We start from the raw sequence: 55,395 nt of genomic DNA, 5'->3' as shown, positions 1-55,395 counted from the left end.
CGCCTCGGCAATGCGGTGCCGGTCGGCGATGGCCCAGCGCTGGCGGATCTCCTCGGTTGCCGCGGCGGTCGCGTCCCGCAACAGCTCGGGGAAGGCGAGTGCGAACATCTGCACCAGCGCGATGCCTGCGGTGTAGAGGGCCAGGTTGAACGCCATCTCCACGCCGGGTTGCCGGACGAAGGTGACGATCACCGTGCCCAGCCAGAAGGCGAGCATCGTCGCGACGGCGGGCCCGATCCGCCAGCGCACCAGAAAGGGCAGCACACCCATGCCGGCGGCGATCAGCGGCCACTGGGCTGGACCGCCGAGCAGCTCGGCAGGCAGCGACAGCGACTGGACGACGATGACCGCGGCCATGAGCGTCAGGGCGGGGATGGTGAGGTTGGGGCCACGGTCGAGCACCCTGGGGACGCCGGCGCACAGGACGACAGCGGCGATCACGCCAAGACCGCATTGGATCATCGGCTGCCCGGTGTGGGCGGCTGCGTAGGGCACCGCGACCAGTAGCTGGACGAAGCCGAAAATCGCTATGCCGAGCCCGAATTGGACCAGCACGCGTTCGGTGAGCTGATCCATGTCATCGACGTTCGGGTTGGTCGTCGCCGAGCGCGACGCTTGATCCCAGCTCAGCGTCACCCTGGTTCCGGTGCCCGGCAACGAGGTGATGGTTGCGCCGCCGCCGATGCGGCGCATCCTCGCGACGATCGATTCGGCGACGCCGTGGCCGAGGGTGGTGGCATCCGGGTCGAACCCGACGCCGTCGTCGATCACGGTGATCATGCCGGGCGCGATGTCGATGTCGATACGCGACGCGTGGGCATGCCGTTCGGCGTTGTTGAGTGCTTCGCGGACCGCGGCGAGCACTGTACGCGCCGTGCGCCCGCCGAGGACGAGGCTGGTCAAACCGGACAGCTGGATCTGGGCCGGAAGATGTGCGACCTCATGTCGAATCGCGGCGACGATATCGGTATCGGGCATCGGCTCCGTTCGAGCGGGTCCGCCTGTCAGGAGCTCGAGATCCCGGCGGGCTTGGGCGGCAATACGATCCGGCGAGATGTCGGCGCCCTCGCCGACGAGGTACAGGGTCGATGCGGCGGTGTCGTGCACCAGCGCCAGATGCTCGAGTTCGTGATCACGCACGGCGGCGGCGATGGCCTCCCGCAGTGCCGCGTCGTGGTTTTCAGCGCGCGCCTGGTCCACCTGCCTGGCGATGGCCAGCCCGGTGGCCCGTAGCGCTGCGACGATGGGCCATTGGATGCCGAGCATGTAGAACAGCATCAATACCTGTGCGGCGCCGTGCCATCCGACCAGTTGCGCGCACCCGGCGGCATAGCTCATCGTGATGAGCGCCGACGCAACAAAACTGACCCGTGGGGGATGCGCCACGGCGACGGCGATGACCGCCGTGCCGGCGATCGCCTGGGGCACCGAGTTGATGTTCAGACTCTCGGGCCGCGGGTCGAACAACGGAATCGCCGCCGCGACGATCAGCACATAGCTGAAGTCGGCCAGCTGGAACGGCAGCGCTCGCGACCGGGTGCACAGCCGGTACCCGGCCCACGCGCCGACCAGGCCGAGCAGGGTTGTCCCGGTCGCCGACTCGGGGGTCCCCGGCAGCACGAGTGCGCTGGCGACGGCGACCAGGGTGACAGTGTTGAGCAGGATGATGGCAAGGTCCTGGCCGCGCTGGATCACCTGTCGCTCGGACACGTGGACACCCCGAATGTCCGGTCCCCGCGCAAGCACACGCAATTCTAGGCACGAAGTCTGTTGGCAGGGTCCGTCGAATGGCGGACGCCGTCAGTATTGTTTCCCGACGCAAATACACCGCGTGCGGGAAGTGCTCAAATGATTTCGGCCCGCCGCCAAAATGCGCTGGATGGCGTTACTCTGACCCCGTCCATTTCGAACGGAGCGTGACACATGTTGTGGCGATACGTGAAAGCGCAGCTGATGGTGCTGCTGTGCGGCGGTCTGGTCGGCCCGATCTTCCTCGCGGTCTATTTCGCCACCGGCGAGAGCGATTTGCTGAAATGGATGTTCTGGGCCGGCCTCCTGGTCACCGCCGCCGATGTGCTGATCGCCCTGGGGCTGGCGAACTTTGGCGCGAGATCAGCCGCCCGCACCCAGGCGCTGGAGGCCACCGGCGTGCTGGCACTGGCACAGATCACGGGCATGGCCGAAACCAACACCCGGATCAACGACCAACCGCTCGTGAAACTCAATCTGCATGTCTCCGGGCCCGGCATCACGCCCTTCACCGCCGAGGACCGCGTCATCGCCAGCGTCACCCGGCTGGGCACCCTCACCGCGCGCAAGGTCGTGGTGCTGGTGGATCCGGCGACCAACCAGTTCCAGATCGACTGGGAACGAAGCGCCTTGGTCAACGGACTGGTACCGGCGACCTTCACTATCGAGGAAGACCACCGTACCTACGATCTGTCCGGACAGGTTGGCCCGTTGATGGAGATCCTGCAGATCCTCAAGGCCAACAACATCGGCATGAACAGCATGATCGACCTGCGCAGCAATCCCGCCGCCCGGGCCCAGGTGCAGGCGGTGGTGCGCCGCGCCGGCGCGCAGCAGCAGCCCACCGCACCGCCCGCTGCCGCCGCCCCGGCGGCTTACGTCCCGCCTGCGCCCCCGGCTCCGTCGGCCTACGTCCCGCCTGCGCCCCCGGCTCCGTCGGCGGCGCAACGCCTGCAGGAGCTGGAGACGTTGCGCGCCACCGGCGCGATCTCGGAGGACGAATACACCAGCAAGCGTCAGCAGATCATCGCGGAGCTGTAGCGCCCTGGCGACCCGATCGATTACTAGAACACGTTTCAGTACGGCTGCTAGCCTGGGCCCGGGTTGACGAAAGGACCGGCAATGGCAGCGGCGAACGGATCGCTCGAAGGACGTGTGGCGTTCGTGACGGGAGCCGCGCGGGGCCAAGGCCGGGCCCACGCAATCCGGTTGGCGCGGGAAGGCGCCGACATCATCGCCGCCGACATCTGCGCACCGGTATCGGACACCATCACCTATCCGGCGGCAAGCCCGGAGGATCTCGCCGAGACGGTGCGTGGCGTCGAAGCGGCCGGGCGCAAGGTGTTGGCCCGCGCCGTCGACGTGCGCGATCTGGCCGCTCAGCAGGAGCTGGTCGCCGACGGTGTGGAGCAGTTCGGCCGGCTCGACGTCGTAGTCGCCAACGCGGGCGTGCTGAGCTGGGGCCGGGTGTGGGAACTCACGCCGGAGCAGTGGGACACCGTCGTCGACGTGAACCTCAACGGCACCTGGCGCACCATCAAGGCGGCGGTGCCCGCCATGATCGACGCCGGCAACGGCGGCTCGATCATCATCGTCAGCTCTTCGGCCGGCCTCAAGGCCACCCCGGGTAACTCGCACTATGCGGCGTCCAAGCACGGTCTGGTCGCGCTGACCAACTCGCTGGCACTTGAGGTGGGGGAGTTCGGCATTCGGGTCAACTCCATCCACCCGTACTCGATCGACACCCCGATGATCGAGCCGGAGGCCATGGCCGAGATCTTCGGGAAGTTCCCGAGCTTCCTGCACAGCTTCGCCCCGATGCCCTACCACAAGGTGACCGACGGCAAGAATGAGGGACTCGCGGCGTTCATGGAGCCCGAGGAGGTCGCCAACGTGGTGGCCTGGCTGGCCGGTGACGGTTCGGCGACGCTGTCGGGCAGCCAGATCGCCGTGGATCGGGGCGTCCTGAAGTACTAGCGGGTTACCGCCCGGCCAGGACTGCCGCGAATTGCTCGACCGCCCAGTCGATTTCCTCGGCCGTGATGACCAGGGGTGGCGCGAACCGCAGCGTGTGGCCGTGGGTGTCCTTGACCAGCACGCCACGCTCGGCCAGCCGCAGACTGATCTGCTTGCCGGTGCCCAGTCGGGGGTCGATGTCGACACCCGCCCATAATCCCTTACCGCGTACCGCGAGCACCCCTGCGCCGCACAACTGCGCCAGTCGGGTATGCAGAAGTGCGCCCAATTCCGCTGAGCGGGACTGGTACTCGCCGCGGTCGAGCATCGCGACCACCGTCGTGCCGACGGCCGCGGCCAACGGATTGCCGCCGAAGGTCGAGCCGTGCTCGCCGGGATGCAACACGCCCAAAACCTCCTCGTCGGCCACCACGGCGGATACCGGCACCACCCCGCCGCCCAGCGCCTTGCCCAGCAGGTACATGTCCGGCACCACGTCCCAGTGGTCGCAGGCGAAGGTGCGCCCGGTCCGGGCCAGCCCGGACTGGATCTCGTCGGCGATCATCAGCACCTTGCGTTCGGTGCACAGTGCCCGCACCCGAGGCAGGAAATCGTCGGGCGGCACGATGATTCCGGCCTCGCCCTGGATGGGCTCGAGCAGCACGGCAACGGTGTTTTCGTCCATCGCTGCGGCCACCGCACCGGCGTCACCGAACGGCACCGAGCGGAAACCGGGAGTGAAGGGGCCGAACCCGGCGCGCGCGGTGTCGTCGTCGGAGAAGCTGACGATGGTGGTGGTGCGACCGTGGAAGTTGTTCTGCGCCACAATGATATTGGCTTGACCGGGCGGGATGCCCAAGACGTCGGTGCCCCATTTGCGGGCCACCTTGATACCGCTCTCCACAGCCTCGGCTCCGGTGTTCATCGGCAACACCATCTCTTTGCCGCACATCCGGGCCAGTGCCGCGCAGAACGGTCCCAGCCGGTCGGAATGAAACGCCCGGCTGACCAGGGTGACGGTGTCCAGTTGGGCGTGTGCGACGGCGGTGATCTCCGGGTTGCGATGGCCGAAATTGACCGCGGAGTACGCGGCCAGGCAGTCCAGGTAGCGCCGGCCCGCCACATCGGTGATCCACGCACCCTCGGCCGATGCCGCGACCACCGGCAACGGGGCGTAGTTGCGTGCGACATGGCGCTCGTCGATGGTCATGTGTTGCAGCACCGTCATGAGAACACCTCCAGCGTGCAGCATTTGACGGACCCGCCACCCTTGAGCAGTTCGGACAGATCCACCCCGATCGGCTCGAAGCCGGCAGCGCTCAACTGGTCGGCGAAGCCGATGGCCGCGGCCGGGTGCACCACGTGGCGACCGTCTGACACGGCGTTGAGGCCCAACACGTAGGCGTCGGTGCTGCCGACCAGGATGGCGTCCGGGAACAGCCGTTCCAGGACGGCGCGGGCGGTGTCGCTGAAGGCCGGCGGGTAGTAGGCGATGAGGTCGTCGGTGAGGGCGGTCAGCGCGGTGTCGAGATGGTAGAAGCGTGGATCGACCAGTTCCAGGCTGATCACCGGCATGCCGGTGATCGCCGCGATCTCGTCGTGCGCCCGCACATCGGTACGGAAACCGTGGCCGGCCAAGATTTTCGAACCGATGACCAACAGGTCGCCCTGGCCCTCGTTGACGTGCCGGGTCTGCACCGGACGGTGCCCGCGGTCGGTCATCCATGCGGCGTAGGCCGCGGCTTCGCCGGCCCGCTGCGGGTAGGCGAACCGGGCGACGATGGCCTGGCCGCCGATGACGAGCCCGCCGTTGGCCGCGTAGACCATATCGGGCAGGCCCTGCTGCGGGTGGACCAGATCGACGGTGTGGCCCAGGTCGAGGTACACCCGGCGCAGGTTCTCCCACTGCTCGACCGCTCTGGCGGCGTCCACCGGTGTCGAGGTGTCCATCCAGGGATTGATGGCGTAGTCGACGGCGAAATGCGTTGGGGCCGTCATGGCGTAGTGGCGGGTGCGCGCGCAGCGCGTCGGGGGCAGGGCGGAATGGCTGGCGACCTCGGAAATCGTCATGAATCAACGGTATGTGCGGCGTAGGATGCAAACAATCGCTATCTATTGCGTGTTCGCCGGCGATTTGTTGTTGCGCGAGCGAGAAGTCGGTGTTCTGTTGCGTGAGGAGAGGTATGGACCGCCTGGACGAGACCGATGAGCGAATCCTGGCCGAGCTGGCCGACAACGCCCGCGCCACTTTCGCCGAGATCGGAGAGCGGGTCAATTTGTCGGCGCCGGCAGTGAAACGCCGGGTGGACCGGCTACTCGACCACGGCGTGATCCGCGGATTCACCACCGTCGTCGATCGCAACGCGCTGGGCTGGGCCACCGAGGCCTATGTGCAGGTCTACTGCCACGGCACCATCGCGCCCGCCGAGTTGCGCCGAGCCTGGATCGACATCCCCGAAGTGGTCAGCGCGGCGACGGTGACGGGCACCTCGGATGCGATCCTGCACGTGCTGGCCCGCGATATGCGGCACCTGGAGGAGGCGCTGGAACGCATCAGGGCCAGCGCGGAGATCGAACGCAGCGAGAGCATCGTGGTGCTGTCCAACATCATCGAACGCGCCCGGTCCTGAGCGGTACCGATGGGGTAGGCAGGCTGTGGGTGCCTGTCATCGTGTATGAAGACCCACGTGACACAACAGGGTGGAATCGTCATTGTCGGTGGTGGACTGGCCGCGGCCCGTACCGCCGAGCAATTGCGGCGCGCCGAATACACCGGACCCATCACCATCGTCAGCGACGAAACACATCTGCCTTACGACCGGCCCCCGTTGTCCAAGGAGGTGCTGCGCAACCCCGACCACGATGTCGTGCTCAAGCCGCAGGCGTTCTACGACGAGAACGACATCACCCTGCGGTTGGGCTCGGCGGCGACGTCGGTCGACACCACCGCGCAGACCCTGACGCTGGCCGACGGCTCGGTGATCGACTACGACGAGCTGGTGATCGCCACCGGTCTTGTGCCCAAACGGATTCCGTCATTCCCCGATCTCGAGGGCATCAGGGTGCTGCGCTCCATCGACGAGAGCGCGGCGCTGCGGGCCCACGCGGCCACGGCGCGCAACGCGGTGATCGTCGGCGCCGGCTTCATCGGCTGTGAGGTGGCCGCCAGCCTGCACCAGCTCGGTGTGGACGTGGTGATCGTCGAGCCGCAGCCCACCCCACTGGCATCGGTGCTCGGTGAGCAGATCGGCGCGCTGGTCACCCGGCTGCACGAGGCCGAGGGGGTCCGGGTGCGCTGCGGCGTCGGGGTCGCCTCGGTGGTCGGCACCGACAAGGTCGACAAGGTGGTGCTCTCCGACGGCACCGAGCTCGATGCCGACTTGGTGGTCGTCGGCATCGGCTCGCATCCGGTCACCGGGTGGCTGGACGGTAGCGGTATCGAGGTCGACAACGGCGTGGTGTGCGATGGCGCCGGCCGCGCCAGCGCCCCGCACGTATGGGCCATCGGCGATGTGGCGTCCTGGCGGACCGAGGTGGGACACCAAGTGCGGGTGGAACATTGGAGCAATGTGGCCGAGCAGGCCCGCGCCCTGGTGCCCGCACTGCTCGGCCAGGAGGCGGCCTCCGCGGTGACGTCGGTGCCCTACTTCTGGAGCGACCAGTACGACGTCAAGATCCAATGCCTCGGCGAACCGGCCGCCGGGGACACCGTGCACATCGTGGAGGACGACGGCCGCAAGTTCCTGGCCTACTACGAGCGTGACGGGGTGCTGACCGCGGTGGTCGGCGGCGGGATGCCTGGCAAGGTGATGAAGGCGCGCGGCAAGATCGCCGCCGCGGCGCCGATCACCGACGTTCTCCCGTGATCTGTGGAGCCGCACCCGTAATCATTACGGGTGCGGCTCCACAAATCGCCAGTCAGTGCTCGCCGAGGTAGAACCGGGCGCCCTGGTCGTCGGTGCACAGCGCCGATTTCCCGTAGGGCTGCACCGACGGCTCCTGGACGACGCTGCCGCCGGCTTCGCGCACCCGGGCCACGGCCGCATCGATATCGGCCACGGTCCACATCGGCACGGTCCGCGCGGACCTGGCCCCGCCGGCGACGCCGGCCATCGGATGGGTCTGCAGCACCCCCCACCCGTCCTGCACCCGGCCCGGTTCGAACGTCCAGTTCAGCACCCGGCCGTAGAAGGCCTTGAAGCCGGCCGAATCCGGCACCTCGTAGGTGATATAGGACAGTTCACCCGGTCCGGTGCCGTTGAGCGCCGGACGCGGGGTGCCTGCGGTATCCCGGTACACCGCGAACGCGACGCCGTGCGCGTCGGTGGCATCGAGCACCGTGCCGAACTCGCGGTGTTGCGGCTGCCCGACCGTCCCGCCGGCGGCCAGGATCGACGCCCTGGCCGCATCCAGATCGTCGACGGCGTAGCAGCAGAACAGCGTGCTCGGCCCCGGGGTTTCGTGGATCCCCATCGACAAGCCGGTGCCGGCGACATGGTGGCCCTCGTAGCGCCAGCCCAGCACGTGGGCGTAGAACGCGGCGGCGCGGGCGGCGTCCGGGGTGTTCACCGCGACGTAGCCGACATCACCGTGCCGGATAGGTGCGGTGAGCGGGCCCGCCAGCATCCAGCGATGCCCGAACGGGTCGATGATCGTGGCATGACGTGAGCCGTGCGCCTCGTACGGTTCGCGCTGCACCTGTGCGCCGCGCGTGCGGGCCTGCCTCAGCTGGGCGTCGGTGTCGGCCACCTGAAGTAGCAAGCTCACCGAAACAGCCTGCGCTGCAGGAGATTGCAGCCCAAGTTCGGGATACTCGTCGGCCAGGTAGATCGTCGAGCCGGCCACCGACAGCTCGGCATGCCCGATCCGGCCGTCGTCCATCACTACCGGCGCGCCCACCAGCTCGGCGCCCAGCGCCGCGGCATACCAGTCCAGCGCCGCCCGGGCGTCGGCGACCGCGAGGTAGGGGATCACCGTGCCGGTGCCGGGTGCGGCGGTCTCAGCCAGCTCGGCAAGCAGGGAATCGGTTCCGCTCATCTCAACTCCTTCGGCGCCCGGGGGCAGGGTCAGTGCGGCTTCCAGGCGGGCGCGTAGCCGGGCCGCGAACGCGGGATCGGGGGTGACGGGCAGGTCGTCGCCGTGGAGCGCGGTCAGCGGATCGCGGTTGTCGGTCATGGCGTGCCTCCCTCCGGGTAGTTCGATCTGAAGGCGCGGCGGGCCCGCACCAGCAGAGCTTCGGTGGCGTGCACGGTGCGCCCGATCAATTCGGCGCACTCGGGTACGGATCGGTCGTCCAGATAGCGCAGAGCCAGCACGGTGCGATGGTGTTCGGGTAGTCGGGCCAGCACGGCCTCGGCGACGATGCGATCCAGCTCGGTATCCCAGTCGTCTACGGGGTCAACCGGTTCTGGCACGTCGCCGACGGGGACGGCGAAGCGGCGTCGATAGTGGTCGGCCAGTTTGTGCCGGGCCACCCCGATCAGCCACGGCACGCTCACCGGCGGCGGTGCGGGTTTGCGGGCGGCATCCATCGCCGCCAGGAACGTCTCCGAGGTCAGGTCCTCGGCGGTGCCGCGGTCGCCGCAACGCCGGACGAAGTAGCCGTAGACCGCGGGCAGTGCCTCGTCGTACAGGGTCAACAACGCCCGGGCGGGGTCAGGTTGGGCGCTCACATCCTCATCGTCGTCGCGGCCGCCCGAACTCCGACGGGGTTGGCCGACATTTTTTTCGTCAGTCGTGCGGGCCGAGGATGCGCAGGCCCTGGCCCACCACGTCGAACGCGTCGCCCAGCGCATCGGGCAGCGACACCGATTCGTCGGCCAGCCACTGTTCGTAGGCCGTCAGCGCCACGCCCAGCGCCGTCCAGGCCACCGTCTGCGGCACCAGGTCGGCCGGTTTGCGTCCCAGCCGGCGTGCCACGAACGTCGCGATCACCTCGCGCCACCCGGCATACATCGTCATCGAGTACGCCTGGAGCGCGTCGGTCTCCAGGATGACGCGCATACGTTGCCGGTGCTGTGGCATCTCCTCGGCGCCGAAGTCGTTGAACGTCAACAGCGCCGCGCGCAAGGCGACGTCCAGCGGCACGTCCTGGGGTACGGCGTCGAGCACATCGCGCAGGTCCTGCAGATGCGCGTCGAAATCGGCCCACGGGATGGCGTTCTTGGACGAGAAGTAGCGGAACAGGGTGCGCCGCGAGATCCCCGCGGCAGCGGCGACATCGTCGACGCTGACATCGTCGAAACCGCGGGTGGCGAACAGTGCCAGTCCCACTCCGCTGATGTGGCTCTGGGTGGTGGAAGGGCGGCGTCCGGCGCTCATCGATCAGACCCTTCCATTTCGGCACTCGATGCCATATTGTGTGCGGCGTGGGTCACAGTCGTGGGACCCTGCGATCACTATCACGGTAACGAAAGGGGTAGTCCATGGAACCCGATCAGCACGGTGCGTCCGAAGCCGACCTGGTCACCGAGTCTCTCGTCGAAGAGGTCTCGATCGACGGGATGTGCGGGGTCTACTGACCATGTCGGCACCGACAGCCCCGGTGACGGCCTTCGACCCGGCGCGGCCATGGACCCTGCACCGCCAGGTGGCGGTGCGGCCAGAACCCTTCGGGGCGTTGCTGTATCACTTCGGCACCCGGAAGCTGTCGTTCCTGAAGAACCGGACCATCGTCGAGGTGGTCAGCTCGCTGGCTGACCACCCCGACGTGCGGTCGGCCTGCCGCGCCGCCGGAATCGACGACGACGCGCAGGGCCCCTACCTGCACGCGCTGAGCGTGCTCGCACAGTCCCACATGCTGGTCCCGAGGGAGAATCAATGACGAGTGTGGCCCCTGTGCCCCGGCTGGTCGATCAGTTCGAGCGCGGCCTGGACGCCCCGATCTGCCTGACCTGGGAGCTGACCTACGCGTGCAACCTGTCCTGCGTGCACTGCCTGTCGGCGTCGGGCAAGCGCGACCCGCGTGAGCTCAGCACACGGCAGTGCAAGGACATCATCGACGAGCTGGAACGCATGCAGGTGTTCTACGTGAACATCGGCGGCGGTGAGCCGACGGTGCGCTCGGATTTCTGGGAGCTGGTGGACTACGCCACCGAACACCATGTGGGCGTGAAGTTCTCGACCAACGGGGTACGCATCACCCCGGAGGTGGCGGCCAAGCTGGCCGCCAGCGATTACGTCGACGTGCAGATCTCCCTGGACGGCGCCACCGCCGAGATCAACGATGCGGTGCGCGGCCCCGGATCGTTCGACATGGCCGTGCGCGCGCTGGAGAATCTGGCCGCCGCCGGCTTCAAGGACGCCAAGATCTCCGTCGTCGTCACCCGGCACAATGTGGACCAGCTCGACGATTTCAAGGCATTGGCCGACCGCTACGGTGCCACGTTGCGGATCACCCGGCTGCGCCCGTCCGGTCGCGGCGCCGACGTGTGGGACGAGTTGCACCCCACTGCCGCGCAGCAGCGTCAGCTCTACGACTGGCTGGTCGCCAAGGGCGAACGCGTGCTCACCGGTGACTCGTTCTTCCACCTGTCCGGGCTGGGCGAGCCGGGCGCGCTGGCCGGGCTGAATCTCTGTGGTGCCGGCCGGGTGGTGTGCCTGATCGATCCGGTCGGCGACGTGTATGCCTGCCCGTTCGCCATCCACGAGAAGTTCCTGGCCGGGAACGTGCTCACCAGCAACGGGTTTGCCGACGTCTGGCAGAACTCCGAGCTGTTCCGCGAACTGCGTGAACCGCAGTCGGCCGGTGCCTGCACCGGCTGTGGGCATTACGACGCCTGCCGCGGCGGCTGTATGGCCGCCAAGTTCTTCACCGGACTGCCGATGGACGGCCCGGATCCCGAATGCGTGCAGGGCTACGGGGAGCCGGCGCTGGCTCGCGAGCGGGACAAGCCCAAGCCCAGCGTCGACCACTCCCGCAGCGGCGGGCGGAACAAGCCGCAGGGGCCCATCCCGCTGAAACTCCTCACCGTGCCCCGCCCGTCCCATGTCGGCGCCGGCGCACCTCCGAAGAAGTTCTGCAACGAAAGTCCCATCTGATCATGGCCCGCGATACCTGGTTCGAAACCGTCGCCATTGCGCAGCAGCGCGCGAAGAAACGGCTGCCCCGCTCCGCCTACTCCTCGTTGATCTCGGCGAGCGAAAAAGGTGTGACGGTCTCCGATAACGTCGAGGCTTTCGCTCAACTTGGCTTCGCTCCGCACGTGATCGGCGCGACCGAGAAGCGTGACCTGTCGACAACTGTTATGGGACAGGATATTTCATTGCCGGTCATCATCTCGCCGACGGGTGTGCAGGCTGTGCACCCCGATGGTGAGGTGGCGGTCGCGCGGGCGGCGGCCGCGCGCGGCACGGCGATGGGATTGTCGTCGTTCGCCAGCAAGCCCATCGAGGAAGTCACCGCGGTCAACGACAAGATCTTCTTCCAGATCTATTGGCTGGGCAGCCGCGAGGAGATCGCCGAACGGGTCCAGCGCGCCAAGGATGCCGGGGCGGTGGGGCTGATCGCCACGACAGACTGGAGCTTCAGCCACGGGCGGGACTGGGGCAGCCCCAAGATCCCGGAGCGCATGGATCTCAAGACGATGATCAAGATGTCACCCGAGGTGATCGCCAAACCCCGGTGGCTGTGGAGTTTCGGCAAACACCTGCGCCCGCCCGATCTGCGCGTTCCCAACCAGGGCCGGCGCGGCGAACCCGGCCCGACCTTCTTCGAGGCCTACGGCCAGTGGATGGGCACCCCGCCGCCCACCTGGGAGGACATTGCCTGGCTGCGTGAGCAGTGGCCCGATGCCCCGTTCCTGCTCAAGGGCATGGTCCGCGTCGACGACGCCAAACGTGCTGTCGATGCCGGGGTTTCGGCCATCACCGTGTCCAACCACGGTGGCAACAACCTGGACGGTACGCCGGCGGCGATCCGCTGCCTGCCCGCGATCGCCGACGCCGTCGGCGATCAGATCGAGGTACTGCTCGACGGAGGTATCCGCCGCGGCAGCGATGTGGTCAAGGCGGTGGCGCTCGGCGCCAAGGCAGTCATGATCGGCCGGGCGTACTTGTGGGGGCTGGCCGCCGAGGGGCAAGCCGGCGTGGAGAACGTCCTCGACATCCTGCACGGCGGGATCGATTCGGCGCTGCGCGGGCTCGGTAAGGCGTCCATCCACGACCTGTCAGCCGAGGACATTTTGATTCCGGAAGGTTTCACCCGCGCGCTCGGGGTTCCTGTCAGCTGATACGGACGTGGCTGACGTGGCGGACGTGACCAGGGGCCGGCCGGCCGTGGCCGGGTGCGCAAAACAATTGCGGCGCATGCGGCAACAATCGGCGCACACCAGGTGAATTCGGCCTACCATCGTCCGGTGGCCTTCCCCACCGACCTCGGCACTGTGACGTCGAATCGGTTGCGTGGTGCGTCGCCCGCCGGGTCACCGGCGCTGATCGTGCCGCTGGGCTCCACCGAACAGCACGGACCCCATCTCCCGCTGGACACCGATACCCGGATCGCCGTTGCGGTCGCTCGCGCGGCGGCCGGCAGGATCGGACCGCCGTGGTTGTTGGCCCCCCCGCTGAGCTACGGCGCCAGCGGTGAACACGAAGGATTCCCCGGGACGGTATCGATCGGTACCGAGGCGTTGCGGCTGATGCTCACCGAGTTCGGCCGGTCGGCCTGCGGGTGGGCATCGCGGGTGGTGTTCGTCAACGGGCACGGTGGCAACGTGGAGGCGTTGACCGGGGCTGTGACGCTGCTGCGGGCGGAAGGGCGCGATGCGGCCTGGACATCGTGTACGGTGCGGGGCGCCGATGCTCATGCTGGACATACCGAAACTTCTGTATTGCTACATATCTCACCAGAGAACGTGCGGATCGAGGAACGCGTGCCGGGTAACAGAGCACCGTTGTCGGAGTTGATGCCGGCGATGCGCCGCGGCGGGGTGGCCGCGGTCAGTGAGATCGGGGTCCTGGGGGATCCGACGACGGCCACCGAACGGGACGGTGCCGCGCTGTTCGCCGCCATGGTCGACGGGTGCGTACACCGGGTGTCGGCCTGGTCCCCGGACGCGCACGGGATGCTCGGATGACCGGCCCGCGGCTGCCCGACGGATTCGCCGTCCAGGTCGATCGGCGGGTGAAGGTGCTGGGCGAGGGTGCCGCACTGCTGGGCGGGTCCCCGACCAGACTGCTGCGGCTGGCGCCGGCGGCGCAGACCATGCTCGACGGCGGCCGGCTCGAGGTGCACGACGCGGTGTCGGCGCAGCTGGCCCGCACCCTGCTGGATGCCACGGTTGCCCATCCGCGCCCGGCCAGCGGACCGTCGCACCGCGATGTCACAGTGGTTGTGCCAGTGCGGGACAACATCCTTGGTCTGTGCCGGCTGGTGCGCTCGCTGCGCGGAATGCGGGTCATCGTGGTCGACGACGGCTCGGCGGTGCCCGTGCGTGACTCCGACTTCGACGGTATGTACTGCGACGTGCTGGTGCTGCGGCATGAGCGCAGCCGCGGGCCCGCCGCCGCGCGCAACACCGGGCTGGCCGCGTGCACCACCGACTTCGTGGCGTTTCTGGACTCCGACGTGGTGCCCCGGCGCGGGTGGCTGGAGTCGCTGCTCGGCCACTTCTGTGACCCGGCGGTGGCCCTCGTCGCGCCGCGCATCGTGAGCCTGCACGAGCCGGACAATCTGGTGGCGCGCTACGAATCGGTGCGGTCCTCGTTGGATCTTGGCATGCGCGAGGCGCCGGTGGTGCCCTACGGGCCGGTGTCGTATGTGCCCAGCGCCGCCATCATCTGCCGGCGCAGCCTGTTGCTCGAAGTGGGTGGCTTCGACGAGACGCTGCGCTCCGGTGAGGACGTGGACCTGTGCTGGCGGTTCGTCGAGGCCGGACACCGGTTGCGCTACGAACCCATCGCCCTGGTGGGCCACGATCACCGGACCCAGCTGCGGGAGTGGTTCGGGCGCAGGGCTTTCTACGGCCAGTCCGCCGCACCGCTGTCGGTCCGCCACCCCGGAAAGACAGCACCCATGGTGGTTCATCGGTGGATGCTGCTGGTCTGGATCCTGCTGGCCTCCGGATCCACCATGGGTTACTTCGCGGCCGCCGTCATCACCGTGCTGTTCGGTCGCCGCGTCGCGGCGGCGCTGGGCGGCGCGGTGGAGACCGAGCCCAAAGACGTTGCCGTGCTGGCGGCACGCGGCCTGTGGGGCTCGGCGCTGCAGACCGCCTCGGCCATCTGCCGGCACTACTGGCCGGTGGCGCTGCTGGCGGCCGTCTTCTTCCGACGGTGCAGGCAGGTGGTGCTGGTTGCCGCGATCGTCGACGGGCTGGCCGACTGGGCCACCCGCAATCACCACGCTGAACAGGACGCGCAGCGGGTCGGTGTGCTGAGCTACCTGCTGCTCAAACGCCTCGACGACATCGCCTACGGGCTCGGGCTGTGGACCGGGGTGGTGCGCGAACGCCACGTCGGCGCGCTCAAACCGCAGCTCCGGTCGTGACGCCCCGCGTTGAGTGACGTCCTGATCGTCGGTGCGGGCAGCGCCGGTTCAATTCTGGCCGAGCGCCTTTCGATCGATGACCGGTGCCGGGTGACGGTCCTGGAGGCCGGCCCCGGCGCCGACGATCCGGTGGTGTCGGGGCACCTGCGTGATGCCGGGCGGCTCCCTATCGGCCTCGGCAGCCCCGTCGTGCGGCGTTACCGCAGCATATTGACCGACCGGCCGAACCGGTCCGCCGAGGTGCTGCGTGGTGCCGTGGTGGGCGGTTCCGGTGCCGTCAACGGCGGCTACTTCTGTCGGGGCCGCCCCGCCGATTTCGACGGCTGGGACCTGCCGGGGTGGCGCTGGGCCGACGTGCTGCCACATTTCCGGGCCATCGAGACCGATCTCGATCACCGCGGTCCGCTGCACGGGGCCCGCGGGCCGATCCCGGTCCGCCGGACGGCGCACTTCAGTGCAGGCACCGCGGCGTTCGTCGAGCGGGTGCTCGGCATGGGTTATCCGTGGGTCGACGATCTCAACGGTGCGCCGGGTCCGGACGGGGTGGGCGCGGTTCCGCTCAACATCGACCACGGGATCCGGATCGGGCCAGGGGCGGCGTTCCTGGTGCCCGCCATGGGGCGGCCCAATCTTGTTGTGCGCCCGAATGTCCCGGTGCTGCGTGTGCTGATCGACGGCACCAGGGCCGTCGGTGTCGAGGTGCTCGGCCCCGCGGGTGCGCATACTCTCACGGCGGATCGAATCGTGTTGTGCGCCGGGGCGATCGGCACTGCCCAGCTGCTGCTGGTGTCGGGCATCGGGCCGGCCCGGATGCTGGAGTACGCCGGCATCGCCGTGCATGCCGACCTGCCAGTCGGGGCGGCCTTCTGCGATCACCCGGAATGGGTGCTCCCGGTGGGCTGGCCGGCCACCGCCGGGCGTCCGCCGGTGGAGGCGGCGCTGTCCGTCGACGACGTCGAGATCAGGCTCTACACTTCTGGTTTCAGCGAGATGACGGGAGCGGGGCGAGCTGACGACCCGCATATCGGTATCGCCTTGATGCGGCCGCGCTCCCGCGGCCGGCTGTCGGTGCTGTCATCGGACATCACCGACGCGCCGGTCCTCGAACACCGTTACGACCGTGAGGATGTCGACGTGGCCGCCCTGCGTGCCGGTACCGAGCTGGCCGCGGCTCTGTCCGGAACGGCTGGGCACCAAGCGCATTGGTCCACCACGCAGCACCTCAGTGGCACCGCGCCGATGGGTTCGGTGCTCGACGAGCGCTGTCGGGTGCACGGCGTGCAGGGGCTGTGGGTGGTGGACGGCTCGATCATGCCGACCCTGCCCAGCCGTGGCCCGCACGCCACCATCGCCATGATCGGGCACCGGGCGGCCGAGTTCATCGCCTGATGAGCATTCGGCCGTCACGGCCCGGTGCGCGCAGGGCCACCAGCACGGCGACGACGCCCGTCACGATGGCCAGCACCGTCAGCGAACTGTGCATGGCGGAAAGGAACGACACCTTCGCGGCATATGCCAGGTCGCCACCGGCCGGTCCCAATCGTGTTGCGACCGTGAGTGCCTCGCCGATTGACCCGGCTGCCGCGGTGCGCACGGGTTCGGGGTAGCGGCCCAGCATCGGTGCGATCTCGGCGGTGTAGCGGCCGGCCAGCATCGAACCGGCCAGGGCGATGCCCAGCGCCGCGCCCATCTCCCGGGTGGTGTCGTTGACCGCCGAGGCAACCCCCTGTTTGTCGTCGGGGGTCGAGGTCATGATCGCCGATGTCGTCGGTGCGGTGAACAACCCGACACCGGTACTGATGATCATCAACGGCCAGGCCAATTCCGGATAGGACGCGTCGATACCGACGCCGCGCATGCACAACAGTCCGATCGCCATCAGCATCAGCCCGGTGAAGACCACGGCGCGCAGCCCGACCCGCGGGGTGTACCAGGCCGATAGCGGGGACAGGATCAGCACGGGCACCGCCAGCGGGGACAGCGCGAGCGCCGTGCCCAGCGGTGAATAGCCGAGCACCAGTTGGACGAACTGCATCTGCAGGAAGAAGAAGCCGAACATCGTCATGAACAGTGCCGTGATAGCCGCTGCGCCGGTGGCGAATTCGGGTACCAGGAACAGGCGCACATCCAGCAGTGGGGCCCGTCTGCGCAACTCCACGATCCCGAAGGTCACCAGCAATGCCACCCCCGCCCCGATACCGCCGAGCACGACGGGGTGCCCCCAGCCGCGCACCGGGGCCTCCATGATGCCGAACACCAGCACGGCCAGGGCGGCGCCGATCAGCACGGCGCCGACGACGTCCAACGGGGCGGCGTCCGGGTCCCGGGACTCGGTGATGGTCAGGGTCAGGGCGAAGGTCAGGGCCGCGGCGGCGGTGAACGCCCAGAACACCGCGTGCCAGGACCAGATCTGCAGTAGCAGACCAGAACCCAACATGCCGACAATGGCACCACACCCTGCGACACCGGCCCAGATGGCGATCGCCTTGGTGCGCTGGTCTTTCGGGTAGGCCGTGGTCAGCAGTGACAGGGTGGCGGGCATGATGAACGCGGCGCCGGCGCCGGCCACCCCACGGGCGGCGATCACCAGGGCGGGGTCCGGGGTCAGCGCCGGGACCACCGACGCCGCCGCGAAGACGGCCAGTCCGGCCAGCAGCGCACTGCGCCGGCCGAACCGATCGCCGATGGCGCCGGCCGCTAGCAGCAGGCAGGCCAACGCCAAGGTGTAGCTGTCCACGATCCATGTCAGCTGGGTCTGGCTGGCCGACATCGCGACAGCAAGGTCGCCGAGCATCGTGTTGAGCGCCACCATCGACGAGATGACCAGCAGCACGCCCAGGCAGGCGATGCCCAGTGTCCAGATCCGGGCGCGCGCCGAGAGGGCCGGTTGCACGGGGGTGTCGACCACGCTCGGCTCCTCTCCGGATGCGACCATGGTGAGACCAATGGTCTTGTTGCGAGACTAACAGTCTCGTTTCTCTGTGGGAGGGTGTTTCGAGCATGGCGGCCGAATCGGATCCGCGGCCGGCCCGATCCCGGGCGCGGCTGCTCGATGCTGCGACGGCGCTACTGCGATCGGGTGGCCCGAGCGCGGTGACCGTCGATGCCGTGCTGCGCGGCGCGAACGTCGCCAGGGCCACGCTGTACCGGCACTTCGCCAGTGGTAACGACTTGCTGGCCGCGGCTTTTCACGCGCTGATCCCACCGGCGCCGGAACCGCCGCCGGACGGTCCGTTGCGGGAACGGTTGACGGCCCTGGTGCAGGCGCAGGCCGCGCTGATCGCGGAGGCACCGGTCGCGGTGGCGGCCATGTCCTGGCTGGCGCTGGGTGGCGATATGACCGAGGTGCCCTGGCAGGGCACCTCGGGGCACTCGAGCAGCCCCGAGGTGCAGACGCTGCGCGAGCGGGTCGCCGAGCAGTACGCCGCCCCGTTGGAGTCCGTGCTGAGCAGTCCCGACGCGGTGGCCGTGCTCGGTGACGTGGACCGGACCAGGGCCGCGGCGCTCCTGCTGGGCCCCGTCGTGCTCGGCAAGCTGAGCACGCTGCCCGACTTCGACTACGCAGAGATCGCGCGGGCGGCTGTCGACGGATTCCTGGCCACCCACGCGATCAACGCAACGCGTACCGAATCGGCAGGTGCTTGAGCCCTCCCACGAACACGGTGCGGGAAAGCTCTGGGGTTCCGGCCAGTTCGATGGCGTCCAGGCGGGGGATGAGTTCGCCGAACAGGCTGGTCATCTCCATCCGCGCCAGCGCGGCGCCCAGGCAGAAGTGCACACCGTAACCGAAGGCCAGATGCTTGTTGGGGTCGCGGCCGACGTCGAACCGGAACGGATCGGTGAACACGTCCTCGTCGCGGTTGCCCGACACGTAAGCCAGGTACACCGATTCCCCCTTGGCGATCGGGACGCCGCGCACCTCCGTGTCGGCGGTGGCGGTGCGCATGAACTCCTTGACCGGCGTGGTCCAGCGGATCATCTCCTCGACCGCGGTGCCCAGAAGCTCCGGGTGTGCCCGCAGCCGGTCCAGCTCACCGGGATTCTCGATGAGGGCGTGCAGGCCGCCGGAGATGGCGTCCTTGGTGGTGTCATGTCCGGCGCTGGCCACGATCACGTAGTACGAGGCGGTATCGACATCGGAGAGCGGCTGGCCGTCGATGGTGCCGTTGGCGATCGCCGATGCCAGGTCGTCGGTCGGCTGGGCCCGACGCGAGGCGGTCAGGGCAGAGAAATAGGAGAAGAAGTCCAGTAACACCTCCAGACCGTCCTCCAGCGACTTGCCGCGCTGGTACTCGGCGTCGTCACCGCCGAACATCTCCTGGGTGAGCATGTGCATCCGGCCGAAATCGGATTCGGGCAGGCCCAGCAGCGACATGATCACGTACAGCGGGAAATTCACCGCGATCTCGGTGACGAAATCGCATTCGGGGCCGATCTCGCGCATCCGGTCCACATACCGCTTGGCCAGCTCGTCGACGCGCACCTTGAGGTCGCGCATGGCTTTGGGCCGGAACCAGTCCGCCCCGATGGCACGCACCTTGCGATGGTGCGGGTCGTCCATGTGGATCAGCGTGCGCAGCCCCATGCCGGCCGCCAGCTGCGCCTTGGCCATATCGTCGGCCTCGGCGGTGGCCAGCAGCGGACGCGGCTCGCTGATGAACAGGTCGTTGTCGCGTTCGACGGCCATGATGTCGGCGTGCTTGGTGATCGCCCAGAACGGACGGTACGGCCGGGCGTCGACCCAGGACACCGGTTGCTCGGCGCGTAACCGGCGCAGGGCGGCATGCAACCGCGGCTCGTCGGCGTAGGCACCGGGATCGGCCAGCACGCGATTGTCGGGGCTTACCGGTCGGTCGGTGATCGGGGTGCTCATCGGCGGCTCCTTGCGGTCGACTTGACGGGTGTCAGGTTTCCGGTCGGTCTCAGTGTCGACGATGTGCGCCGTCGCGCGGGCGGCTTTGCGCCGATCGGCTGCCGTAGGCTCGCAGATCATGCTGTCCGGTCCGGTTCGGCGCCGCGTGTCCGGCACCGTCACTCGCTTGTTGGCCCTCCTGGCCGTCGCCGTCCTGGTGTTGGGCGGCTGCGCACGCGGCGCCGGTCAGGTCGCCGACACCAGCCCGGTGCCCACTCCCGATCCACACCTGGACAACGGCGTCGTGCACCTCGGCGACGGGCAACTGCAGGGCGCGGTTGCCTCCGGTTACGTTCTGTTCCAAGGCATTCCGTACGCGGCGCCGCCGGTGGGGGAGCTGCGTTGGCAGCCGCCCGCGCCGGTCCGGCCGTGGAGCGGAGTGCGCGACGCGACGCTGCCGCCCGCCCGGTGTGTGCAGGACACCTCCCGCGATCCCGGCTGGGGGCACAAGACCGCGGAGGACTGTCTGACGCTGAACGTCTGGGTTCCGTCCGGCGCGGTGGGGCTACCGGTCATGTTCTGGATCCACGGTGGCGCCTTCCTCAACGGCAGCGGTGACCTGTACGGATCGCGATGGCTGGCCACCAAGGGCCGGGTCATCGTGGTCTCCATCAACTACCGGCTCGGTGCGCCCGGGTTTCTGGCCCACCCCGGGGTGGGGGACGGCAACTACGGGCTGGCCGATCAACAGGCCGCGCTGCGCTGGGTGCACGACAACATCGGTGCCTTCGGCGGTGACCCGGGCAAGGTGACCATCGCCGGGGAATCGGCCGGCGCGATGTCGGTGTGCGATCACCTGGTCGCACCCGGGTCGGCCGGCTTGTTCCGGGCCGCGATAATCCAGAGCGGTCCGTGCCAGGCCCAGGCCGATCTGGCCACCGCCCGCCGGGAGAGTCTGCGTTACGCCGCTCGGGTGGGCTGCGCCGACCCGGCCGATGCCGCGCGGTGCCTGCGGGCGCTGCCCGCGGCCAAGCTCGACCAGCCGCCGTGGTTCTACCGGATCGGCAATGACTGGCTGACCGGCCCGGCGACGGGAACGCCGGTGCTGCCCGGCGACCCGGTCGCGCTGATCCGAGACGGCAAGGCCGCCCGGGTGCCGGTGTTGGTCGGCACCAACCGTGACGAGTTCACCCTGTTCGTCGCGTTGCAGTATCTGCGCACCCGGCATGTGTCGACACCGGCCGACTATCCGGGCCTGCTGACGGACACCTTCGGTGCCGCCGGCCCCGCCGTCGGCCAGCGTTATCCGCTGGCCCGGTTCGGCGGCAATACGTCGCTGGCGTATGCCGCCGCCGTCACCGACGGGGTGTTCGCCTGCGTCGCGCACCGGATGGCCACCGACCTGTCGGGGGCGGCGCCGGTCTTCGGGTACGAATTCGACGACCCCGCTCCGCCCACTCCGGACCCGTTGCGGCAGTTGCCTTTTCCGGTGCGGGCCAGTCACTCGTTGGAGCTGCGGTACCTGTTCGAAATCGGCGGTGCGCCGCCGCTGAATGCCGCCCAGCAGCGGCTGTCCGACCAGATGCTGTCGTACTGGACGCAGTTCATCACCACCGGTGTCCCCGCCGCGCCCGGCGGGCCCGTCTGGCCGCCGGTCAACGAGGGGTCCGACCCGTGGATGCAACTGCGACCCGACGGCAGCCGGATGGTCACCGACTTCGCCGCCGCGCACCAATGCCCGTTCTGGGCCGGGCTGAAAGGCTGAGACATGGGCGGCACGGCCGGCATGGAGGGCGCGGACGACTTCGCGCAGGTCTGGGTGGACGCCTGGAACGCCCACGATGTCGAGGCGGTGCTCGCGCACTTTCGCGACGACGTGGTGTTCACCTCACCGGTGGCCGAACGGGTGGTGCCCGGCAGCGGGGGAGTGGTGCGCGGCAAGACCGCCCTACGCGACTATTGGACCCGCGCCCTGGCGCAGCTGCCGGACCTGCATTTCGAGGTCGTCGCCGTCTATCGCGGCGTCTCGAGCATCGTCATCAACTACCGCAACCACCGCGGCCGGCTGGTCAACGAGGTGCTGATCTTCGACGGCGACCTGGTGCGTGAGGGGCACGGCACCTATCTGGACTGACCGCCGGCCTGCGGCGTCACCCAGGTGGTGATCTCGGCGTGCACCACCTCGGTGCCGTCGCGGTCGGTGATGCGTACCGGCACCACCAGCTCGGTGCCTTCGGTGATGGCGGCGAAATCCGGCACGTCGAAGTGTGCGACCGCACGCAGCGAGCTGGTGGCCTTGGCCAGGTACTGCACGGTCATCGCCTTGGGGATCCAGCGGTGGGTGGTGGGCACGGTGGCCTCCATGGCCATACCCATCGCCACCTCGGCCGCGTTGCACGACGCGATCGCGTGCACGGTGTGCAGGTGGTTGTAGACGAAGAACCACTTGGGTACGGCCACCTCGGCGCGGCCCGGCTCCATTCGCAGGACATGCGGCAGCACCGACGCGAAGTACGGGACGCGCAGCATCGCCGCCGCCGAGAAGATGCGGGTGCCTCCGGGCCGCCCGGACAGCTGCTGCCAGGCGCGATACGTAGGGCTCAAAGCCGTCATATGAAGACCTTACTGTGCAGTAAGATAGGGCCATCGCCCGAGGCTGAGGCCAGGAACACGATGTGGTTCACGAGGGGTCCTGGCTTCAGCCTCGCCGGCAGCGCCGATGGCGGTAGCGGCCGGTCGGGCCGGGATTTGGAGGACGCCCCGATCTGGGGCATACTGTTCGGGTTGCCTTGAGCCGGGTTCTGCCCGCCAGGGCATCCGACCCGCGCTCGTATGGGCGCACCCGGTCCCCACCTCGATCGTGACCTTGAATTCAGGCGCGGGCGAGTGTGCGTGAGGGCGACACACCCGAGCGCGGGGGTCGGTGAACCAGAGACAGGTAAACAGCGGCGGCATAGCCAGCGTCACGCACATGTGCGTGACGCACGAACACAGAGGTTTCTTCGCGCCCAGGCGCGAAAAGCCCGTAGTAGTGAGGTAGGAGAAGCGTGGCGGGACAGAAGATCCGCATCAGGCTCAAGGCCTACGACCATGAGGCGATTGACGCCTCGGCGCGCAAGATCGTCGAGACGGTCACCCGTACGGGCGCCAGCGTGGTCGGCCCGGTGCCGCTGCCGACCGAGAAGAACGTGTATTGCGTCATCCGGTCCCCCCATAAGTACAAGGACTCGCGGGAGCATTTCGAGATGCGTACCCACAAGCGCCTTATCGACATTCTCGACCCGACGCCGAAGACCGTCGACGCCTTGATGCGTATCGACCTGCCGGCCAGCGTCGACGTCAACATCCAATAGGCATCCCAGGAGAATCCAGAGAAATGGCTAGAAAAGGCATTCTGGGCACCAAGCTGGGCATGACGCAGGTGTTCGACGAGAACAACAAAGTCGTCCCGGTGACGGTCGTCAAGGCCGGACCCAATGTGGTGACCCGCATCCGCACCCCCGAGCGCGACGGTTACAGCGCCGTGCAGCTCGCCTACGGCGAGATCAGCCCGCGCAAGGTCAACAAGCCGGTCACCGGTCAGTTCGCCGCCGCGGGCGTCAACCCGCGCCGGCACCTGGCCGAGCTGCGGCTCGATGACGAGTCTGCTGCCGCCGAGTACGAGGTCGGCCAGGAGCTGACCGCCGAGATCTTCGCCGACGGCGCGTACGTCGACGTGACCGGCACCAGCAAGGGCAAGGGCTTCGCCGGCACGATGAAGCGGCACGGTTTCGCCGGCCAGGGCGCCGCGCACGGTGCTCAGGCCGTGCACCGCCGTCCCGGTTCGATCGGTGGCTGCGCCACCCCGGGCCGTGTTTTCAAGGGCACCCGGATGTCGGGTCGGATGGGTAACGACCGCGTGACCACCCAGAACCTGAAGGTGCACAAGGTCGACGCCGAGAACGGCGTGCTGTTGATCAAGGGTGCCGTCCCCGGACGCACCGGTGGACTGGTCGTGGTCCGCACCGCGATCAAACGAGGTGAGAAGTAATGACTTCTTTGAAGATTGACGTCCACACCCCGGACGGCAAGAAGGACGGCTCCGTCGAGCTTCCGGCCGCGCTCTTCGATGCGCCGGCCAACATCGCGCTGCTGCACCAGGTGGTCAACGCCCAGCTGGCGGCCGCCCGTCAGGGCACGCACTCGGCCAAGACCCGCGGTGAGGTGTCCGGCGGTGGCAAGAAGCCGTACCGCCAGAAGGGCACCGGCCGCGCCCGTCAGGGCTCGACCCGCGCACCGCAGTTCACCGGTGGTGGCGCGGTGCACGCCCCGAAGCCGCGTGACTACAGCCAGCGCACGCCCAAGAAGATGATCGCCGCCGCCCTGCGCGGGGCGCTCTCGGACCGGGCCCGCAACGAGCGGATCCACGCCGTCACCGAACTGGTGGCCGGCCAGACGCCGTCGACCAAGAGCGCCAAGGGTTTCCTCGGCTCGCTCACCGATCGCAAGCGCGTCCTGGTGGTCATCGGCCGTGCCGACGAGGTCGGTGCCAAGAGTGTGCGCAACCTTCCGGGTGTGCACGTGCTCTCGCCCGATCAGCTCAACACGTACGACGTGCTGCATGCCGATGACATCGTGTTCTCGGTCGAGGCGCTCAACGCCTACATCGCCGCGCACACCAAGGACGCGAAGGACCAGAAAGAGGAGGTGTCGGCCTGATGGCAACCGTGACTGACCCCCGCGACATCATCCTGGCCCCGGTCATCTCGGAGAAGTCCTACGGACTGATCGAGGACAACGTGTACACGTTCGTGGTGCACCCGGATTCGAACAAGACGCAGATCAAGATCGCCATCGAGAAGATCTTCTCCGTCAAGGTCGATTCGGTGAACACCGCCAACCGGCAGGGCAAGCGCAAGCGCACCCGCACCGGCTACGGCCAGCGCAAGAGCACCAAGCGCGCGATCGTGACCCTGGCGCCGGGCAGCAAGCCGATCGACCTGTTCGGAGCCCCGGCGTAGTCCGGGAGAGAGATTTAGAGACATGGGAATTCGCAAGTACAAGCCGACGACCCCGGGTCGTCGCGGTTCGAGCGTCTCCGACTTCGCCGAGATCACTCGTTCCACTCCGGAGAAGTCGCTCATCCGCCCGCTGCACGGCACCGGTGGCCGTAACGCCCACGGCCGCATCACCACGCGGCACAAGGGTGGCGGCCACAAGCGCGCCTACCGCGTCATCGACTTCCGTCGTAACGACAAGGACGGCGTCAACGCCAAGGTCGCGCACATCGAGTACGACCCCAACCGCACCGCGAACATCGCGCTGCTGCACTTCCTGGACGGCGAGAAGCGCTACATCATCGCGCCGCAGGGACTGAAGCAGGGCGACATCATCGAGTCGGGCGCCAACGCCGATATCAAGCCGGGTAACAACCTGCCGCTGCGCAACATCCCAGCCGGTACCGTCATCCACGCCGTGGAGCTGCGGCCCGGCGGCGGTGCGAAGCTGGCCCGCTCGGCCGGTGTCAGCATCCAGCTGCTCGGCAAGGAAGGCACCTACGCCTCGCTGCGTATGCCCTCCGGTGAGATCCGTCGCGTCGACGTGCGCTGCCGCGCCACCGTCGGCGAGGTGGGCAACGCCGAGCAGGCGAACATCAACTGGGGCAAGGCCGGCCGTATGCGGTGGAAGGGCAAGCGCCCCACCGTCCGTGGTGTCGTGATGAACCCGGTCGACCACCCGCACGGTGGTGGTGAGGGTAAGACCTCCGGTGGTCGTCACCCGGTGAGCCCGTGGGGCAAGCCCGAGGGCCGCACTCGCAAGCCGAACAAGGCCAGCGACAAGCTCATCGTCCGTCGCCGGCGCACCGGCAAGAAGCGCTAGGAGTAAATAGCGATGCCACGCAGCCTGAAGAAGGGCCCGTTCGTCGACGACCATCTGCTCAAGAAGGTCGACGTCCAGAACGAGAAGAACACCAAGCAGGTCATCAAGACCTGGTCGCGCCGGTCCACCATCATCCCGGACTTCATCGGCCACACCTTCGCCGTCCACGACGGCCGCAAGCACGTGCCGGTGTTCGTCACCGAGGCGATGGTCGGGCACAAGCTCGGCGAATTTGCCCCGACCCGCACGTTCAAGGGTCACATCAAGGACGACCGGAAAGCGAAGCGGCGGTAGGCCATGACTACGACGACTGAATACCCGTCCGCGAAAGCGGTGGCGCGTTTCGTGCCGTTCTCGCCGACCAAGGCGCGCCGGGTCATCGACCTGGTCCGCGGCAAGTCCGTGACCGAGGCGCTCGACATCCTGCGCTGGGCTCCCCAGGACGCCAGCGTGACCGTCGCCAAGGTGATCGCCAGTGCGGCCGCCAACGCGCAGAACAACGACGGCCTGGACCCGGCGACCCTGGTGGTCGCCACCATCCACGCCGACGGTGGCCCGACCGCCAAGCGCATCCGTCCGCGCGCCCAGGGGCGCGCCTTCCGGATTCGCAAGCGCACCAGCCACATCACCGTGATCGTGGAGAGCCGGCCGCCGCGCAACGGCAGCGAGAAGGGTGCTGCCGGTTCCACCGCGCGTACCCGTCGCGCACAGGGCAGCAAGGCTGCTGCTGCGAAGGCCACCGATTCGAAGGAGGGCTCGGAGTAGTGGGCCAGAAGATCAACCCGCACGGCTTCCGCCTCGGCATCACCACCGAGTGGAAGTCCCGCTGGTACGCCGACAAGCAGTACGCGGACTACGTCAAGGAAGACGTCGCGATCCGCCGCCTGCTGGCCACCGGCCTGGAGCGTGCCGGCATCGCCGACGTGGAGATCGAGCGCACCCGTGACCGGGTCCGCGTGGATATCCACACCGCGCGTCCCGGCATCGTGATCGGCCGCCGCGGCACCGAGGCCGACCGCATCCGCGCCGACCTGGAGAAGCTGACCGGCAAGCAGGTCCAGCTGAACATCCTCGAGGTGAAGCAGCCGGAGGCGGTCGCGCAGCTGGTGGCCCAGGGTGTCGCCGAGCAGCTGAGCAACCGCGTGGCCTTCCGCCGGGCGATGCGCAAGGCGATCCAGTCGGCCATGCGTCAGCCCAACGTCAAGGGCATCCGGGTGCAGTGCTCCGGCCGCCTCGGCGGTGCGGAGATGAGCCGCTCGGAGTTCTACCGCGAAGGTCGCGTCCCGCTGCACACGCTGCGCGCGGACATCGACTACGGCCTCTACGAGGCGAAGACCACCTTCGGCCGGATCGGCGTGAAGGTGTGGATCTACAAGGGCGACATCGTCGGTGGCAAGCGTGAGCTGACCGCCGCCGCGCCGGCCGCCGACCGGCCGCGCCGGGACCGTCCGTCGGGCACCCGCCCGCGCCGCAGCGGTGCGTCGGGGACCACGGCGACGAGCACCGACGCCGGCCGCGCCGCCAACGAGGGTGCAGCGGAAGCCACCGAGGCCCCCGCTGAGAGCACGGAGAACTAATCATGTTGATTCCCCGCAAGGTCAAGCACCGCAAGCAGCACCACCCGGAGCAGCGTGGCATCGCCAGCGGCGGCACCTCGGTCAGCTTCGGTGACTACGGCATCCAGGCACTGGAGCACGCCTACATCACCAACCGGCAGATCGAGTCGGCCCGTATCGCCATCAACCGGCACATCAAGCGTGGCGGCAAGGTGTGGATCAACATCTTCCCGGACCGCCCGCTGACCAAGAAGCCCGCCGAAACCCGCATGGGTTCGGGTAAGGGTTCGCCGGAATGGTGGGTCGCCAACGTCAAGCCCGGACGCGTGCTGTTCGAGCTGAGCTACCCGGACGAGAAGATCGCCAGGGACGCGCTGACCCGCGCCATCCACAAGCTGCCGATCAAGGCACGCATCGTGACACGAGAGGAGCAGTTCTGATGGCAGTTGGAGTTACGCCGGGCGAACTGCGTGAGCTGACCGACGAGGAGCTCGTCACTCGTCTGCGCGAGTCGAAGGAAGAGCTGTTCAACCTGCGCTTCCAGATGGCGACGGGGCAGCTGGCCAACAACCGGCGGCTGCGTGTCGTCCGCCAGGAGATCGCACGGGTCTACACCGTGCTGCGTGAACGTGAACTGGGTCTGGCCGCCGGACCCGTCGGTGAGGATTCGTAAAAATGGCAGACGCAACCAAGAAAGAGGCCGGCGCCAAGCACACGCCGGCCACCGAGCAGCCGCGCGGCCGTCGTAAGACCGCCATCGGCTACGTGGTCAGCGACAAGATGGAGAAGACCATCGTCGTCGAGCTGGAGTCGCGCAAGAGCCACCCGCTCTACGGCAAGATCATCCGGACCACCAGCAAGGTCAAGGCGCACGACGAGAACGGTGATGCCGGTGTCGGCGACCGCGTCTCGCTGATGGAGACCCGGCCGCTGTCGGCCACCAAGCGGTGGCGGCTGGTCGAGGTGCTCGAGCGCGCCAAGTAGCCACACTGCGCGAGCAGACATGAATGTCCCCCAGGACCGACCCGGTTCTGGGGGACATTTGCGTCCGGCGGCCGACGAGCTGATCGCGGTATACGACGCGGCCGGTGTCGTCATCGGTGCGGCCCCGCGATCACGGGTGTACGCCGAGGGGCTGTGGCACGCCAGTGCGGGCGTGCTGGTCCGGTCGCTCGACGGGCGCCGGCTTTACGTGCACCGGCGGACCGACAACAAGTCGGTGTTCGCCGGGATGCACGACTGTCTGGCCGGGGGAGTTGTGGGGCCCGGCGAGCGACCGCGCGAGGCCGCCGCCCGCGAGCTCGGTGAGGAACTCGGTATCACCGGGGTGCCGCTCACCGACGTGGCGGCCGTGGCCTGGGACGGGCAATGGGCCGGCAGGCCGATGCGGTGTCACCTGTTCGCCTACCAGGTGCGTTCCGACGGGCCTGTCCGGCATCAGCCAGAAGAGGTAGCCGAGGGCTGGTGGTGGACCGATGCGCAGCTGCGCGACCGGTTGGCCGACCCAACTTGGCCCTTCGTGCCGGATACCCGAATCCTGTTGCCGAACTTGCTGATCGGTTGAGCTGATCGCGACGTCAGCTGCCGCCACGCCCGCCCGGGCGAGACGAGTTCGACGACTTGCCAGTCAAACGACGCCGCACCGCATATCGTTTGCCCGATGGTGCGGCGAATCTGCGCGATTCTCGGGACACTGGCCGCTGTCGCGGTCATGCTCATGGCGCCTGTTCCCGCCGACGTTCGCGCGGCGCCGGATCAGCCGTGGCTGGCCGATTCACCGACGCTTGCCCTCACCGACCTCGGCCTGGACTCAGACCTGTTGTTCTATGGGCAGATCGGCACGTCCACTCTGACCATCCCGGTGCCCGCGGGGATGACACCCACCTCGCTCAACATCACCGCCGAACTGCCCGTCTATGTGCGTAGCGCCGATGTCACGGTGAGCCAAGACAATCGGGTGCTGGCCCGGGTGCAGGTGCCCGCGCAGCGTGGACCGGTCGTCATACCGTTGGCCGGCGTCGAGGTCGTCGACAACGCGATCACGGTGTTGCTGCGCAGTTACCTCCTACCGCTGGACGGATACTGCCTCGACCCGACGAATCCGTTGCGGCTCACCAATGTCACGGTGACCTACGCCGGAGTGGAACAAGCGCCGACGGTGGTCGCGGATTTCCTGCCCCCGGTGTTACGCAAATTGGTGATCTATGTCGGCGCGCAGCCATCGCTCACCGAAGCCGATGCAGCCGTTGCGCTGGCCACCGCCGTCGTCGCGCGGTACGGCAAGCAGTACCCGGCCGTCGAGATGGTGCCGCTGCCCGCGCCGGCCGGCCGCACTCCCGGCAGCGGCAGTGCGCTCGAGCGGCACATCGTCGTCTCCGAGGGCCCCGATGCAGGCGTGTCGCTCTCCGGGTCCGCCGGCCTGCCCGCCCTGCTCATCACCGGGCCGTCGGACGCCCTGATCAACCAGGTCAGGCTCATCACCAGCGGACTGGCCCGCTACGCAGTCACGTCCAAAGCTGTTGTGGGGCCGCTGAATGCGGTCCCGCAGTTGCCAGGTGACGAGACCACCATCCGTAAGCTGGGCCAGCCAGGCGTCAACGCGGTGGCGCTGAATCCGCAGGTCGGGATCACGCTGGACCAGACGCGGTTGGGACGGTCGGCGCACAACATCCGGGTCCATCTGCAGGGCTCGTACACCCCGCTGCCGGACAGCATCGGCGGACAGGTCGTCGCATCGATCGCCGGCGAGACGATCGCTCGGTGGCCGGCCGACGCCAGCGGCGCGATCGATCGCTGGGTGGACGTGCCGGACCGGTTGATGCAGCGCTTCACCACGCTGAACGTGCAGGTGAACATCTCCGGTAACACCGGACGATGTGGCGAGTTCCAGCCCGTCACGCTGACCATCGACGGTGCGAGCACCGTGCTGAGCGAGCTCGCGAAACCGCCCGTACCGGCCGGCTTCCAGTCGTTGCCCCAGGCGTTGATGCCCAAGGTCGAGATCGGTGTCAACGACCATGTCTTCGCCGACACGGTGCGGGCGGTGCAGATCATGACCGGGTTGCAACGCCTCAGCAGCCTGCCGATCGACACCACGGTCGTCCCCTTGGACAAGGCCATCGCATCACCCAATCCCGCCGTGCTCATCTCACCGGACAAGTGGGACCATCCCGAGATGCCACTGCCCGTGATGGTGCCGGACGCGGTCCCGATGACGGTCAACGCGTTCCACGACGGCGATGCCACCACCCTCACGCTGGAGCCCGGCTTGAAGTTCGCCTCACTGCAGACGGCGTTCGTCGGTGGCCGATCGGTACTCGTCGCCACGTCCAACGGGGCGTCGGGCCAACTGGACGAACTCCTGAGCTGGCTGAGCGCCGACGAGCGGCGCTGGTCGATCATCGACGGGGTGGCTGTGGTGTCGGCGGCGGGCCGGGCGCCCGTCACCGTGACTGCGGCGGACACCACCGGGCAGCCGGATCCGTCCACCGGGCCGTCGTCGGCCACGAAATGGTGGTGGGCCGGTGGCGTGCTGTTGGCGGCGGTCGCGGTGTTGACGGTCTGGGTGCGGATCCGGGAACGGCGCCGCGCCAAGGACGGCTGAGATGACGGCCGGCACCGAGATACCGGGACAGGTGCGGTGGTCGTTGCGCAACCGGTCGGTACAGAACCTGCACCCGGTGACGCGCATGGTGCTGCGGTGGGGCTTCATCGCGATCACCACCGTGGCGGCATTCCATCGCTCGCTGGCCAGCGCGTGGGCGACCACGGTCGGTGGCGGTATCGGGGGTTATGTCTGGTTGGTGCCCATCTCGGCACTGTTGGCTGCCATCGGAATTGCACGGCGGCACCGCACCGAATTGCCCATCCACGACCGGCAGACCGACATCATCGTCGCGACAATGGGTTTGGTGATGGCCCTGCTCGTGAACGGGGTGCTCCTGCAGCGCTACAGCCTGTACTTCCATCTGTTGCGGCTGGACCTGGTGGCGATGTGGCTGTTCGTCGTCAGCGCCAGTGTCGCGTTGTTCGGCTTGCGCCCGGTGATCCGGTTCGGCTGGGCCTGGCTCGTCCTGTTCATGGTGTTCCCGCTGCCGTACTACGTCACCGTGATCCTGTTGGGCGGCAATCGGTTGGCTGCCGGTGTGGGCACCATGGTGATCGGCGCGGCTGCCGCCGCCACCGCCGTCGGGCGCAAGGTCAGTCGCGGGATGGTGGGGTCCAATCTGGCCTGGCTGGTCGGTCTGGCGGTGCTCGGCTTGCTGACGGTGTTCTGGCCGGACGCGAATGTACTTGTATACCAGTACGTTCCCGCGCTCACCTCGATCTGTGTGGTCGGGGCGGTGATGTTTCTGGCAGCCCGCCGGGGGCAATCCAAACGGGTGCTCGATCGGAAGATCGGACCCCTTGCCGCGCGGCAGATCTGGTCGGCTGTGCCGTTGGTCGTGCTGATCGCCATCCCGCTGTCCCTCGTCCGGCTGCCCGATATCGGACTGTCCACGCCGGCCCGGGTCGAGGCGATGACCTTCGACACGCCGCCGAGCGCCCCACCGGGCTGGCGGATCGTCGAAACTCAGCGCTACGACTGGGTGAGCCGCTTCTACGGTCACGGCGCGTATCTCACCCGGCAGAAGATGGTGGCCGAGACCGGGAACCCAGCCTACGACAAGTTTTCGCGACCGCGGACGGTCATGGTCGACAGCATCACCACCCTGCGGCCGTTCGCGCTGGACGTCTATCCGAGTCGGATGCTGTACCGGGTCAGCGGGATCCGACTCAGCGGACTGCGCCCGGTGGATCTCGGCTACGGGGTGCACGCCGATCTCTTCTCGGTGATCGACGACAGCCTGCTGGTTACCTGGGATGGCCTGCAGTGGACGTGGACCAACGGGGCCGTGAGCCGGCGGATCCTGGTGGCTGCGGTGGACAATCACGAGGATTGGGCCCCCTTCCCGCAACCCACCGGTGGCGTGGCCCCGACGCTGAACTCGTTGTTCACCGTGCTGTTCCGCGGGAACTCGGCCGAGGCCGCCGACGATCCGAACATCAAGGACGACGACCTGCTCACCGATTTCGGCCACGCTCTGGTTCGCGCGCAGCTGGAGCCGCTGGCGGTGGCGCCGTGACCGTCGACCTCCCGCTGCCCACCGACGCCAGGCTGACCGACGAACAGCGCGCCTACGCCCTCGACCGCGCCATCAACGCGCTGCGCGAGGACCATCCGATGCAGTCGGCGTCCCGAGCGGTCTGGGGCTGGCAGAAACCCACCCTGCTCACCCTGCTGGGCGTCACGCTGACGTGTGCCGTGCTGTTCCCGATGCACACGGCGGTCGCCCTGATCGGGCTGTGCACCTTCGGCTACGTCCTGACGATGACCGACCGGGTGCTGATCTTCCGGGAAGGCCTGGCGTCGCGGCCGATCACCATCGGCGATGAGCAGGCGCGCGCCATCTCTGATGCCGACCTGCCCAGTTACACCATTCTGGTGCCGGCCTACAACGAGCCTGAGGTCGTCGGTGACCTGATCGGGGCGATGGCAGCGCTGGAGTACCCGCGCGACAAGCTGCAGGTGCTGCTGCTGTTGGAAGCCGACGACGACGTCACCATCGCCGCCGCCCGGGCCTGCGGTGAATCGGAGATCATCAGCATCGTACTGGTCCCGCCGGCCGAGCCGCGGACCAAACCCAAGGCATGCAACTACGGCCTGTACTTCGCGACCGGCCAGATCGTCACCATCTACGACGCCGAGGATCTGCCCGAACCGCTGCAGCTGCGCCGAGTGGCGGCCGCCTTCGCCGCCCTGCCCGACAACATCGCCTGTGTCCAGGCGAAATTGGAGTATCACAACGGGCATCAGAACATCCTCACCGGATGGTTCACCGCCGAGTACGGGTTGTGGTTCGGCTACCTGTTGCCCGGCATGATGCGCAGCACGTCACCGATTCCGTTGGGCGGCACCTCGAATCATCTGCGTCGTGACATCCTGGATCAGATCGGGGCCTGGGATCCGTTCAATGTCACCGAGGACGCCGACCTCGGCCTGCGCATCGACGCATCGGGGTATCACACCGCCGTGATCGACTCCGCCACGCAAGAGGAGGCCAATTCCGACCCGATCAACTGGATCAGGCAGCGATCGCGTTGGTACAAGGGCTATTTGCAGACGTGGCTGGTGCATATCCGCCAACCACTGCGGTTGTACCGGATCCTCGGCCCGCGTAGCTTCCTGCGGTTCAACCTCGTGCTGGCCGGCACCCCGATCATCGCGGTGCTCAACCTGGTGTTCTGGCTCATCACCGTGCTGTGGTTCCTGGGCCAGCCTGCGGTTGTCGGGGCGGTGTTCCCGCCCATCGTGTACTTCCCGGCGCTGATCGCGCTGGTGCTCGGCAACGCGGCCACCATTTACATGAACCTCGTCGCCCTGCGTGAGGATGACCGGTCGGACCTGCTGGTCCCCGCGGTGACGGTCCCGGCGTTCTGGCTGATGATGAGCATCGCCGCCGCCAAGGGGGTGTATCAGATCATCCGAAATCCGTCGTACTGGGAGAAGACGTTCCACGGTCTGGCCGCGAAACCGGACGCCGACCCGGAGCCGGCCGCGTGAGCCGGCCCCGGTTGTCGGACCACCAGTGCAGATGGCTGGCCTACGTGATGGCTCTGGCGGCCTACCTGGCGGTCGGGTACTGGCTGCAGGTGCGGCACGGTTTCATCCTCGGTGACGCGCTGTCGCGGGTGCAGGCGGCCGAAAGCGTGCTCCACAGCCGGGATCCGCACCTGGCCGCCATCGGGTTCATCTTCACGCCACTCACCGCGATGGTGGAGATACCCGCGATGGTGCTGGCCCCGTGGTGGCCGGACCTGACCGCGCGGGCGTACGCCGGCACCATCATGTCGGCGATCTTCATGGCCGGCGCGGTGGTGCAGATCTTCTCGACGGGCAGTGACCGCGGCCTGCCGCGCGGCTATGTCGTGGCCATCACGGCGCTGTTCGCGCTGAACCCGATGATCGTCTTCTACGGCTCGAACGGGATGAGTGAAGCGCCGTTCATCTTCTTCCTGACCTGGGCGGTGCGTCGCCTCATCCTGTGGATGACCGATGACGATGTGCACCATCTGATCGCGGCGGGCGGTATCGCGATGGGGCTGGCCTATCTCACCAGGTACGACGCGGTGGGCACCGTCGCCGCCGCCGGTGTGCTGGTCGGCGTGACGACGTATCTGCGGGCCCGCCGGGCACCCCGCGTCCGACGCGCGGTGTTGGACGTGATGTTGGTCAGCCTGCCCGGGTTTGTCGCCTTCGTCGGCTGGGCCGCCACCAGCTGGCTCATCACCGGGAACGCCTTCGCGCAATTCAGCTCCCAGTACGGAAACTCCGCCATCCTCAAACAGTCCGGCGGGGCCGCGGCCACCAGCTTCGGAGGCGGCGTCGCGTTCGCGGCGATCTGCATCACGCTGTTGGCGCCCACCCTGCTGCCCATCGCCGCCTGGGCCGGTCTGTCGCGGGCGCGTGGCCCCCGGAGCGGCGTGCTCGCGGTGCCCGTGCTGATGTACACGGCGGTGCTGGCTTTCCAGACCTACACCTTCGCCAGCGGCGCCACCTTTCCGTTCCTGCGCTTCTACATCGTCGCGATCCCGTTCGCGGCGACCCTGGCGCTGCTGGCCGTCCCGGACGGCAAACTGGCCGAACCCAAACGGCGCGGTAAGAACTCGCCGCCGGTCGCGGTCGGCCCGCAGGGCGGTCGCCGCTTCGGGTACGTCGCCGTCGTCGCGATGGCCGCCGTCGCGGTGCCGGTGACCGGGTGGGGGATGATGTTGCCCCACTACGCGCCCCAGGAGTACGCGTTGGGCACGGTGTTGCGTCCCGAACCGGATTCGGTGAGCCCGCAGAAGGCGGTGGAGCGACGCATCGTCGCCACCTTCTCCACCGAGCGCGAGATTGCCCGTTACCTCGACGACCTTGCCCTGCCGGACAGTTCGGTGATCACCGACACGGTGTACGGCTTCGCGGTGGTCGTCGCATCGCAGAATCCGCGGATCTTCGTGGTGCCGTCCGATCCCGACTTCGTCCGCCTGCTCAACGACCCGTCGGCGCACGGCATCAAATACCTGTTGGCGGTTCCGCCGACCGGCCGCGGGGCTTCCGATGCGCTCAACCAGCGCTTCTCGACGCTCTACGAGACGGGCGCCGACGTGGCGACGCTGGAGCTGGAGATTCCCAACGACGGCGACAGCCAACCGGATTGGCGGTTGTACCGGGTGAACGAACCGGCCGACCCGATGGCCTGACGAATTCGGGTGTCGCCGGCGTCAATTTTCTCAGGCGCGTCCTACCCGGCAGGTGTAGTGTCCGGGCGACCGTCGAGTACACGGCGGGTCCGACGACCGTAATGAGGTTGCCATGGCATCTGAGTTCAACGGCAAGATTGCAGTGGATATCCGGGATTCCGAGCCGGATTGGACGCCGTACGCCGCGCCCACCGCCCCACCCGGCGCCCCCAACATCTTGTACCTGGTCTGGGATGACACCGGCATCGCGACGTGGGACTGCTTCGGGGGATTGGTGCAGATGCCGGCGATGCGCCGGATCGCGGACAAGGGCGTGCGGCTGTCCCAATTCCACACCACGGCGTTGTGCTCGCCGACCCGGGCGTCGTTGCTCACCGGCCGCAACCCCACCACCGTGGGAATGGCCACCATCGAGGAATTCACCGACGGGTTCCCCAACTGCAACGGTCGCATCCCTGCCGACACCGCCCTGTTGTCCGAGGTGCTGGCCGAACGGGGATACAACACCTATGCCATCGGCAAATGGCACCTGACTCCGCTGGAGGAGTCCAACCTGGCCGCCACCAAGCGGCATTGGCCGCTGGGGCGCGGGTTCGAGCGCTTCTACGGGTTCATGGGCGGCGAGACCGACCAGTGGTATCCCGACCTCGTCTACGACAACCACCCGGTGGCCCCGCCGGCAACACCCGAGCAGGGCTACCACCTGTCGAAGGATCTGGCCGACAAGACCATCGAATTCATCCGCGACTCCAAGGTGATCGCCCCGGACAAGCCGTGGTTCTCCTACCTGTGCCCGGGCGCCGGACACGCCCCGCACCATGTGTTCGCCGAGTGGGCGGACCGCTACGCCGGCACGTTCGACATGGGCTACGAGCGCTACCGCGAACTGGTCCTGGAGAACCAGAAGAAGCTCGGCATCGTGCCGCCCGACACCGAGCTCTCACCCGTCAACCCGTATCTGGATGTCAAGGGACCGAACGGCGAACCGTGGCCGCTGCAGGACACCGTGCGGCCCTGGGACACGCTCGACGACGAGGAGAAGAGGCTGTTCGCCCGGATGGCCGAGGTGTTCGCCGGGTTCCTGTCCTACACCGATGCCCAGATCGGACGAATCCTGGACTATCTCGAGGAATCCGACCAGCTGGACAACACCATCATCGTGGTGATCTCCGACAACGGTGCCAGTGGTGAGGGCGGCCCCAACGGGTCGGTCAACGAGAACAAGTTCTTCAACGGCTATATCGACACGGTCGAAGAGAGCATGCGCTTCTACGACCAGCTCGGCGGTCCGGACACCTACAACCACTATCCGATCGGCTGGGCGATGGCCTTCAACACGCCCTACAAGCTGTTCAAGCGTTACGCCTCGCACGAGGGCGGTATCGCCGACACCGCGATCATCAGCTGGCCCAAGGGAATTGATGCCCATGGCGAGGTGCGGGACCAGTACGTCAACGTCTGCGATATCACGCCGACGGTGTACGACCTGCTCGGTATCACCGCACCCGCCGAGGTGGGCGGTATCGCCCAGAAACCGCTCGACGGGGTGAGTTTCAAAGCAGCTCTTGGGGATAGCGCTGCCGACACGGGCAAACGCACGCAGTTCTACACGATGTTGGGCACCCGCGGCATCTGGCACGACGGCTGGTTCGCCAACACCGTGCACGCCGCGTCACCGGCCGGGTGGAGCCACTTCGACGCCGACCGGTGGGAACTGTTCCACATCGAATCCGACCGCAGCCAATGCCGGGACCTGGCCGGGCAGCATCCGGACAAGCTGGAGGAACTCAAGGCGATGTGGTTCGCCGAGGCCGCCAAGTACAACGGGCTGCCGCTGGGTGATCTGAACATCTTCGAGACGCTCGGCCGGTGGCGGCCCCATCTGTCGGCCGACCGGACCAGTTTCACCTACTACCCGGACACCGCGGAGGTCGGTACGGGCGCCGCCGCCGAACTGCGCGGTCAGTCGTTCTCGGTGCTGGCCGAGGTCAGCGTCGACACCCCCGACGCCGAGGGTGTGCTGTTCAAACATGGTGCCGGACATGGCGGGCACGTGCTGTTCATCCAGGACGGCCGGCTGCAGTACGTGTACAACTTCATGGGCGAGGACGAACAGCGGGTGTCGGCCGAGGCGCCGGTGCCGCTGGGCGCCCACCTCTTCGGGGTGCGCTACGACCGCACCGGCACCGTCGAGGGCAGCCACACGCCGGTCGGGGACATCACCTTGCACGTGGACGACACCGTGGTGGCCACCCGCGCCGGTGTGCGCACCCATCCCGGCAGTTTCGGTCTGTCCGGCAGCGGGATCGCCGTCGGGCGCAACACCGGCCAGACGGTGTCCGGTGCGTATCGGGCACCGTTCGCGTTCACCGGTGGGACAATCGCCAAGGTGGTGGTCGACATCTCCGGTGCGCCGTACCGTGATGTGCAAAGGGAGTTGGCCCAGGCATTCGCGAAGGACTGATGACACGTTTCGAGACGTTGACGCACGCCGTGGCGGTCGCCGGGGCGGCTGCCGTCCTCGTCGTCGCCGCCGGGTGTGTGCGCACCAGCACCGGAAATCCGGTCGCCGCCCGGGGCGCATCGGCGGTCGCCGACCGGCCCGGCCCGTCGACCCTCGGTGACCCGGACTCGTCCAACTACGGCGTGGTCCCCACCAGCCGCGCGCAGCTCCCCGCCCAGGCGGTGACGTGCGAACCGGAACACAAGCCGCAGATCGGCTTCGTGGCGCAGGTGGCCGACGCAGCGGCGCCGGTGGTCACGGTGCCGGTCCCGGACGGTTGGTCGATGCAGGGCGGCAGCGGCGATATCGCGGGCCACCTCACCGGCCCGCAGGGGATGAACGCCACGATCACCATCGCGGCCACCTCGCTGGAGCCGGCCAAGGCGTTCGAGGAGTACGCCGCCCGCATGATGGCCGAGGCGGCGGTCAGCTCGATCAGCGTGCTGCCCGCCGAGCTGTGCGAGTACAGCGGGCAAAAGCTGCTCGGCGCGTGGTCGGACACCCCGCAGAATGCCGTCGAGTTCGTCGACCGGGTGGTGCACGTTTGGACCAACGCGGGTAACTACCTGGTGTCGGTGCACACCACCGCACCCACCGGGACACCGGGATTCGACGGCGCCGCCGAACTGCTCGCCGGGGACTTCCAGATCCGCATCCCATGACCGTGACCGATCTCGTCGAGCTGGCGGGTGGGACGTTCCGGATGGGCAGTGCCGATTTCTACCCGGAGGAGGCGCCGGTCCGCACCGCCGAGGTGGCCCCCTTCGCGATCGAGCGGCACCCGGTGACCACCGCGCAGTTCGCGGCGTTCGTCGAGGCCACCGGTTACCGGACGGTGGCCGAACGGCCGATGGACCCGGCGCGCTATCCCGGTGTGTCGGCCGCCGACCTGGCGCCCGGCGCGATGGTGTTCCGGCCCACCGCCGGTCCGGTCGATCTGCGCAACTGGCGGCAGTGGTGGGATTGGGCGCCCGGCGCCAGCTGGCGCCACCCGTTCGGGCCGGAGCGGGGGCAGGCCGCCCCCGACCACCCCGTCGTCCAGGTGGCCTACGCCGACGCGCTGGCCTACGCCGCCTGGGCGGGCCGACGCCTGCCCACCGAGGCGGAGTGGGAGTACGCGGCCCGGGCCGGGGCGGAATCCATCTACGCCTGGGGGGACGACGTGAAACCCGGTGGCGCGCTGATGGCCAACACCTGGCAGGGCGCGTTCCCGTACCGCAACGACGGGGCCGCGGGCTGGGTGGGGACATCGCCGGTGGGCACCTTTGCGCCCAACGGATTCGGCTTGGTCGACATGATCGGCAACGTGTGGGAGTGGACGGCCACCGAGTTCACCGGTCGGTTGGCCAACCCGTGCTGCCTGCCGGATGACGACCCGGGGGTCAGCCAGGCGCTCAAGGGCGGATCGCATCTGTGCGCCCCGGAGTACTGCCACCGGTACCGGCCGGCCGCCCGCTCGCCGCAGTCACGGGACACCGCGACCACGCATATCGGATTCCGCTGCGCGGTGTGACCGTCGCTGAGAGTATTTCTCAGCACGATTCCATACCTGGGTGAACGGGTCGGGGTGCGGCAGCCTGACGCCATGACAGACGAGCAAGTGCCCGGCGCCGGTTGGCTGGCCCGGGTGGGGTCCGACTGGTGGGCAACGATTCTCGGGCTGGGCATCACCGCGCTCGCGGTGGCCGGGGCGCTGCCGAGGATTCCGTTCTGATGGCCGGCGAGCGACGCTTCGGAGAACGCGCATGAGTACCACCGCCGTCGACCGGACTGTCGAAAACGATGTGGCGTTCACCAGCAGCCGCCCGGTGGACTACCTGCCGGGCATCTTGCTGCTGATCGCCGTCGGGCTGGCCGGTAAATACGCCGAGATCGGCTGGCTGGCCTTGGGTAAGCGGCTGCACTGGCACGTGCCCGATATCGAATTCGTGTTGTGGGCCATCGTGATTGGCCTGGTCATCGCGAATACCGTTGGGCTGCATCGAGTTTTCCGTCCCGGCGTGCTCACCTACCAGTTCTGGCTGAAGGTCGGAATCGTCGCGCTCGGGTCGCGGTTCGTCCTCGGTGACGTCCTGAAACTCGGTGGTATCAGCCTGGTGCAGATCGTGGTCGACATGGCGGTCGCCGGCACCATCATCATCTTGGCGGCCCGGTGGTTCGGGTTGTCCGGCAAGCTCGGATCGCTGCTGGCGATCGGCACCTCGATCTGTGGGGTGTCGGCGATCATCGCCGCCAAGGGCGCCATCCGGGCCCGCAACTCCGATGTCAGCTACGCCATCGCGGCCATCCTGGCACTCGGTGCGGTGGCGCTGTTCGTGCTGCCGCCGCTGGGGCACCTGCTCGGGCTCAGCGATCACGAATTCGGTCTGTGGGCCGGTCTTGCCGTCGACAACACCGCGGAGACCACCGCGACCGGCTACCTGTTCTCCGACGAGGCGGGCAAGATCGCCGTGCTGGTGAAATCCGTGCGCAACGCGCTCATCGGGTTCGTGGTGCTCGGCTTCGCGTTGTACTGGGCCGCCAGGGGGGGAGGCCGACGAGCTGGCCCCCGGCATCGGCGCCAAGGCGGCCTTCGTATGGGCGAAGTTCCCCAAATTCGTGCTGGGCTTCCTCGCCGTATCGGCGGTGGCCACGGCAGGGCTGCTCAGCAAGGGCCAGCTCACCAACGTGGCCAACGTGTCGAAGTGGGCCTTCCTGCTGACGTTCGCCGGGGTGGGCCTGTCCACCGACATCCGCCAGATCGCCAGGACCGGCTGGCGACCGCTGCTGGTGGCGGTGGTGGGCCTGGTGGTGGTGGCGGTGGTGTCGCTGGGGTTGGTGCTGCTGACGTCCCGCGTTCTCGGCTGGGGAGTGGGCGGGCATTGACGACGGCCCGCGCCGAAACCGGCAGAATGGTCGCTCTCCGCTCCCGGAGCGCGACCATTTCGCTGTTCGCGGCCCGCGTGCGCCGGTAAAACCGCAGCAATTTGGTGCTGCGGGGCTCGTCGCCTAGTATCTAGGGGTTGCCTGGGGCAGACCTCGGTTATCTCCGTGTGGGAAAACCCTGCGTGCCCTCGGGTGACAAAGACCGCGTACGTCCAGGTCGGTATCTGGCGTGCACACAAACCCAGGTCAGGAGATCGAGTGATTCAGCAGGAATCGCGGCTGAAGGTCGCCGACAACACGGGTGCCAAGGAGATCTTGTGCATCCGGGTTCTCGGTGGCTCGTCGCGGCGCTATGCCGGCATCGGCGACATCATCGTGGCGACCGTCAAGGACGCCATCCCGGGCGGCAACGTCAAGCGTGGTGACGTCGTCAAGGCCGTCGTGGTGCGCACCGTCAAGGAGCGCCGCCGCGCCGACGGCAGCTACATCAAGTTCGACGAGAACGCCGCCGTCATCATCAAGAACGACAACGACCCCCGCGGCACCCGCATCTTCGGGCCCGTCGGTCGTGAACTGCGCGAGAAGCGCTTCATGAAGATCGTCTCGCTGGCTCCGGAGGTTTTGTAATGAAGGTGCACAAGGGCGACACCGTGCTCGTCATCTCCGGTAAGGACAAGGGTGCCAAGGGCAAGGTCATCGAGGCCTACCCGACCCGCGAGAAGGTTCTCGTCGAAGGCGTCAACCGGATCAAGAAGCACACCGCGCAGTCGCAGAACGAGCGGGGCGCCTCCTCGGGCGGCATCGTCACGCAGGAGGCACCGATCCACGTGTCCAACGTGATGGTCGTCGACTCCGACGGCAACCCGACCCGCATCGGCTACCGCGTCGACGAGGAGTCCGGCAAGAAGATCCGCGTCTCCAAGCGCAATGGCAAGGACATCTGACATGACCACCGTAGAAAACAAGGTCCAGCCGCGGCTGAAGCAGCGGTACCGCGAAGAGATCCGCGATGCGCTGAACAACGAGTTCAACTACGCCAACGTGATGCAGATCCCGGGCGTGGTGAAGGTCGTCGTGAACATGGGTGTCGGTGACGCCGCTCGCGACGCCAAGCTGATCAACGGCGCGGTCAACGACCTCGCCCTGATCACCGGCCAGAAGCCGGAGATCCGCAAGGCCCGCAAGTCGATCGCGCAGTTCAAGCTGCGTGAGGGTATGCCCATCGGGGCCCGCGTCACGCTGCGTGGCGACCGGATGTGGGAGTTCCTCGACCGGCTGGTCTCGATCGCGCTGCCGCGTATCCGCGACTTCCGCGGCCTGAGCCCCAAGCAGTTCGACGGCAACGGCAACTACACCTTCGGTCTCAACGAGCAGTCGATGTTCCACGAGATCGACGTGGACTCGATCGACCGCCCGCGGGGCATGGACATCACCGTCGTCACCTCGGCGACGACCGACGATGAAGGACGAGTGCTGCTGCGGGCTCTCGGCTTTCCGTTCAAGGAGAACTGAGCATGGCCAAGAAAGCTCTGATCAACAAGTCTCAGAAGAAGCCGAAGTTCGCGGTGCGCGGTTACACCCGTTGCAACAAGTGCGGTCGTCCGCACGCGGTCTTCCGCAAGTTCGGCCTGTGCCGAATCTGCTTGCGCGAGATGGCGCATGCCGGCGAACTGCCCGGCGTGCAGAAGTCCAGCTGGTAACCAGCATTCATTACTGATTAACACGGTAGGCCCTGACTGGGAACCGCCGCGAGGAAGGTGAACCGGCTGTCATGACGATGACCGATCCCATCGCAGACTTCTTGACACGTCTGCGTAACGCCAATTCGGCGTATCACGACGAGGTGACGCTGCCTCACTCGAAGATCAAGGCGAACATCGCCGAGATCCTCAAGGAGCAGGGCTACATCTCCGATTACCGCACCGAGGACGCCCGCGTCGGCAAGTCCCTGGTGGTGCAGCTCAAGTACGGCCCCAGCCGTGAGCGCAGCATCGCCGGCCTGCGCCGGGTGAGCAAGCCCGGCCTGCGGGTCTACGCAAAATCCACCAATCTGCCCCGGGTGCTCGGCGGCCTTGGCGTGGCGATCATCTCCACGTCTTCTGGCCTGCTCACCGACCGCCAGGCAGCTCGACAGGGCGTGGGCGGCGAAGTCCTCGCTTTCGTCTGGTAGGGGGAAACACAACATGTCGCGTATTGGAAAGCAGCCGGTCCCGGTTCCCGCCGGGGTCGATGTCACCATCGAAGGCCAGAAGGTGTCGGTCAAGGGGCCCAAGGGCGTCCTGGCTCTGGACGTCGCCGAGCCCATCGAGGTGAGCCGCAACGACGAGGGCGCCATCGTGGTGACCCGCCCCAACGACGAGCGCCGCAACCGCTCGCTGCACGGGCTGTCGCGCACGCTGGTGGCCAACCTGGTCACCGGGGTGACCCAGGGCTACACCACCAAGATGGAGATCTTCGGCGTCGGTTACCGCGTCGCGCTCAAGGGTTCCAACCTGGAGTTCGCGCTCGGTTACAGCCACCCGGTGCTGATCGAGGCGCCGGAGGGCATCACCTTCGCGGTGGAGACGCCCACCAAGTTCTCGGTGTCCGGCATCGACAAGCAGAAGGTCGGCCAGATTTCGGCGGTCATCCGTCGCCTGCGCCGCCCCGACCCGTACAAGGGCAAGGGCGTGCGGTACGAGGGTGAGCAGATCCGCCGCAAGGTCGGAAAGACAGGTAAGTAACCCATGGCTACCACGAAGACCGAAGCCACCACCCGTAAGCCGGTGGGGCAGAACATCTCCGAGACCCGGCGCACCGCGCGCCTGCGCCGCCACGCGCGGCTGCGCAAGAAGGTCGAAGGCACCGCCACCACGCCGCGGCTGATGGTGAACCGCTCGGCGCGGCACATCCACGTCCAGCTCATCGACGACCTGACCGGCACCACGCTGGCCGCCGCGTCGTCGATCGAGGCCGATGTGCGTGCCGTCGAAGGCGACAAGAAGGCCGTCAGCACGCGCGTCGGTCAGCTGATCGCCGAGCGCGCCAAGGCCGCCGGTATCGAGGCCGTGGTGTTCGACCGCGGTGGGTACACCTACGCCGGTCGCATCGCCGCGCTGGCCGATGCCGCGCGCGAAGGCGGGCTGAAGTTCTGATGACATTCAACGAGAGGACTGCATGATGGCCGAGCAGGCTGGCGCCGGTTCGGCGCAGGACAATCGCGGCGGCCGCGGAGATCGCGGCGGCCGGGGCCGCGACGATCGTGGCGGCCGTGGTCGCGGTGACGACCGCGGCGAGAAGAGCAACTACATCGAGCGCGTTGTCACCATCAACCGCGTCTCCAAGGTGGTCAAGGGTGGTCGGCGCTTCAGCTTCACCGCTCTGGTCATCGTCGGTGACGGGAACGGCATGGTCGGCGTCGGCTACGGCAAGGCCAAGGAAGTTCCGGCCGCCATCGCCAAGGGTGTCGAGGAAGCGCGTAAGAACTTCTTCCGCGTTCCGCTGATCGGCGCCACCATCGTCCACCCGGTTCAGGGTGAGGCCGCGGCTGGTGTCGTGATGCTGCGACCGGCCAGCCCGGGTACCGGTGTCATCGCCGGCGGTGCGTGCCGCGCGGTGCTCGAATGTGCCGGCGTGCACGACGTTCTGGCGAAGTCGCTGGGTAGCGACAACGCGATCAACGTGGTGCATGCCACCGTTGCCGCGCTGAAGATGATTCAGCGCCCCGAAGAGGTGGCGGCCCGTCGTGGTCTGTCCATCGAGGATGTCGCGCCGGCCGGAATGCTCAAGGCCCGTCGCGAGAGCGAGGCGCTGGCCGCTGCGGCCGCGCGTGAAGGATCGGCATAACAATGGCTGAACTGAAGATCACCCAGGTGCGGGGCACCATCGGTGCCCGCTGGAAGCAGCGCGAAAGCCTGCGCACGCTGGGTCTGCGCAAGATCCGCCAGTCGGTGGTCCGTGAGGACAACGCCCAGACTCGCGGCCTCATCAAGACCGTGCATCACCTCGTCGTGGTTGAGGAGGTCTAGGAAGATCATGAGCGTTATCAAACTGCATGACCTGAAGCCGGCGCCCGGCGAGAAGACCGCCAAGACGCGTGTCGGTCGTGGTGAGGGGTCCAAGGGTAAGACCGCGGGCCGCGGCACCAAGGGCACCAAGGCCCGCAAGAACGTCCCCGCGACGTTCGAGGGTGGCCAGATGCCGATCCACATGCGGCTGCCCAAGCTGAAGGGTTTCCGTAACCGGTTCCGCACCGAGTACGCCGTCGTCAACATCTGCGACCTCGGCAAGGCGTTCCCCGAGGGCGGCACCGTCGGTATCGACGAGCTGGTGGCCAAGGGCTTGGTGCGCAAGAACGTCCTGGTGAAGGTTCTCGGCGACGGCAAGCTGTCCGCCAAGGTCGACGTCACCGCCCACAAGTTCAGCGGTAGCGCCCGCGAGGCGATCACCGCCGCCGGCGGCTCTGCGACCGAGCTGTAGGACGTACCACCGAGAACGGCCCCCGCTTCGGCGGGGGCCGTTGTCGTTTGTCGGCGTGTGTCGTTTGGCGGCGTGCCCTCGGTTTCAGTCCTCGGGCCGTAGCTGACCCCTGCGCAGCAGATCGTTGACGGCGCCCTCCCACCGGGACAGCTCGGCCGCCGAGGTGAAATGGTCGGGCAGGTGCCGGTCCAGATGCGATCGCAGGATGATCGCGCCGAGCACCAGCAGCAGCGGATTGAGCGTCGCCCAGGTGCGGTCCAGGTCGGACCGCAGCAATCCGTGTTCGGCCCGTTGTTCCCAGCGTGCGTCGCCCATGGCCACGAGCGCATCGAAGGTGGCGTTCCCGGTCGGGGTGGCCTCCACCAGCGTCCTGGCCAGATAATCCATCGCCGTGGTGTGCTCGGCGAGCAGCGTGGTGACCTGCTGGCCGAAAGCCTCGGTGGTGGTCGGGCCCGGCCCGGTGGCCAGGCTGGTTCGGAGCACCTCGGCGACGTGCCGATCCACCGCCTCGACCAGACCGGCCTTGGTGCCGAAATGGTGTTGAACCAGGCCGATGGAGACACCGGCCGCGCACGCGACCTCGCGCAACGACGTGGCGCCGACACCGCGCGCGGCGAAACTGACGAGTGCCGCATCGCGGATCTTCTCGACATTCGACGCAACCGGATCGCGCGTGGGATCCGGAGGCCGGCGGTTCACCGACCCACCGTATAGCCCGGGATGGCATGGACGCCGGGATCGTGCAACAATACGTACGTATTGGCCTGCCGGGGGGCGAGGGGTCGGGCAGGCCAATACTCTGCTCGTCGGGCGCCGGGTCTGGTCATCGTTCAGGCAGTCGCGGGATCACTTCGGCTGCAAGGCGTTCCATCTGTTCGCGGTCCTCGGCCACCGTCGCGCCGATCGGATTGAGCAGGATGGTCTGGGCGCCGGCCGCGATCACTTCGGTCAGCCCGCGCACGACGTCGTCGACAGTGCCGGCCACCGCGGTGCCCTCGAGGCCCGCGGTCCGGCCGTAGATCCGGTGCAGCCCGGCCAGCACCCGGTCCCACGCCAGCGACGGGTCGTCGTCGACGATCAGGTAGACCCGCTTGCCGATGGTGAAATGCGCCGCGTCCCTGGCCTGTTCGTCCATTTCCCGACGCAGCGTGTGGACCGCCTCGGCGAACGCGGCGGTGGTGGACGAGCCGGCACCCAGAAACGCGTCCCCGTGCCGCACGGCCCTGGCCAGGGCGGCCGGCGCGTTCCCGCCGAACCAGATCGGCGGGTGGGGGCGCTGCACCGGCTTCGGCACGATCTGGAGGTCGTCCACATCGCGGAAACGTCCGTGGAAGGTCAGCCGCGGTTCGTCCGACCAGGCTGCCTTCATCAATTCCAGGCCCTCGGTGAAACTGGCGATGAACGACGACCCGTCGACCCCGAAGGCCGGGAACTGGCGGGACCCACCGCCCGGTGCCACGCCCAGGTCCAGGCGGCCATGGCTGAGCCGGTCGACGGCGGTGACCGCCGAGGCCAATTGCAGCGGATCGTGCAGTGAGGTGACCAGGACCGCCACCCCCAGCCGCAGCCGCGTCGTGCAGGCGGCGGCATAGGCCAGTAATTCCAGTGGTGCGATGAGCGGTGCCGGGCCCACGGTCTGCTCGAGGGTCCATCCGCCCTCGAACCCGAGTTCCTCGGCACGCACCAGATAGTCCTGCACCCCAGTGGTGTCGAACGCCTCACCCGCGAGCTGTGGCAGAGAGATGGAGTAGCGCACCTGCACACGGTACGGCGGATCACGTCCGGATGAGGTCCGGGCGGCGATCGGTAGGCTCGGGTGATGTTCGGATTTCTCCCCGATTTTCTCCCCGGATTTCTCTCGGGGCCCGCGGACCTGCGCGCCATCGTCAAGAAGGTGGACACCGCCCGGCACAACGGGGTGCCCGAAGGGTGTGTGCTCGAACTCGACCTGCAGGCCGTCCCGCCGGAGACGGTGGGATTCGACCCGCTGGCGCTCATTTCGGCCGGGGGCAGGCCCATCACCTTGCGGCAGGCCGTCGACGCGATCAATCGCGCCGCCAAGGACGATCGGGTGGCCGCGCTGATCGCCCGGGTGCAGATCCCGGCGGCGGCACCGGGTCCGGTGCAGGAACTGCGGGCGGCCATCGCCGAGTTCGGCGCTGTGAAGCCGACGCTGGCCTGGGCCGAGACCTATCCAGGCACGATGTCCTACTACCTGGCCTCAGCGTTCCGCGAGGTGTGGATGCAGCCATCGGGCACCGTGGGCCTGGTCGGTTTCGCCACCAATGCGATGTTTCTGCGTGATGCGCTGGACAAAGCCGGTATCGAAGCGCAGTTCGTCGCCCGCGGTGAATACAAGTCGGCGGCAAACCTTTTCACCCAGGACAGCTACACCGACGCGCATCGGGAGGCCGACAGCGCGCTGATCGAGAGCCTGCACGCCCAGGTGCGGGCGGCGGTCGCCGCCTCGCGGCACCTGGCGGCCGACGCGGTCGACGCACTGGCCGACAAGGCGCCGCTGCTGCGCGACGACGCGGTGTCCGGGGGTTTGGTCGACCGCATCGGTTTCCGCGACGAGGCCTACGCGCGGATCGCCGAACTCGGCGGTGCCGCCGCGGTTGCCGACGGACCCGACGCGCCGCCGCGACTGTTCCTGTCCCGCTATGCACGAGCTACCGCTGCCAAGCCGATGCCGGGTGTGCCGGGACGCAAGCCCAAAGCCACCATCGCGGTGGTCACCCTGCACGGGCCCATCGTGAGCGGCCGCGGGGGACCACAGGTGCTGCCGATCGGCAATTCCAGCGCCGGCGGGGACACCATCGCTGCCGCGCTGCGTGAGGCGGTGGCCGATGACGCCGTATCGGCCATCGTGCTGCGGGTGGACAGCCCCGGCGGCTCGGTCACCGGATCGGAAACGATTTGGCGGGAAGTGGTTCGGGCCAGGGCGGCGGGTAAGCCGGTGGTGGCGTCGATGGGAGCGGTGGCCGCATCCGGCGGCTACTACGTGTCGATGGCCGCCGACGCGATCGTCGCCAACGCGGGCACCATCACCGGATCCATCGGTGTCGTCACCGGCAAGTTGGTGGCCCGCGAGCTCAAAGACCGTCTGGGCGTGGGGACGGATTCGGTGCGCACCAATGCCAACGCCGATGCGTGGTCGGTCAACGCGCCGTTCACCCCGGAGCAGCATGCCCACGTCGAGGCCGAGGCCGACCTGTTCTATACCGATTTCGTGCAGCGGGTTGCCGACGGCCGTGGCCTCGGTGTCGAGGCGGTGGATGCGGTCGCCCGTGGTCGGGTGTGGACCGGTGCCGATGCCTTGGATCGTGGGTTGGTCGACGAGCTCGGCGGTTTGCGTACCGCCGTCACCCGGGCCAAGGTGCTCGCCGGGCTGGCGCCCGACGCCGCCGTGCGGTTGGTCGGCTATCCGGGGTCCTCGATGTTGGATATGTTGCGGCCCAAGGCATCGTCACAGCCTGCGGCGGCCTCGGTGCCGCAGGCGGTTGGCGCGTTGCTGGGCCGGTCGATGGTCGGCGCGCTGGAGCAGGCGCACAGTGCCGTCACCGGTGTGACGGCACTGTGGCTGGGTGACTACCGCTTCTGATTACCGCATCCGGGTACCGCTGATGTAGATGATCTCGGCCATCGGGTTGCCCTCGATGTGTTCGGGCAGCGGGAGTCCGTAGCGGGCGAAGAGATCGGCGCGGGGTGTTCCGGTCATCTCCCACCCCCGCGATCCCAGATAGTCCACCGCGGAATGCCGTTCACCCGGGTAGACCAAGGACGGCATGTCGAGGTCCAGGCCGTGTGCGCGTAGGGCGGCGGTTTCTTCGCGGGCCTTCTCGGCGTCGAAATCCCGCAGCCCGGGCACGAACTCGGTGGCCATCGTGCTACCGGGGGCGCTGAGCTCGTCGATGAGGTCGAACAGCCGGTCCTGGGCGTCGGGCGGCAGGTAGATGAGCAAGCCCTCGGCCAGCCACGCCGATGGGGCGGCCGGGTCGAAACCGGCGGCCGTCAATGCGGCAGGCCAGTTCTCGCGCAGGTCGATGGACACGGTGCGGCGCTGCGCGGTCGGCTCGGCACCCAAACCGGCCAGTGTGCGCGTCTTGAACTCGATCACGTCGGGCTGGTCGATCTCGTAGACCACCGTCGCGGCGGGCCAGTCCAGCCGGTAGGCGCGGGAGTCCAAGCCGGAGGCCAGGATGACCACCTGGCGGATACCGGTGCCGGTGGCGGCGATCAGGTAGTCGTCGAAGAACTTTGTCCGGACGGCCATCTCGTCGATGTTGGCGCGGGCCCGCTGCGCCGCGTCCGGCGCGATATCGGCGAGGTCGAGGTCGCCGTCGACCATCTTGGTGAAGAAGTCGATACCGACCGCGCGCACCAACGGCGCAGCGTACGGATCGTCGATCAACCCGTGCGGGTCGGTGCTGGCGATCGCGCGACCGGCGGCCACCAGTGTGGCGGTGGCCCCTACGCTGGAGGCGACGTCCCAGGAATCGTCGTCGGTGCGGGCCATGATCATCCTTCCAAGGTCGCGGACAGATAGCCCGAGTCTGCACCGAACGTCCGCCATTCGTCGTCGGGTTGCTCGAAACCGTTGGCAGCGAACGCATCAGCACCCTTGAGCACCGTGGCCTGCCAGCCTTGTTCGCGCAGATACGCCGCTGCCGAGGCGCGCTCGCCGTGATAGAACAGCTCCGCGAGATTGATCCCGGTGCCCAGCCGCCGGGACCGTTCGGCCAGTCTTTCGGCCCAGTCGTCGGGCAGCGCGGAGAGGTCCATATGCTCGGTGGCCAGCCGGCTGCCGGGCGCCGACAACGCGGTCATGTTGTCGAACAGCCGATCCTGCGCCTCGGCTGGCAGATAGATCAGCAGTCCCTCGGCGATCCACGCGGTGGGCCGGCCCGGGTCGAATCCCGCCGCGCGCAACGCGGCTGGCCAGTCGTCGCGCAGATCGATGCCGACGGTCCGGCGGTCTGCGGTGGGCTTCGCGCCGAGCGCGGCCAGTGTCTGGGACTTGAACGCGATGACCTCGGGCTGGTCGACCTCGAACACCACGGTGCCGGCAGGCCAGTCCAGCCGATAGGCCCTGGTGTCCAGCCCCGATGCCAGGATCACGGCCTGCCGGATGCCCGTCGCGGCCGCACCGGTGAAGAAGTCGTCGAAAAACCTTGTCCGCACGGTCATCTGCTCCCGCATCCGGGACCGGCTGAGGGCCGGATCGTCGTCCGGGACCGGCAGTTCGTCGTCGATCAGTTTGACGAAGGAGTCCACGCCGACGGCGCGGACCAGCGGGTCGGCATAGGGGTCGTTCAGCAGCGGGTCGGGGCCCTGGGAGGCGATGGCGCGCGCCGCGGCCACCGCGGTGGCGGTGGCGCCGACGCTGGAGGCCAGATCCCAGGAGTCGCCGTCGGAGCGTGCGGTCTGGTTGGTGGTCATGCAGGATCCTCGGTGAATGGTTCAGTCACGAACGGCAGTGATGGACACCGACTGGCGCAGCGGGGACGCGAGGTCGGGGAACTCCCGCCCGTAGTCGGTGAAGACGTCGCGGCGGCTGCGGCTGTGCACCTGCCAACCGCGGGCGGACAGATAGTCGACGACGTCGTTGCGCTCGCCCGGATAGAACAGCTGGGCGAGGTCGAGGTCGAAACCCTGTGGGCCCCAGCGGTCGAACATCTCCTTGGCTCGCTCGCCCAGTGACTGCCCGAAATCGCTGCCGTGGTACTCGGTGGCCAGCCTGCTGCCGGGCGCCGACAGCGCGGTGATGTGGTCGAAGAGCCGGTCCTGGGCGTCGGGCGGCAGGTACATCAGCAGCCCTTCGGCACTCCACGCCGACGGCGCCGACGTGTCGAAACCGGCCTGGCGCAACGCCGCCGGCCAGTCGTCGCGCAGGTCGATGGCCACGGTCCTGCGCTCGGCGGCCGGGGCGGCGCCCAGTGCCGCCATCGATTGCGTCTTGAAGGCGATGACCTCGGGTTGGTCGATCTCGTAGACCACGGTGCCGGCCGGCCACGACAGCCGGTACGGCCGGGTATCCAGCCCGGCGGCCAGGATCACCGCCTGGCGTACCCCGGCCTGAGCCGCCTGTAGGAAGAAGTCGTCGAAGAACCGGGTCCGCACGGCCATGGTGTCGGTGATCAGCCGGATACCGCCGGCCGCCGTATCGTCCGGAACCTCGATGTCGCCGTTGACCAACCGGGTGAAGAACTCCACGCCGACGGCGCGCACCAGGTCCGCGGCGAACGGATCGTCGATGATGGCGTCGGGTTCCGCGGTGGCCAGGGCGCGGGCTGCGGCCACCATCGTGGCGGTCGCGCCCACGTTGGAGGCCAGGTCCCAGCTGTCGGCTTCCGACCGGGCCATCACTTCACCGCGGTGATGTAGGAGGCCTGGCCGAACTGGGCTTCCTCGTCGAGCACCGGAAGGCCGTAACGGGCCAGCAGCTCGTTGCTCGACACCGTCGAGGTGTCCCAGCCCAGGCCGTCCAGGTGCGCGGCGGCGTCGGTGCGGTCGCCCAGGTAGACGAGTTCGCTGAAATCGAGGTCGAATCCGTGCTCGGCCCATTTGTCGGTCACCGATTTCATCCGCTCGCGGACGGCGTCGTGGTCGGTGTCGCTGATGCCCGGTACCGCCTCGGCAGCGACGCGGCTGCCCGGGGCGCTGTTCTCGGTGATCAGGTCGAGCAGCCGGTCCTGGGCTTCCGACGGCAGGTAACCGAACAGGCCCTCGGCGATCCACGCCGTCGGTGCCGAGGGGTCGAATCCGGCGGCCCGCAGCGCCGACACCCAGTCTTCCCGCAGGTCCACCGCGACGGTGCGACGATCCGCGGTCGGCGCGGCGCCCAGGTCGGCGAGCGTCCGCGTCTTGAATTCGATGACCTCGGGCTGGTCGATCTCGAACACCACCGTGCCGGACGGCCAGTCCAACCGGTAGGCGCGGGCATCCAGTCCCGCCGCCAGGATGACCGCCTGCCGGACCCCGGAAGCCGTTGCCTGCTCGAAGAATTCGTCGAAGAATCGGGTGCGCGCCGCCATACCGTCGGCAAACCGCACGATGTTCATCTGCGGGTCGTCGCCAAGGTCTGATTCGGTGAGTTCACCGTCGGCGAGTTTGGTGAAGAAGTCGACGCCGACCGCACGCACCAGCGGTGCCGCGAACCGGTCGTTGATCACCGGTTCCGGAGCCGCCGAGGCGATCGCGCGGGCGGCCGCGACCATGGTCGCGGTGGCGCCGACGCTGGACGCCAGATCCCAGGTGTCACCGTCTACGCGTGGCATCACAAGCCCCCCTGTCCCACTTTAGTTAGCTGATGTAATGAACAACCTCGACTGTACGCCTCGAAACTGAATGCCCGCCCGGACAGCAACCCGGACAGCAACGAGGCCCCCAGCGCAATGCTGAGGGCCTCGTCGAATGGTGGGCCGGTGGTCAGGCGGCCGAGCTGTGTTCGCCGCCCGTCGACGAGGACGAGGAGCCGGTGGAGCCGGTCGAGCTGCTGCCCTCGGGCTTGCGGTGCCGGCCGCCGGTGGCGGACGTGGTCGACGTGCCGGACGAAGCCGACGCGGTCGAGTCGTTGCCGTCGTCCTGGCGGGCGTGCCGGCCGTAGGTCCCGCTGCCGGCGCTGTGCTTGCCGGTGGTCGAGCTCTTGCCGGAGTCGGTGCTGTCCTTGCCCTCGCCGGCGCCCTCGCCGGCGTCTTTGTCGCCAGCCTTCGTCGTGGAGCTGCCGGACTCCGTTCCGGTGCTGCCGGTGCCGGTGCCGGTGCCAGTGGTGTCTTTGGTGCCCGTCGAGCTCTTCTCGTCGGACGGGGTCTTGGTTCCCGTGGTGTCCTTGACGTCGGTGGCGGTGTCCTTGACGTCGGTCGGATCCTTGGCCTCGGTGGTGGTGTCCTTGACGTCGGTCGGATCCTTGGCCTCGGTGGTGGTGTCCTTGACCTCGGTCGGCTCCTTGACTGTGCTGTCCTTCTTGGTTCCGGTGGCCTCGTCGGCGGTGGCCGCCGAGTCCGTCTCGGTCGAGGACGAGGCGGTCGGCAGAGCCAGCGTCGCGACCCGCTCGCTCTTGACGAACGTCGCGGCGGTGGAAGCGGCGGCCGGCGGGGCGAACAGGTTCGAAATGGCCTTGATGTCGTAGTTCAGCAGCGTCTGCGGGAGCTCCAGGACCTTCTTGAACGCGGCGACCTCGTCGGTCCAGGCCTTCTGCAGGTTGGCCGGGACCTGGTCCCAGTTGCCCTTGTAGATGTTCCCGAGGGCCAGGTTCAGGCCGGTGACGAAGTTGGTCAGTCCGCCGATGGTGGACAGTGTGGTGTTCAGGTTGTTGAACGGGATGCCCAGTACCACGAGAAGCGCGCTGGCGGAGGCCGTCTGGGCCGTGGGCAGCGCTGCGGCGGACTTCGAGGTGGCCAACGTGGCACCGGCACCGCCCAAGCCGGCCAGGAAGTTACCGATGACGGCGGCGTCGTACTTGATCAGCGTCTGCGGCAGCGCGATGACCTTCTGGATGGCCGCGACCTCGTCCGCCCATGCCTTGGCCAGGTTCGCAGGGACCTGGTCCCAGTTGCCCTTGTAGATGTTCCCGAGGGCCAGGTTCAGGCCGGTGACGAAGTTGGTCAGTCCGCCGAGGGTGGACAGCGTGGTGTTCAGGTTGTTGAGCGGAAGGCCGGCAACAAGCAACAGGTTCTGGAGCGCGGTGGACGAAGCGGTCAGCGCGTAGGGGTTCTCCAGCACCGATACGCTGCGGTGCTGCACGACTGGCAGCGCAGCGGCCGCTGCGTGCGGCGGGGCGACGGCCAATGACGCGGTGATGCACAATGAGCACACACCGGCCGTCAGCGAGGCGGACTTGTTCACGGCGAAAACTCCCTGAGGTTTGGGTGAGTTTGACAGCCAGAAAATACCCCAGCATTCGCTAATCCACTACCCAGCAAGGCTTTTAATTCCGACGTGGATGAATCAGCAAGCCTTCTACCAGCGATTCGTTTGAGCGGCCGTTGTGGAGTTTGCCTAATGTTCACCGAAATTGGCTCTACGGTGCCGGATTTGGGCCATCGAAGAATTACTCGACCTCTCGGAGATCTGGTGGGAGGTCATGGCTGTCGTCGGCCCTGACGGTGCCGTGGATGGAGCGAAAAAACGACGGCCGCGAATCGCTTCAGTCCGTCAGATGAGACTGAAGGACATGATGTTTCGACGCAACGCAAGACTTTGAATCTGTCGATCACTGCCATATTTGCTGTGCGCCAGCGCATTACCAATGTCATTGGACTTGGAGACGGCAAAGAGGCTGTATTCCAAGAGTTAATCCCTTGGAATACAGCCTCTTTCGGGCTCATGTCGAGCCTTGTATCGTCAGCCCGGAGGTGCCGGAGCTGGGATTGGCGGTGCTCCGTCCGGCGGCGGTGGGGGATCGGGCAGGTACTGGACGAGCCCGGGCGGAATGTTGGTGCCAGGAGGTGGTGCGGTGCCCGGCAGTGGTTCACCGAGTTGCTGTTGCGGCATCTGGCCCAGGAGGCCACCTTTCAGCATTCCGGCGCGGTACATGTCGATGTACCGACCCAGCCACTCCCGGCGGCTCACATCTGCATTCTCCTGCCCCGGTTCGACATCGAACTGCTCGCACTTGCCGGGTGCCGACGGCACCAGGCACTGCTGGACTCCGTAGGCGTTGTTGAAGACGTTGAGATTCGGCGGTGCGCCCGGGTTTGCGCCGGGTGCCGATGGTGTCGGCAGCTGTCCCAGAACCGTGTTGCGGTCCAGTCCGGCGACCGTGGGTGCGCCGAGTCCACCCGGCACGTCGGCGGACGGAACACCGTTCTGTGCCAGCACA

62 protein-coding genes and 1 pseudogene (1 of these 63 only partly in view) are annotated in these 55,395 nt (G+C 67.9%); 46 read left to right on the top strand and 17 right to left on the bottom strand.

Annotated features, from left to right (window positions below; genetic code table 11):
- On the bottom strand, positions 1–1,710 hold the 5' portion of the coding sequence (locus SBI67_RS26515) for a sensor histidine kinase (RefSeq protein ID WP_318983440.1). 528 nt of this gene lie to the left of the window's left edge; the window shows 1,710 of its 2,238 coding nt (coding positions 1–1,710); its start codon is at positions 1,708–1,710; the stop codon falls past the left edge of the window.
- 213 nt (positions 1,711–1,923) lie between these two features.
- On the opposite strand from SBI67_RS26515, the gene SBI67_RS26510 reads away from it, so the two are divergent.
- Together SBI67_RS26510 and SBI67_RS26505 are read left to right on the top strand one after the other, a co-directional pair.
- The gene (locus SBI67_RS26510) at positions 1,924–2,790 is read left to right on the top strand and encodes an SHOCT domain-containing protein (RefSeq protein ID WP_318983439.1); all 867 of its coding nucleotides are present in this window, start codon (positions 1,924–1,926) and stop codon (positions 2,788–2,790) included.
- 81 nt (positions 2,791–2,871) lie between these two features.
- On the top strand, positions 2,872–3,726 hold the full coding sequence (locus tag SBI67_RS26505; protein WP_318983438.1) for a mycofactocin-coupled SDR family oxidoreductase: 855 nt from the start codon (positions 2,872–2,874) through the stop codon (positions 3,724–3,726).
- A 4-nt stretch (positions 3,727–3,730) separates the two neighbouring features.
- Here SBI67_RS26505 and rocD read toward each other — a convergent pair whose 3' ends face one another.
- Entirely contained in the window at positions 3,731–4,933 is a 1,203-nt protein-coding gene (rocD, locus tag SBI67_RS26500; protein WP_318983437.1) for an ornithine--oxo-acid transaminase, read from the bottom strand.
- The gene (ddaH, locus tag SBI67_RS26495; protein WP_318983436.1) at positions 4,930–5,775 is read right to left on the bottom strand and encodes a dimethylargininase; all 846 of its coding nucleotides are present in this window, start codon (positions 5,773–5,775) and stop codon (positions 4,930–4,932) included. The genes rocD and ddaH overlap by 4 nt, the downstream gene beginning before the upstream one ends.
- A 113-nt stretch (positions 5,776–5,888) precedes the next feature.
- On the opposite strand from ddaH, the gene SBI67_RS26490 reads away from it, so the two are divergent.
- Both SBI67_RS26490 and SBI67_RS26485 read left to right on the top strand, forming a co-directional pair.
- The gene (locus SBI67_RS26490; RefSeq protein ID WP_318983435.1) at positions 5,889–6,335 is read left to right on the top strand and encodes an Rv2324 family transcriptional regulator; all 447 of its coding nucleotides are present in this window, start codon (positions 5,889–5,891) and stop codon (positions 6,333–6,335) included.
- A gap of 45 nt (positions 6,336–6,380) precedes the next feature.
- Positions 6,381–7,571: an NAD(P)/FAD-dependent oxidoreductase gene (locus SBI67_RS26485; RefSeq protein WP_318983434.1), complete on the top strand. Its 1,191-nt coding sequence runs from the start codon at positions 6,381–6,383 to the stop codon at positions 7,569–7,571.
- A gap of 52 nt (positions 7,572–7,623) precedes the next feature.
- On the opposite strand, the gene SBI67_RS26480 is transcribed toward SBI67_RS26485, so the two are convergent.
- From SBI67_RS26480 to mftR, 3 genes are read right to left on the bottom strand one after another with little or no spacing between them, the layout of a single operon-like run.
- Positions 7,624–8,880, bottom strand: a complete 1,257-nt coding sequence (locus tag SBI67_RS26480) for a VOC family protein (protein WP_318983433.1) — start codon at positions 8,878–8,880, stop codon at positions 7,624–7,626.
- Entirely contained in the window at positions 8,877–9,377 is a 501-nt protein-coding gene (locus tag SBI67_RS26475) for an RNA polymerase sigma factor (RefSeq protein WP_318983432.1), read from the bottom strand. Before SBI67_RS26475 ends, SBI67_RS26480 begins: the two co-directional genes overlap by 4 nt.
- 58 nt (positions 9,378–9,435) lie before the next feature.
- Complete coding sequence (mftR, locus tag SBI67_RS26470) at positions 9,436–10,026, bottom strand: mycofactocin system transcriptional regulator MftR (RefSeq protein WP_318983431.1); 591 nt, start codon at positions 10,024–10,026, stop codon at positions 9,436–9,438.
- Between the two features lie 104 nt (positions 10,027–10,130).
- Here mftR and mftA point away from each other — a divergent pair, with 104 nt between their 5' ends.
- From mftA to mftG, 7 genes are all read left to right on the top strand, one after another.
- On the top strand, positions 10,131–10,226 hold the full coding sequence (gene mftA, locus SBI67_RS26465) for a mycofactocin precursor MftA (RefSeq protein ID WP_318983430.1): 96 nt from the start codon (positions 10,131–10,133) through the stop codon (positions 10,224–10,226).
- Between the two features lie 2 nt (positions 10,227–10,228).
- Entirely contained in the window at positions 10,229–10,528 is a 300-nt protein-coding gene (gene mftB / locus SBI67_RS26460) for a mycofactocin biosynthesis chaperone MftB (RefSeq protein WP_318983429.1), read from the top strand.
- Positions 10,525–11,745, top strand: a complete 1,221-nt coding sequence (mftC, locus tag SBI67_RS26455) for a mycofactocin radical SAM maturase (protein WP_318983428.1) — start codon at positions 10,525–10,527, stop codon at positions 11,743–11,745. The genes mftB and mftC overlap by 4 nt, the downstream gene beginning before the upstream one ends.
- Positions 11,746–11,747: 2 nt before the next feature.
- Positions 11,748–12,935 (top strand): pre-mycofactocin synthase MftD, encoded by a 1,188-nt coding sequence (mftD, locus tag SBI67_RS26450; RefSeq protein WP_318983427.1) that lies wholly within the window; start codon positions 11,748–11,750, stop codon positions 12,933–12,935.
- 102 nt (positions 12,936–13,037) lie between these two features.
- On the top strand, positions 13,038–13,781 hold the full coding sequence (gene mftE / locus SBI67_RS26445; protein ID WP_318983426.1) for a mycofactocin biosynthesis peptidyl-dipeptidase MftE: 744 nt from the start codon (positions 13,038–13,040) through the stop codon (positions 13,779–13,781).
- A complete protein-coding gene (gene mftF, locus SBI67_RS26440; RefSeq protein ID WP_318983425.1) occupies positions 13,778–15,193 on the top strand; it encodes a mycofactocin biosynthesis glycosyltransferase MftF in 1,416 nt (471 codons plus the stop codon). Before mftE ends, mftF begins: the two co-directional genes overlap by 4 nt.
- 9 nt (positions 15,194–15,202) lie before the next feature.
- The gene (mftG, locus tag SBI67_RS26435) at positions 15,203–16,582 is read left to right on the top strand and encodes a mycofactocin dehydrogenase MftG (protein WP_318983424.1); all 1,380 of its coding nucleotides are present in this window, start codon (positions 15,203–15,205) and stop codon (positions 16,580–16,582) included.
- On the opposite strand, the gene SBI67_RS26430 is transcribed toward mftG, so the two are convergent.
- On the bottom strand, positions 16,572–18,101 hold the full coding sequence (locus SBI67_RS26430) for an MFS transporter (RefSeq protein WP_318983423.1): 1,530 nt from the start codon (positions 18,099–18,101) through the stop codon (positions 16,572–16,574). The genes mftG and SBI67_RS26430 overlap by 11 nt on opposite strands.
- 92 nt (positions 18,102–18,193) lie before the next feature.
- On the opposite strand from SBI67_RS26430, the gene SBI67_RS26425 reads away from it, so the two are divergent.
- On the top strand, positions 18,194–18,838 hold the full coding sequence (locus tag SBI67_RS26425; protein ID WP_318983422.1) for a TetR/AcrR family transcriptional regulator: 645 nt from the start codon (positions 18,194–18,196) through the stop codon (positions 18,836–18,838).
- On the opposite strand, the gene SBI67_RS26420 is transcribed toward SBI67_RS26425, so the two are convergent.
- Complete coding sequence (locus SBI67_RS26420) at positions 18,804–20,066, bottom strand: cytochrome P450 (RefSeq protein ID WP_318983421.1); 1,263 nt, start codon at positions 20,064–20,066, stop codon at positions 18,804–18,806. The two genes, SBI67_RS26425 and SBI67_RS26420, sit on opposite strands and share 35 nt — an antisense overlap.
- 118 nt (positions 20,067–20,184) lie before the next feature.
- Here SBI67_RS26420 and SBI67_RS26415 point away from each other — a divergent pair, with 118 nt between their 5' ends.
- Positions 20,185–21,810 (top strand): carboxylesterase/lipase family protein, encoded by a 1,626-nt coding sequence (locus SBI67_RS26415; protein WP_318983420.1) that lies wholly within the window; start codon positions 20,185–20,187, stop codon positions 21,808–21,810.
- A gap of 3 nt (positions 21,811–21,813) precedes the next feature.
- Positions 21,814–22,179, top strand: coding sequence for a YybH family protein (locus SBI67_RS26410; RefSeq protein WP_318983419.1), 366 nt, complete (start codon positions 21,814–21,816; stop codon positions 22,177–22,179).
- Here the strand turns inward: SBI67_RS26410 and SBI67_RS26405 are convergent.
- Positions 22,167–22,658, bottom strand: coding sequence for a hotdog fold domain-containing protein (locus tag SBI67_RS26405; RefSeq protein WP_318983418.1), 492 nt, complete (start codon positions 22,656–22,658; stop codon positions 22,167–22,169). The genes SBI67_RS26410 and SBI67_RS26405 overlap by 13 nt on opposite strands.
- A gap of 434 nt (positions 22,659–23,092) precedes the next feature.
- Here SBI67_RS26405 and rpsJ point away from each other — a divergent pair, with 434 nt between their 5' ends.
- The 31 genes and pseudogenes from rpsJ (at position 23,093) to rplO (ending at position 45,572) form a co-directional block, all read left to right on the top strand.
- Positions 23,093–23,398, top strand: a complete 306-nt coding sequence (gene rpsJ, locus SBI67_RS26400) for a 30S ribosomal protein S10 (RefSeq protein WP_003883485.1) — start codon at positions 23,093–23,095, stop codon at positions 23,396–23,398.
- Between the two features lie 23 nt (positions 23,399–23,421).
- A complete protein-coding gene (gene rplC / locus SBI67_RS26395; protein WP_266046633.1) occupies positions 23,422–24,075 on the top strand; it encodes a 50S ribosomal protein L3 in 654 nt (217 codons plus the stop codon).
- A complete protein-coding gene (gene rplD, locus SBI67_RS26390) occupies positions 24,075–24,743 on the top strand; it encodes a 50S ribosomal protein L4 (protein WP_318983417.1) in 669 nt (222 codons plus the stop codon). Before rplC ends, rplD begins: the two co-directional genes overlap by 1 nt.
- Positions 24,743–25,045, top strand: coding sequence for a 50S ribosomal protein L23 (gene rplW / locus SBI67_RS26385; RefSeq protein ID WP_024453869.1), 303 nt, complete (start codon positions 24,743–24,745; stop codon positions 25,043–25,045). The genes rplD and rplW overlap by 1 nt, the downstream gene beginning before the upstream one ends.
- 22 nt (positions 25,046–25,067) lie before the next feature.
- Positions 25,068–25,904 (top strand): 50S ribosomal protein L2, encoded by an 837-nt coding sequence (gene rplB / locus SBI67_RS26380; protein WP_318983416.1) that lies wholly within the window; start codon positions 25,068–25,070, stop codon positions 25,902–25,904.
- A gap of 12 nt (positions 25,905–25,916) precedes the next feature.
- Entirely contained in the window at positions 25,917–26,198 is a 282-nt protein-coding gene (gene rpsS / locus SBI67_RS26375) for a 30S ribosomal protein S19 (protein WP_010908582.1), read from the top strand.
- A 3-nt stretch (positions 26,199–26,201) separates the two neighbouring features.
- Positions 26,202–26,669: a 50S ribosomal protein L22 gene (gene rplV, locus SBI67_RS26370; RefSeq protein WP_318983415.1), complete on the top strand. Its 468-nt coding sequence runs from the start codon at positions 26,202–26,204 to the stop codon at positions 26,667–26,669.
- Positions 26,669–27,481, top strand: a complete 813-nt coding sequence (rpsC, locus tag SBI67_RS26365; RefSeq protein ID WP_318983414.1) for a 30S ribosomal protein S3 — start codon at positions 26,669–26,671, stop codon at positions 27,479–27,481. The genes rplV and rpsC overlap by 1 nt, the downstream gene beginning before the upstream one ends.
- A gap of 2 nt (positions 27,482–27,483) precedes the next feature.
- The gene (gene rplP / locus SBI67_RS26360) at positions 27,484–27,900 is read left to right on the top strand and encodes a 50S ribosomal protein L16 (RefSeq protein ID WP_024453873.1); all 417 of its coding nucleotides are present in this window, start codon (positions 27,484–27,486) and stop codon (positions 27,898–27,900) included.
- Positions 27,900–28,133, top strand: coding sequence for a 50S ribosomal protein L29 (rpmC, locus tag SBI67_RS26355; RefSeq protein WP_266046628.1), 234 nt, complete (start codon positions 27,900–27,902; stop codon positions 28,131–28,133). Before rplP ends, rpmC begins: the two co-directional genes overlap by 1 nt.
- 2 nt (positions 28,134–28,135) lie before the next feature.
- Positions 28,136–28,444: a 30S ribosomal protein S17 gene (gene rpsQ, locus SBI67_RS26350; protein WP_318983413.1), complete on the top strand. Its 309-nt coding sequence runs from the start codon at positions 28,136–28,138 to the stop codon at positions 28,442–28,444.
- A 19-nt stretch (positions 28,445–28,463) separates the two neighbouring features.
- A complete protein-coding gene (locus SBI67_RS26345) occupies positions 28,464–29,024 on the top strand; it encodes an NUDIX hydrolase (protein ID WP_318983412.1) in 561 nt (186 codons plus the stop codon).
- Positions 29,025–29,120: 96 nt separating this feature from the next.
- A complete protein-coding gene (locus SBI67_RS26340) occupies positions 29,121–31,064 on the top strand; it encodes a hypothetical protein (RefSeq protein WP_318983411.1) in 1,944 nt (647 codons plus the stop codon).
- Between the two features lies 1 nt (position 31,065).
- The gene (locus tag SBI67_RS26335) at positions 31,066–32,586 is read left to right on the top strand and encodes a hypothetical protein (protein ID WP_318983410.1); all 1,521 of its coding nucleotides are present in this window, start codon (positions 31,066–31,068) and stop codon (positions 32,584–32,586) included.
- Complete coding sequence (locus SBI67_RS26330; RefSeq protein WP_318983409.1) at positions 32,583–34,064, top strand: glycosyltransferase; 1,482 nt, start codon at positions 32,583–32,585, stop codon at positions 34,062–34,064. Before SBI67_RS26335 ends, SBI67_RS26330 begins: the two co-directional genes overlap by 4 nt.
- A gap of 47 nt (positions 34,065–34,111) precedes the next feature.
- A complete protein-coding gene (locus tag SBI67_RS26325) occupies positions 34,112–35,746 on the top strand; it encodes a glycosyltransferase family protein (RefSeq protein WP_413232572.1) in 1,635 nt (544 codons plus the stop codon).
- Between the two features lie 112 nt (positions 35,747–35,858).
- On the top strand, positions 35,859–38,210 hold the full coding sequence (locus SBI67_RS26320) for an arylsulfatase (RefSeq protein WP_318983407.1): 2,352 nt from the start codon (positions 35,859–35,861) through the stop codon (positions 38,208–38,210).
- Entirely contained in the window at positions 38,210–38,911 is a 702-nt protein-coding gene (locus SBI67_RS26315; RefSeq protein WP_318983406.1) for a hypothetical protein, read from the top strand. Before SBI67_RS26320 ends, SBI67_RS26315 begins: the two co-directional genes overlap by 1 nt.
- Positions 38,908–39,762: a formylglycine-generating enzyme family protein gene (locus SBI67_RS26310; protein WP_318983405.1), complete on the top strand. Its 855-nt coding sequence runs from the start codon at positions 38,908–38,910 to the stop codon at positions 39,760–39,762. Before SBI67_RS26315 ends, SBI67_RS26310 begins: the two co-directional genes overlap by 4 nt.
- Positions 39,763–39,834: 72 nt before the next feature.
- On the top strand, positions 39,835–39,963 hold the full coding sequence (locus SBI67_RS26305; protein ID WP_318983404.1) for a hypothetical protein: 129 nt from the start codon (positions 39,835–39,837) through the stop codon (positions 39,961–39,963).
- Between the two features lie 31 nt (positions 39,964–39,994).
- Positions 39,995–41,114, top strand: a pseudogene (locus SBI67_RS26300) (YeiH family protein).
- A 258-nt stretch (positions 41,115–41,372) separates the two neighbouring features.
- The gene (gene rplN / locus SBI67_RS26295) at positions 41,373–41,741 is read left to right on the top strand and encodes a 50S ribosomal protein L14 (protein ID WP_024453885.1); all 369 of its coding nucleotides are present in this window, start codon (positions 41,373–41,375) and stop codon (positions 41,739–41,741) included.
- A complete protein-coding gene (gene rplX / locus SBI67_RS26290; protein ID WP_318983403.1) occupies positions 41,741–42,058 on the top strand; it encodes a 50S ribosomal protein L24 in 318 nt (105 codons plus the stop codon). Before rplN ends, rplX begins: the two co-directional genes overlap by 1 nt.
- 1 nt (position 42,059) lies before the next feature.
- Positions 42,060–42,626 (top strand): 50S ribosomal protein L5, encoded by a 567-nt coding sequence (rplE, locus tag SBI67_RS26285; protein WP_024453887.1) that lies wholly within the window; start codon positions 42,060–42,062, stop codon positions 42,624–42,626.
- A 2-nt stretch (positions 42,627–42,628) separates the two neighbouring features.
- Positions 42,629–42,814: a type Z 30S ribosomal protein S14 gene (locus SBI67_RS26280; protein ID WP_024453888.1), complete on the top strand. Its 186-nt coding sequence runs from the start codon at positions 42,629–42,631 to the stop codon at positions 42,812–42,814.
- Between the two features lie 71 nt (positions 42,815–42,885).
- Positions 42,886–43,284, top strand: coding sequence for a 30S ribosomal protein S8 (gene rpsH / locus SBI67_RS26275; protein WP_024453889.1), 399 nt, complete (start codon positions 42,886–42,888; stop codon positions 43,282–43,284).
- 13 nt (positions 43,285–43,297) lie between these two features.
- Positions 43,298–43,837 (top strand): 50S ribosomal protein L6, encoded by a 540-nt coding sequence (rplF, locus tag SBI67_RS26270; RefSeq protein ID WP_318983402.1) that lies wholly within the window; start codon positions 43,298–43,300, stop codon positions 43,835–43,837.
- A gap of 3 nt (positions 43,838–43,840) precedes the next feature.
- Positions 43,841–44,248 (top strand): 50S ribosomal protein L18, encoded by a 408-nt coding sequence (gene rplR, locus SBI67_RS26265; protein ID WP_318983401.1) that lies wholly within the window; start codon positions 43,841–43,843, stop codon positions 44,246–44,248.
- A gap of 25 nt (positions 44,249–44,273) precedes the next feature.
- Positions 44,274–44,939 carry a 30S ribosomal protein S5 gene (gene rpsE / locus SBI67_RS26260; RefSeq protein WP_266046615.1) on the top strand — a complete coding sequence of 222 codons (666 nt, stop codon included), beginning with the start codon at positions 44,274–44,276 and terminating at the stop codon, positions 44,937–44,939.
- A gap of 2 nt (positions 44,940–44,941) precedes the next feature.
- Complete coding sequence (gene rpmD / locus SBI67_RS26255) at positions 44,942–45,121, top strand: 50S ribosomal protein L30 (protein ID WP_024453893.1); 180 nt, start codon at positions 44,942–44,944, stop codon at positions 45,119–45,121.
- A gap of 7 nt (positions 45,122–45,128) precedes the next feature.
- Positions 45,129–45,572, top strand: a complete 444-nt coding sequence (gene rplO, locus SBI67_RS26250) for a 50S ribosomal protein L15 (RefSeq protein ID WP_318983400.1) — start codon at positions 45,129–45,131, stop codon at positions 45,570–45,572.
- A gap of 84 nt (positions 45,573–45,656) precedes the next feature.
- Here the strand turns inward: rplO and SBI67_RS26245 are convergent, their stop codons facing one another.
- Both SBI67_RS26245 and SBI67_RS26240 read right to left on the bottom strand, forming a co-directional pair.
- A complete protein-coding gene (locus SBI67_RS26245) occupies positions 45,657–46,271 on the bottom strand; it encodes a TetR/AcrR family transcriptional regulator (RefSeq protein ID WP_318983399.1) in 615 nt (204 codons plus the stop codon).
- A 124-nt stretch (positions 46,272–46,395) separates the two neighbouring features.
- Positions 46,396–47,328, bottom strand: coding sequence for an LLM class flavin-dependent oxidoreductase (locus tag SBI67_RS26240; protein WP_318983398.1), 933 nt, complete (start codon positions 47,326–47,328; stop codon positions 46,396–46,398).
- Positions 47,329–47,391: 63 nt separating this feature from the next.
- On the opposite strand from SBI67_RS26240, the gene sppA reads away from it, so the two are divergent.
- Positions 47,392–49,176, top strand: a complete 1,785-nt coding sequence (sppA, locus tag SBI67_RS26235) for a signal peptide peptidase SppA (RefSeq protein WP_318983397.1) — start codon at positions 47,392–47,394, stop codon at positions 49,174–49,176.
- Here the strand turns inward: sppA and SBI67_RS26230 are convergent, their stop codons facing one another.
- From SBI67_RS26230 to SBI67_RS26205, 6 genes are all read right to left on the bottom strand, one after another.
- Positions 49,177–50,091, bottom strand: coding sequence for a class I SAM-dependent methyltransferase (locus SBI67_RS26230; RefSeq protein WP_318983396.1), 915 nt, complete (start codon positions 50,089–50,091; stop codon positions 49,177–49,179).
- 2 nt (positions 50,092–50,093) lie between these two features.
- Positions 50,094–51,014 (bottom strand): class I SAM-dependent methyltransferase, encoded by a 921-nt coding sequence (locus tag SBI67_RS26225; RefSeq protein WP_318983395.1) that lies wholly within the window; start codon positions 51,012–51,014, stop codon positions 50,094–50,096.
- A 21-nt stretch (positions 51,015–51,035) separates the two neighbouring features.
- Positions 51,036–51,938, bottom strand: coding sequence for an SAM-dependent methyltransferase (locus SBI67_RS26220; RefSeq protein WP_318983394.1), 903 nt, complete (start codon positions 51,936–51,938; stop codon positions 51,036–51,038).
- On the bottom strand, positions 51,938–52,852 hold the full coding sequence (locus tag SBI67_RS26215; protein WP_318983393.1) for a class I SAM-dependent methyltransferase: 915 nt from the start codon (positions 52,850–52,852) through the stop codon (positions 51,938–51,940). Before SBI67_RS26215 ends, SBI67_RS26220 begins: the two co-directional genes overlap by 1 nt.
- Before the next feature lie 151 nt (positions 52,853–53,003).
- Entirely contained in the window at positions 53,004–54,419 is a 1,416-nt protein-coding gene (locus tag SBI67_RS26210; protein ID WP_318983392.1) for a hypothetical protein, read from the bottom strand.
- A gap of 498 nt (positions 54,420–54,917) precedes the next feature.
- The gene (locus SBI67_RS26205) at positions 54,918–55,394 is read right to left on the bottom strand and encodes a hypothetical protein (protein ID WP_318983391.1); all 477 of its coding nucleotides are present in this window, start codon (positions 55,392–55,394) and stop codon (positions 54,918–54,920) included.
- Position 55,395: the final 1 nt, after the last annotated feature.

Source organism: Mycolicibacterium chengduense (assembly GCF_033741155.1).
GTDB lineage: Bacteria > Actinomycetota > Actinomycetes > Mycobacteriales > Mycobacteriaceae > Mycobacterium.
The sequence above is the reverse complement of the archived record's forward strand: the minus strand, read 5'-3'. Positions and strand labels throughout refer to the sequence as shown.

Excerpts from the sequence above, each read along its gene's own strand:
- SBI67_RS26510 (WP_318983439.1), top strand. The coding sequence starts at position 1,924 with ATGTTGTGGCGATACGTGAAAGCGCAGCTGATGGTGCTGCTGTGCGGC.
- SBI67_RS26505 (WP_318983438.1), top strand. The coding sequence starts at position 2,872 with ATGGCAGCGGCGAACGGATCGCTCGAAGGACGTGTGGCGTTCGTGACG.
- rocD (WP_318983437.1), bottom strand. The coding sequence starts at position 4,933 with ATGACGGTGCTGCAACACATGACCATCGACGAGCGCCATGTCGCACGC.
- ddaH (WP_318983436.1), bottom strand. The coding sequence starts at position 5,775 with ATGACGATTTCCGAGGTCGCCAGCCATTCCGCCCTGCCCCCGACGCGC.
- SBI67_RS26490 (WP_318983435.1), top strand. The coding sequence starts at position 5,889 with ATGGACCGCCTGGACGAGACCGATGAGCGAATCCTGGCCGAGCTGGCC.
- SBI67_RS26485 (WP_318983434.1), top strand. The coding sequence starts at position 6,381 with ATGAAGACCCACGTGACACAACAGGGTGGAATCGTCATTGTCGGTGGT.
- SBI67_RS26480 (WP_318983433.1), bottom strand. The coding sequence starts at position 8,880 with ATGACCGACAACCGCGATCCGCTGACCGCGCTCCACGGCGACGACCTG.
- mftR (WP_318983431.1), bottom strand. The coding sequence starts at position 10,026 with ATGAGCGCCGGACGCCGCCCTTCCACCACCCAGAGCCACATCAGCGGA.
- mftA (WP_318983430.1), top strand. The coding sequence starts at position 10,131 with ATGGAACCCGATCAGCACGGTGCGTCCGAAGCCGACCTGGTCACCGAG.
- mftB (WP_318983429.1), top strand. The coding sequence starts at position 10,229 with ATGTCGGCACCGACAGCCCCGGTGACGGCCTTCGACCCGGCGCGGCCA.
- mftC (WP_318983428.1), top strand. The coding sequence starts at position 10,525 with ATGACGAGTGTGGCCCCTGTGCCCCGGCTGGTCGATCAGTTCGAGCGC.
- mftD (WP_318983427.1), top strand. The coding sequence starts at position 11,748 with ATGGCCCGCGATACCTGGTTCGAAACCGTCGCCATTGCGCAGCAGCGC.
- mftF (WP_318983425.1), top strand. The coding sequence starts at position 13,778 with ATGACCGGCCCGCGGCTGCCCGACGGATTCGCCGTCCAGGTCGATCGG.
- SBI67_RS26425 (WP_318983422.1), top strand. The coding sequence starts at position 18,194 with ATGGCGGCCGAATCGGATCCGCGGCCGGCCCGATCCCGGGCGCGGCTG.
- SBI67_RS26420 (WP_318983421.1), bottom strand. The coding sequence starts at position 20,066 with ATGAGCACCCCGATCACCGACCGACCGGTAAGCCCCGACAATCGCGTG.
- SBI67_RS26415 (WP_318983420.1), top strand. The coding sequence starts at position 20,185 with ATGCTGTCCGGTCCGGTTCGGCGCCGCGTGTCCGGCACCGTCACTCGC.
- SBI67_RS26410 (WP_318983419.1), top strand. The coding sequence starts at position 21,814 with ATGGGCGGCACGGCCGGCATGGAGGGCGCGGACGACTTCGCGCAGGTC.
- SBI67_RS26405 (WP_318983418.1), bottom strand. The coding sequence starts at position 22,658 with ATGACGGCTTTGAGCCCTACGTATCGCGCCTGGCAGCAGCTGTCCGGG.
- rplC (WP_266046633.1), top strand. The coding sequence starts at position 23,422 with ATGGCTAGAAAAGGCATTCTGGGCACCAAGCTGGGCATGACGCAGGTG.
- rplD (WP_318983417.1), top strand. The coding sequence starts at position 24,075 with ATGACTTCTTTGAAGATTGACGTCCACACCCCGGACGGCAAGAAGGAC.
- rplW (WP_024453869.1), top strand. The coding sequence starts at position 24,743 with ATGGCAACCGTGACTGACCCCCGCGACATCATCCTGGCCCCGGTCATC.
- rplB (WP_318983416.1), top strand. The coding sequence starts at position 25,068 with ATGGGAATTCGCAAGTACAAGCCGACGACCCCGGGTCGTCGCGGTTCG.
- rpsS (WP_010908582.1), top strand. The coding sequence starts at position 25,917 with ATGCCACGCAGCCTGAAGAAGGGCCCGTTCGTCGACGACCATCTGCTC.
- rplV (WP_318983415.1), top strand. The coding sequence starts at position 26,202 with ATGACTACGACGACTGAATACCCGTCCGCGAAAGCGGTGGCGCGTTTC.
- rplP (WP_024453873.1), top strand. The coding sequence starts at position 27,484 with ATGTTGATTCCCCGCAAGGTCAAGCACCGCAAGCAGCACCACCCGGAG.
- rpmC (WP_266046628.1), top strand. The coding sequence starts at position 27,900 with ATGGCAGTTGGAGTTACGCCGGGCGAACTGCGTGAGCTGACCGACGAG.
- rpsQ (WP_318983413.1), top strand. The coding sequence starts at position 28,136 with ATGGCAGACGCAACCAAGAAAGAGGCCGGCGCCAAGCACACGCCGGCC.
- SBI67_RS26345 (WP_318983412.1), top strand. The coding sequence starts at position 28,464 with ATGAATGTCCCCCAGGACCGACCCGGTTCTGGGGGACATTTGCGTCCG.
- SBI67_RS26340 (WP_318983411.1), top strand. The coding sequence starts at position 29,121 with ATGGTGCGGCGAATCTGCGCGATTCTCGGGACACTGGCCGCTGTCGCG.
- SBI67_RS26335 (WP_318983410.1), top strand. The coding sequence starts at position 31,066 with ATGACGGCCGGCACCGAGATACCGGGACAGGTGCGGTGGTCGTTGCGC.
- SBI67_RS26325 (WP_413232572.1), top strand. The coding sequence starts at position 34,112 with ATGGCTCTGGCGGCCTACCTGGCGGTCGGGTACTGGCTGCAGGTGCGG.
- SBI67_RS26320 (WP_318983407.1), top strand. The coding sequence starts at position 35,859 with ATGGCATCTGAGTTCAACGGCAAGATTGCAGTGGATATCCGGGATTCC.
- SBI67_RS26315 (WP_318983406.1), top strand. The coding sequence starts at position 38,210 with ATGACACGTTTCGAGACGTTGACGCACGCCGTGGCGGTCGCCGGGGCG.
- SBI67_RS26310 (WP_318983405.1), top strand. The coding sequence starts at position 38,908 with ATGACCGTGACCGATCTCGTCGAGCTGGCGGGTGGGACGTTCCGGATG.
- SBI67_RS26305 (WP_318983404.1), top strand. The coding sequence starts at position 39,835 with ATGACAGACGAGCAAGTGCCCGGCGCCGGTTGGCTGGCCCGGGTGGGG.
- rplX (WP_318983403.1), top strand. The coding sequence starts at position 41,741 with ATGAAGGTGCACAAGGGCGACACCGTGCTCGTCATCTCCGGTAAGGAC.
- rplE (WP_024453887.1), top strand. The coding sequence starts at position 42,060 with ATGACCACCGTAGAAAACAAGGTCCAGCCGCGGCTGAAGCAGCGGTAC.
- SBI67_RS26280 (WP_024453888.1), top strand. The coding sequence starts at position 42,629 with ATGGCCAAGAAAGCTCTGATCAACAAGTCTCAGAAGAAGCCGAAGTTC.
- rpsH (WP_024453889.1), top strand. The coding sequence starts at position 42,886 with ATGACGATGACCGATCCCATCGCAGACTTCTTGACACGTCTGCGTAAC.
- rplF (WP_318983402.1), top strand. The coding sequence starts at position 43,298 with ATGTCGCGTATTGGAAAGCAGCCGGTCCCGGTTCCCGCCGGGGTCGAT.
- rplR (WP_318983401.1), top strand. The coding sequence starts at position 43,841 with ATGGCTACCACGAAGACCGAAGCCACCACCCGTAAGCCGGTGGGGCAG.
- rpsE (WP_266046615.1), top strand. The coding sequence starts at position 44,274 with ATGGCCGAGCAGGCTGGCGCCGGTTCGGCGCAGGACAATCGCGGCGGC.
- rpmD (WP_024453893.1), top strand. The coding sequence starts at position 44,942 with ATGGCTGAACTGAAGATCACCCAGGTGCGGGGCACCATCGGTGCCCGC.
- rplO (WP_318983400.1), top strand. The coding sequence starts at position 45,129 with ATGAGCGTTATCAAACTGCATGACCTGAAGCCGGCGCCCGGCGAGAAG.
- sppA (WP_318983397.1), top strand. The coding sequence starts at position 47,392 with ATGTTCGGATTTCTCCCCGATTTTCTCCCCGGATTTCTCTCGGGGCCC.
- SBI67_RS26230 (WP_318983396.1), bottom strand. The coding sequence starts at position 50,091 with ATGGCCCGCACCGACGACGATTCCTGGGACGTCGCCTCCAGCGTAGGG.
- SBI67_RS26225 (WP_318983395.1), bottom strand. The coding sequence starts at position 51,014 with ATGACCACCAACCAGACCGCACGCTCCGACGGCGACTCCTGGGATCTG.
- SBI67_RS26220 (WP_318983394.1), bottom strand. The coding sequence starts at position 51,938 with ATGGCCCGGTCGGAAGCCGACAGCTGGGACCTGGCCTCCAACGTGGGC.
- SBI67_RS26215 (WP_318983393.1), bottom strand. The coding sequence starts at position 52,852 with ATGCCACGCGTAGACGGTGACACCTGGGATCTGGCGTCCAGCGTCGGC.